Source organism: Micromonospora inositola (genome assembly GCF_900090285.1).
GTDB classification, from domain to species: Bacteria; Actinomycetota; Actinomycetes; order Mycobacteriales; family Micromonosporaceae; genus Micromonospora; species Micromonospora inositola.
Genome location: NZ_LT607754.1, coordinates 3,204,429 through 3,245,000, shown reverse-complemented (window position 1 = coordinate 3,245,000; position 40,572 = coordinate 3,204,429). Strand labels below are relative to the sequence as shown.

40 protein-coding genes and 2 tRNA genes (2 of these 42 running past the window's edge) are annotated in these 40,572 nt (G+C 72.4%); 11 read left to right on the top strand and 31 right to left on the bottom strand.

What is annotated here, in order from left to right; translation table 11 throughout:
- A protein-coding gene (locus GA0070613_RS15570; RefSeq protein ID WP_089012967.1) for an EamA family transporter crosses the window boundary here: on the bottom strand, positions 1–465 show its 5' portion. 369 nt of this gene lie to the left of the window's left edge; the window shows 465 of its 834 coding nt (coding positions 1–465); its start codon is at positions 463–465; the stop codon falls past the left edge of the window.
- A 41-nt stretch (positions 466–506) separates the two neighbouring features.
- On the opposite strand from GA0070613_RS15570, the gene GA0070613_RS15565 reads away from it, so the two are divergent.
- A complete protein-coding gene (locus tag GA0070613_RS15565; protein WP_089012966.1) occupies positions 507–1,205 on the top strand; it encodes an XRE family transcriptional regulator in 699 nt (232 codons plus the stop codon).
- Here the strand turns inward: GA0070613_RS15565 and clpX are convergent.
- The 5 genes from clpX to GA0070613_RS15540 all read right to left on the bottom strand — a co-directional run bounded on the left by clpX (position 1,159) and on the right by GA0070613_RS15540 (position 5,715).
- The gene (gene clpX / locus GA0070613_RS15560) at positions 1,159–2,454 is read right to left on the bottom strand and encodes an ATP-dependent Clp protease ATP-binding subunit ClpX (RefSeq protein ID WP_089012965.1); all 1,296 of its coding nucleotides are present in this window, start codon (positions 2,452–2,454) and stop codon (positions 1,159–1,161) included. The two genes, GA0070613_RS15565 and clpX, sit on opposite strands and share 47 nt — an antisense overlap.
- Positions 2,455–2,663: 209 nt before the next feature.
- Positions 2,664–3,326, bottom strand: a complete 663-nt coding sequence (locus tag GA0070613_RS15555) for an ATP-dependent Clp protease proteolytic subunit (RefSeq protein WP_089012964.1) — start codon at positions 3,324–3,326, stop codon at positions 2,664–2,666.
- Between the two features lie 10 nt (positions 3,327–3,336).
- Positions 3,337–3,978: an ATP-dependent Clp protease proteolytic subunit gene (locus GA0070613_RS15550; protein WP_089012963.1), complete on the bottom strand. Its 642-nt coding sequence runs from the start codon at positions 3,976–3,978 to the stop codon at positions 3,337–3,339.
- A gap of 172 nt (positions 3,979–4,150) precedes the next feature.
- Complete coding sequence (tig, locus tag GA0070613_RS15545; RefSeq protein ID WP_089012962.1) at positions 4,151–5,497, bottom strand: trigger factor; 1,347 nt, start codon at positions 5,495–5,497, stop codon at positions 4,151–4,153.
- Positions 5,498–5,641: 144 nt separating this feature from the next.
- A tRNA-Pro gene (locus GA0070613_RS15540) sits at positions 5,642–5,715 on the bottom strand.
- A 154-nt stretch (positions 5,716–5,869) separates the two neighbouring features.
- Here GA0070613_RS15540 and GA0070613_RS15535 point away from each other — a divergent pair.
- Positions 5,870–5,943: transfer RNA gene (locus GA0070613_RS15535), tRNA-Gly, on the top strand.
- A 91-nt stretch (positions 5,944–6,034) separates the two neighbouring features.
- Here GA0070613_RS15535 and GA0070613_RS32970 read toward each other — a convergent pair.
- The gene (locus tag GA0070613_RS32970) at positions 6,035–6,163 is read right to left on the bottom strand and encodes an integrase (protein ID WP_197699082.1); all 129 of its coding nucleotides are present in this window, start codon (positions 6,161–6,163) and stop codon (positions 6,035–6,037) included.
- Positions 6,164–7,037: 874 nt separating this feature from the next.
- On the opposite strand from GA0070613_RS32970, the gene GA0070613_RS15530 reads away from it, so the two are divergent.
- Together GA0070613_RS15530 and GA0070613_RS34395 are read left to right on the top strand one after the other, a co-directional pair.
- The gene (locus tag GA0070613_RS15530; protein WP_157746358.1) at positions 7,038–8,198 is read left to right on the top strand and encodes a low temperature requirement protein A; all 1,161 of its coding nucleotides are present in this window, start codon (positions 7,038–7,040) and stop codon (positions 8,196–8,198) included.
- A 375-nt stretch (positions 8,199–8,573) separates the two neighbouring features.
- On the top strand, positions 8,574–9,122 hold the full coding sequence (locus GA0070613_RS34395) for a site-specific integrase (protein WP_157746357.1): 549 nt from the start codon (positions 8,574–8,576) through the stop codon (positions 9,120–9,122).
- Here the strand turns inward: GA0070613_RS34395 and GA0070613_RS15520 are convergent.
- On the bottom strand, positions 9,003–9,689 hold the full coding sequence (locus tag GA0070613_RS15520) for a TetR/AcrR family transcriptional regulator (RefSeq protein ID WP_089012959.1): 687 nt from the start codon (positions 9,687–9,689) through the stop codon (positions 9,003–9,005). The genes GA0070613_RS34395 and GA0070613_RS15520 overlap by 120 nt on opposite strands.
- A 122-nt stretch (positions 9,690–9,811) precedes the next feature.
- On the opposite strand from GA0070613_RS15520, the gene GA0070613_RS15515 reads away from it, so the two are divergent.
- A complete protein-coding gene (locus tag GA0070613_RS15515) occupies positions 9,812–10,423 on the top strand; it encodes an NADPH-dependent FMN reductase (RefSeq protein ID WP_089012958.1) in 612 nt (203 codons plus the stop codon).
- A 379-nt stretch (positions 10,424–10,802) separates the two neighbouring features.
- Entirely contained in the window at positions 10,803–11,801 is a 999-nt protein-coding gene (locus tag GA0070613_RS15510) for an LLM class flavin-dependent oxidoreductase (RefSeq protein WP_089012957.1), read from the top strand.
- Here the strand turns inward: GA0070613_RS15510 and GA0070613_RS15505 are convergent.
- Positions 11,791–12,015, bottom strand: coding sequence for a hypothetical protein (locus tag GA0070613_RS15505; RefSeq protein WP_089012956.1), 225 nt, complete (start codon positions 12,013–12,015; stop codon positions 11,791–11,793). The two genes, GA0070613_RS15510 and GA0070613_RS15505, sit on opposite strands and share 11 nt — an antisense overlap.
- 135 nt (positions 12,016–12,150) lie before the next feature.
- Positions 12,151–13,356, bottom strand: a complete 1,206-nt coding sequence (locus GA0070613_RS15500) for a low temperature requirement protein A (RefSeq protein ID WP_089012955.1) — start codon at positions 13,354–13,356, stop codon at positions 12,151–12,153.
- Positions 13,357–13,844: 488 nt separating this feature from the next.
- Between GA0070613_RS15500 and GA0070613_RS34610 the strand changes: the two genes are divergently transcribed.
- The gene (locus GA0070613_RS34610; protein WP_089012954.1) at positions 13,845–14,123 is read left to right on the top strand and encodes a zinc finger domain-containing protein; all 279 of its coding nucleotides are present in this window, start codon (positions 13,845–13,847) and stop codon (positions 14,121–14,123) included.
- 55 nt (positions 14,124–14,178) lie between these two features.
- On the opposite strand, the gene GA0070613_RS32065 is transcribed toward GA0070613_RS34610, so the two are convergent.
- Positions 14,179–14,277 carry a DUF397 domain-containing protein gene (locus GA0070613_RS32065; protein WP_157746356.1) on the bottom strand — a complete coding sequence of 33 codons (99 nt, stop codon included), beginning with the start codon at positions 14,275–14,277 and terminating at the stop codon, positions 14,179–14,181.
- 552 nt (positions 14,278–14,829) lie between these two features.
- Between GA0070613_RS32065 and GA0070613_RS15490 the strand changes: the two genes are divergently transcribed.
- Entirely contained in the window at positions 14,830–17,772 is a 2,943-nt protein-coding gene (locus tag GA0070613_RS15490) for an Hsp70 family protein (protein WP_089012953.1), read from the top strand.
- A gap of 25 nt (positions 17,773–17,797) precedes the next feature.
- On the opposite strand, the gene GA0070613_RS15485 is transcribed toward GA0070613_RS15490, so the two are convergent.
- Together GA0070613_RS15485 and GA0070613_RS15480 are read right to left on the bottom strand one after the other, a co-directional pair.
- The gene (locus GA0070613_RS15485; protein ID WP_089012952.1) at positions 17,798–19,681 is read right to left on the bottom strand and encodes a propionyl-CoA synthetase; all 1,884 of its coding nucleotides are present in this window, start codon (positions 19,679–19,681) and stop codon (positions 17,798–17,800) included.
- A 226-nt stretch (positions 19,682–19,907) separates the two neighbouring features.
- Complete coding sequence (locus GA0070613_RS15480; RefSeq protein ID WP_089012951.1) at positions 19,908–20,435, bottom strand: hypothetical protein; 528 nt, start codon at positions 20,433–20,435, stop codon at positions 19,908–19,910.
- Positions 20,436–20,533: 98 nt separating this feature from the next.
- Between GA0070613_RS15480 and GA0070613_RS15475 the strand changes: the two genes are divergently transcribed.
- Positions 20,534–21,757 carry a GNAT family N-acetyltransferase gene (locus GA0070613_RS15475; protein ID WP_089012950.1) on the top strand — a complete coding sequence of 408 codons (1,224 nt, stop codon included), beginning with the start codon at positions 20,534–20,536 and terminating at the stop codon, positions 21,755–21,757.
- A 37-nt stretch (positions 21,758–21,794) separates the two neighbouring features.
- Positions 21,795–22,124 (top strand): hypothetical protein, encoded by a 330-nt coding sequence (locus tag GA0070613_RS15470; RefSeq protein WP_089012949.1) that lies wholly within the window; start codon positions 21,795–21,797, stop codon positions 22,122–22,124.
- Between the two features lie 5 nt (positions 22,125–22,129).
- Here GA0070613_RS15470 and GA0070613_RS15465 read toward each other — a convergent pair whose 3' ends face one another.
- The 4 genes from GA0070613_RS15465 to GA0070613_RS15450 form a co-directional block, all read right to left on the bottom strand.
- A complete protein-coding gene (locus GA0070613_RS15465; protein ID WP_089012948.1) occupies positions 22,130–22,600 on the bottom strand; it encodes a ribose-5-phosphate isomerase in 471 nt (156 codons plus the stop codon).
- A gap of 71 nt (positions 22,601–22,671) precedes the next feature.
- Positions 22,672–23,871 carry a DUF1015 family protein gene (locus GA0070613_RS15460; RefSeq protein WP_089012947.1) on the bottom strand — a complete coding sequence of 400 codons (1,200 nt, stop codon included), beginning with the start codon at positions 23,869–23,871 and terminating at the stop codon, positions 22,672–22,674.
- Positions 23,872–23,948: 77 nt separating this feature from the next.
- Positions 23,949–24,308, bottom strand: coding sequence for a hypothetical protein (locus GA0070613_RS15455; protein ID WP_089012946.1), 360 nt, complete (start codon positions 24,306–24,308; stop codon positions 23,949–23,951).
- 136 nt (positions 24,309–24,444) lie between these two features.
- Positions 24,445–25,068 carry a mycothiol-dependent nitroreductase Rv2466c family protein gene (locus GA0070613_RS15450; protein WP_089012945.1) on the bottom strand — a complete coding sequence of 208 codons (624 nt, stop codon included), beginning with the start codon at positions 25,066–25,068 and terminating at the stop codon, positions 24,445–24,447.
- A 218-nt stretch (positions 25,069–25,286) separates the two neighbouring features.
- Here GA0070613_RS15450 and pepN point away from each other — a divergent pair, with 218 nt between their 5' ends.
- Complete coding sequence (pepN, locus tag GA0070613_RS15445; protein ID WP_089012944.1) at positions 25,287–27,833, top strand: aminopeptidase N; 2,547 nt, start codon at positions 25,287–25,289, stop codon at positions 27,831–27,833.
- A 168-nt stretch (positions 27,834–28,001) separates the two neighbouring features.
- On the opposite strand, the gene GA0070613_RS15440 is transcribed toward pepN, so the two are convergent.
- The 14 genes in view from GA0070613_RS15440 to GA0070613_RS15375 are tightly spaced (at most 56 nt apart) and all read right to left on the bottom strand, a layout consistent with a single transcriptional unit that may run on beyond the window.
- Positions 28,002–28,409 (bottom strand): DUF5130 family protein, encoded by a 408-nt coding sequence (locus tag GA0070613_RS15440; RefSeq protein WP_089012943.1) that lies wholly within the window; start codon positions 28,407–28,409, stop codon positions 28,002–28,004.
- On the bottom strand, positions 28,396–28,698 hold the full coding sequence (gene ctaJ / locus GA0070613_RS15435; RefSeq protein ID WP_456299205.1) for an aa3-type cytochrome oxidase subunit CtaJ: 303 nt from the start codon (positions 28,696–28,698) through the stop codon (positions 28,396–28,398). Before ctaJ ends, GA0070613_RS15440 begins: the two co-directional genes overlap by 14 nt.
- A gap of 54 nt (positions 28,699–28,752) precedes the next feature.
- Positions 28,753–30,258: an amidase gene (locus GA0070613_RS15430; RefSeq protein ID WP_089012941.1), complete on the bottom strand. Its 1,506-nt coding sequence runs from the start codon at positions 30,256–30,258 to the stop codon at positions 28,753–28,755.
- A 39-nt stretch (positions 30,259–30,297) separates the two neighbouring features.
- Positions 30,298–31,329, bottom strand: a complete 1,032-nt coding sequence (locus GA0070613_RS15425) for an amidohydrolase family protein (protein WP_089012940.1) — start codon at positions 31,327–31,329, stop codon at positions 30,298–30,300.
- The gene (locus GA0070613_RS15420; RefSeq protein ID WP_089012939.1) at positions 31,329–31,853 is read right to left on the bottom strand and encodes a 3-hydroxyanthranilate 3,4-dioxygenase; all 525 of its coding nucleotides are present in this window, start codon (positions 31,851–31,853) and stop codon (positions 31,329–31,331) included. The genes GA0070613_RS15425 and GA0070613_RS15420 overlap by 1 nt, the downstream gene beginning before the upstream one ends.
- Positions 31,850–32,272: a RidA family protein gene (locus GA0070613_RS15415; RefSeq protein WP_089012938.1), complete on the bottom strand. Its 423-nt coding sequence runs from the start codon at positions 32,270–32,272 to the stop codon at positions 31,850–31,852. Before GA0070613_RS15415 ends, GA0070613_RS15420 begins: the two co-directional genes overlap by 4 nt.
- Positions 32,269–33,042, bottom strand: a complete 774-nt coding sequence (locus GA0070613_RS15410; RefSeq protein WP_089012937.1) for a 2-keto-4-pentenoate hydratase — start codon at positions 33,040–33,042, stop codon at positions 32,269–32,271. The genes GA0070613_RS15415 and GA0070613_RS15410 overlap by 4 nt, the downstream gene beginning before the upstream one ends.
- A 56-nt stretch (positions 33,043–33,098) precedes the next feature.
- Positions 33,099–34,172, bottom strand: a complete 1,074-nt coding sequence (gene dmpG / locus GA0070613_RS15405) for a 4-hydroxy-2-oxovalerate aldolase (protein WP_089012936.1) — start codon at positions 34,170–34,172, stop codon at positions 33,099–33,101.
- Positions 34,169–35,098 (bottom strand): acetaldehyde dehydrogenase (acetylating), encoded by a 930-nt coding sequence (locus tag GA0070613_RS15400; protein ID WP_089012935.1) that lies wholly within the window; start codon positions 35,096–35,098, stop codon positions 34,169–34,171. The genes dmpG and GA0070613_RS15400 overlap by 4 nt, the downstream gene beginning before the upstream one ends.
- A 52-nt stretch (positions 35,099–35,150) precedes the next feature.
- Positions 35,151–35,948 (bottom strand): 2-keto-4-pentenoate hydratase, encoded by a 798-nt coding sequence (locus tag GA0070613_RS15395; protein WP_089012934.1) that lies wholly within the window; start codon positions 35,946–35,948, stop codon positions 35,151–35,153.
- Between the two features lie 32 nt (positions 35,949–35,980).
- Positions 35,981–37,462 (bottom strand): 2-hydroxymuconic semialdehyde dehydrogenase, encoded by a 1,482-nt coding sequence (locus tag GA0070613_RS15390; protein ID WP_089015968.1) that lies wholly within the window; start codon positions 37,460–37,462, stop codon positions 35,981–35,983.
- Between the two features lie 23 nt (positions 37,463–37,485).
- Entirely contained in the window at positions 37,486–38,817 is a 1,332-nt protein-coding gene (locus tag GA0070613_RS15385) for an FAD-dependent oxidoreductase (RefSeq protein ID WP_089012933.1), read from the bottom strand.
- Positions 38,814–40,088 carry a kynureninase gene (kynU, locus tag GA0070613_RS15380; RefSeq protein WP_089015967.1) on the bottom strand — a complete coding sequence of 425 codons (1,275 nt, stop codon included), beginning with the start codon at positions 40,086–40,088 and terminating at the stop codon, positions 38,814–38,816. The genes GA0070613_RS15385 and kynU overlap by 4 nt, the downstream gene beginning before the upstream one ends.
- Before the next feature lie 11 nt (positions 40,089–40,099).
- A protein-coding gene (locus GA0070613_RS15375) for a tryptophan 2,3-dioxygenase (RefSeq protein ID WP_408630986.1) crosses the window boundary here: on the bottom strand, positions 40,100–40,572 show its 3' portion. 436 nt of this gene lie beyond the right edge of the window; only the last 473 of its 909 coding nucleotides appear in the window; its start codon lies beyond the right edge, outside the window — the gene reads right to left on this strand; its stop codon occupies positions 40,100–40,102.

Sequence of the window (40,572 nt, the reverse complement as noted above, 5' to 3'; positions counted from 1 at the left end):
GGCGCCCGCGCAGAGGGCCATGCCCACCACGCGCGGTGACACCGCCCCGGAAATGCCGCCCTCCCCGAGGCTGACCAGGGCGATGGCCAGCACGGCGAGGCCGGCGCCGCAGAGCGGGAGGGTGCCGGGCGAGTGAGCGGTGAACAGGCCCGCGACGATCGGCACCAGGGCGGCGGTGATCGCGGTGACCGGCGCGACGACCGCCATCATCCCGCCGGCGAGGGCCCGGTAGAGCAGCACCACGCCGGCGGCGCCGGCCACCCCGGCGAACAGGCCCCAGACCAGGTCGACGGTGTGGGGCGTGCCGGGCACCACCAGCACGAGCGCGAGCAGCAGCGGGACGCTCAGCAGCTGTGAGACCACCGTGACGGAGACCGGGTCGGCGCGGCGGGACGCCTTTCCGCCGGAGAAGTCGGCCGTGCCGAACGCGACTGCGGACACCGCCGCGAGCACAATGGGGAACATCCGAATGTCGTACCACAATATTGACCGCTAAGGATAGTGTGATGACCGACGCCAGTGCCGGGCGGGTGAGCGCGGTGACCTCCGCCGTCGCGCGGCAGGTACGCGAACTGCGGGCCGCGCGCGGCTGGTCCTTCGAGGAACTGGCGGGGCGGTCCGGGGTCAGCAAGGGCATGCTCGTGCAGATCGAAGGGGCCAGGACCAACCCGAGCATCGGCACGCTCTGCCGGGTCGCGGACGCCTTCGGGGTCAACATCGCCCACCTCCTCGAGCCGGTCGAGGAGAGGACCGTGCGGATCACCGCGGCCGGCGAGGCGCCGGTGCTCTGGCGGGGCGAGCACGGCGGGGGCGCCCAACTGCTCAGCGGTCTGGGCGAACCGGACCTGGTCGAACTCTGGGACTGGCGGCTGCAACCCGGCGAGACGCACCACTCCCCCGACCACCCCCGCGGCACCCGCGAGGTGCTGCACGTCCTGACCGGGACGGCGACCGTCGTGGTCGACGGAGTCGCGCACGTCGTACGGGGCGGGGAGACGATCGAGTTCCACGCCGACCGGGAGCACGGCTACCGCAACGCGGGCGACGAGCCGGTGCGGCTGGTGATGGTGGTCGTCACACCGTCAGGCGAATGGGACCGCAGGACCCGCTCACGCCGACCGCGCCAGGGAATGGCCCCGGACGCGGTCGGTGGGGAGGTCAGGCGGACTTCTCCTCGCGGTCCCGACGAGCCCGGCGACCGGTGAACTCGCGGGGCACGATCGTCGGGTTGACGTTCTCCAGGACCACCTCGCGGGTGATCAGCACGCGGGCGGCATCGGGGTTGCTCGGCACCTCGTACATCACGGAGAGCAGGACCTCTTCCATGATCGCCCGGAGGCCGCGGGCGCCGGTGCCGCGGAGCATCGCCTGGTCGGCGATGGCCTCCAGCGCCGGCGGCTCGAACTCCAGCTCGACGCCGTCCAGCTCGAAGAGGCGCTGGTACTGCCGGACCAGGGCGTTACGCGGCTCGGTCAGGATCCGCACCAGCGCGCTGCGGTCGAGGCTGCGCACGTTGGTGATCACCGGGAGTCGGCCGATGAACTCCGGGATCAGCCCGAACTTGAGCATGTCCTCCGGCATGACCTGGCTGAAGATGTCGTCGGTCGACCGCTCGGAGACCGACCGGAGCCGGGCGCCGAAGCCGGTGCCGCCGGAACCCGTGCGGGCCTCGATGATCTGGTCCAGCCCGGCGAAGGCGCCACCGCAGATGAACAGCACGTTGGTGGTGTCGATCTGGATGAACTCCTGGTGCGGGTGCTTCCGCCCACCCTGCGGCGGCACGTTGGCCACGCTGCCTTCCAGCATCTTCAGCAGCGCCTGCTGGACGCCCTCGCCGGACACGTCGCGGGTGATCGACGGGTTCTCCGACTTACGGGCGATCTTGTCGACCTCGTCGATGTAGATGATCCCGGTCTCGGCGCGCTTGATGTCGTAGTCCGCGGCCTGGATCAGCTTGAGGAGGATGTTCTCCACGTCCTCGCCGACGTAGCCCGCCTCGGTGAGCGCGGTGGCGTCGGCGATCGCGAACGGGACGTTGAGCATCCGCGCGAGGGTCTGCGCCAGGTGGGTCTTGCCGCAGCCGGTCGGGCCGAGCAGCAGGATGTTGGACTTGGCCAGCTCGACGGCGTCGCTGCCGGAACCCGGCGCGCCGGCCGCCTCGGCCTGGATCCGCTTGTAGTGGTTGTAGACCGCGACCGCGAGCGCCTTCTTCGCCTGGTCCTGGCCGACCACGTAGTTGTCGAGGAACTGGCAGATCTCCATCGGCTTGGGAAGCTCTTCCCACTTCACCTCGCCGGACTCGGCCAGCTCCTCCTCGATGATCTCGTTGCAGAGATCGATGCACTCGTCACAGATGTAGACCCCGGGGCCCGCGATCAACTTCTTGACCTGCTTCTGCGACTTGCCGCAGAAGGAGCACTTCAGTAGGTCGCCGCCGTCACCGATCCGTGCCACCTACGTTCTCCCTGCACTCGTCGGCCGGAACGCCGGCCCTGACCTGCGGGCGCCGGGCGCCCGTCCGTCTGTTTGCCCCGCCGGTCCGACCCAGCGAAGCGGTACAGACCCGACGTTACCCGCTGGCGGAGGTTTCTCCGACCCCCAAAACGGGTGTGTCAGAGGTCGGCCGGGAGCGGATCCACGGCCGACCTCCGACCCGGTGTTGCTCAGCTGGCGGCGTTGGCCGCCAACAGGCCCTTCTTGCGGCTGGTGAGGATCGTGTCGACCAGCCCGTACTCCTTGGACTCCTCGGCCGTCATGATCTTGTCCCGGTCGATGTCCTTGCGGACCTGCTCCGTCGGGCGATTGCAGTGCCGGGAGAGCATGTCCTCCAGCTGGGTCCGCATCCGCAGGATCTCCCGGGCCTGAATCTCGATGTCCGAGCCCTGACCGTAGCCGCCCTCGGTGGCCGGCTGGTGGATGATGATCCGGGAGTTCGGCAGCGCCATCCGCTTGCCCGGGGTGCCCGCCGCGAGCAGCACCGCCGCCGCGCTGGCCGCCTGGCCCAGGCAGACGGTCTGGATGTCCGGCCGGACGTACTGCATGGTGTCGTAGATCGCCGTCATGGCGGTGAACGAACCACCGGGCGAGTTGATGTACATGATGATGTCGCGGTCCGGGTCGGTGCCCTCGAGCGTCAGCAGCTGGGCCATCACGTCGTTGGCCGACGCGTCGTCCACCTGCACGCCGAGGAAGATGATCCGGTCCTCGAAGAGCTTGTTGTACGGGTTCGACTCCTTGACCCCGTACGACGTGCGCTCCACGAACGAGGGAAGCACGTAACGGTTGTGCACGGCCGCGAACTGGGGCGGCAGGCTCAGATCGGTCATCGTCAGCTCCTCAGCTCAGGGTCCCGGCGCCATCCGGAACCTGGGCGGCCCCGATGATCACCTTGTCGATGAAGCCGTAGTCCATGGCCTCCTGGGCGGTGAACCAGCGGTCCCGGTCCGAATCCGCCTCGATCTGCGCCTGGCTCTGGCCGGTGTGATAGGCGACCCGCTCCTGGAACATCCGCTTCGTGTAGAGCATCTGCTCGGCCTGGATCGCGATGTCCGACGCGGTGCCGCCGAGGCCACCGGACGGCTGGTGCATCATGATCCGCGCGTGCGGCAGGGCGTACCGCTTGCCCTTGGTGCCCGCGCAGAGCAGCAGCTGGCCCATCGAGGCCGCCATGCCCATCGCCACGGTCGACACGTCGTTGTCGATGAACTGCATGGTGTCGTAGATCGCCATGCCGGAGTAGACCGAGCCACCCGGCGAGTTGATCCAGAGGTTGATGTCGCGGTCCGGGTCCTCCGCCGCGAGCAGCAGCAGCTGCGCGCAGATGCGGTTGGCGACCTGGTCGGTCACCTCGCTGCCCAGGAAAACGATCCGCTCCTTGAGCAACCGGTTGTAGACCGAGTCGTCGAGGTTGCCAATGGTGTCGCCACCTCGGGCCTCGATCGCCCGGAGCGGCTTCGCTGGGATGTGCATGTCGGTCATGGCAGCCCTTCGCTCTCCGTACCGTCCTACCGACACTAACCGCTCAGCCGGGGGGCGTACTCCCGGTCGGGGCACTGTTCGCTCTCAGCGCAGTTGTCCTGGAGACGTACCCGGAAAAGGGTTTCGGCCGCCGTCCACCGCGAAAGCGGCGGACGGCGGCCAACCCGATCGATCAGTGCTGGTGGTCGTGCTCGGCCTCGTTCGCGGCACGCAGCGCGTCGAGGGTGACCTCGTTGCCGGCCGAGTCCTTGATCTTGATCTTCTCCATCACCGAGGCGAGCGCCTTGCCGCGACGGACGTCGCCGAAGACGGCCGTGGCGGCGCCGGAGCGGACCAGCTGGTCGTAGTACTGCTGCGGGGCCATGCCGGCGCGCTGGGCGCGGTGGACGATCTCGTGACCGAACTCGTCGTCGGAGACCTGGACGTCCTCGGCGTCGGCCAGGGTGTCCAGCAGAAGCTGGATTTTCACCCCGTCGGTCGCCGCCTCGGTCAGCTCGGCGTCGATCTGCTCCTCGGTCTTCTCCTCGGCGGCGAGGTACTCCTCCAGCGAGGCGCCGATCCGCTCGAGCTGGTCGACCATGGCGGCCTTGCGGCTCTCGACCTCCTCGCGGACGACGCCCTCGGGGGCCGGCACCTCGGCGGTGGCGACCATCTCCTCGAGGGCCTTGTCGCGGGCTGCGTAGACCTGCTCGACCTGCTTGCCCCGGGTCACCCGCTCACGCAGGTCGTTCCGCAGCTCCTCGATGGTGTCGAACTCGCTCGCCATCTGGGCGAAGTCGTCGTCCAGCTCCGGCAGCTCCTTCTCCTTGACGGTGCGCACCGTCACCGCCACCTCGGCGTCCCGGCCGGCGAAGTCGCCGCCCACGAGCTGGGTGGAGAAGGTGGTGCTGTCGCCGGCGGCGAGGCCGACCACGGCCTCGTCCAGGCCCGGCAGGAGCTGCTGGCTGCCGACCTCGTGCGAGATGTTGCTCGCCGAACCGCCCGGCACGTCCTCGCCGTCGACGGTGGCGTTCAGGTCGATCTGGACGTAGTCGCCCTCCTGGGCGGCCCGCTCGACGGTCTTCAGCGTGGCGAACCGCTCCCGCAGGCCCTTGACCTGCTCGTCGATCTCGCTGTCGTCGACCTGGATCTCGTCCACGGTCACCTCGATGGTGGCCGGGTCCGGCAGGGTGATCTCCGGGCGGACGTCGACCTCGGCGGTGAAGTTCAGCGAGTCACCGTCGTTGAACTCGGTGATCTCGACCTCCGGACGGCCGAGGGTCTTCAGGTCGTGCTCGCGGACCGCGGCGAGGATGTTCTGCGGGATGGCCTCCTGCACCGCCTCGTTGAGGACGGTGCCCCGGCCCACCCGCTGGTCGATCACGGCGGTCGGCACCTTGCCCCGGCGGAAGCCGGGAACCTGCACCTGCGAACCGATCTCCCGGTACGCCTTCTTGAGGCTCGGCTCGAGCTCGACGAACGGCACCTCGATGGCGAGCCGTACGCGCGTCGGGCTCAGAGTCTCGACGGTGCTCTTCACAGGCGTACTCCTTGACGGATCTCAGTTGATTCTGGGCGTGTTTGCGCGCATCGAGTGTAGGCGAGCCGGCAGTCTGCTTCGGCAGCGCCCGGGTACCGCGCGGAAAAATCGGCGGTTCCCGGGCGACCCGGCCGCGGACGACAGTCGGGGTGGCGGGATTTGAACCCACGGCCCCTCGCTCCCAAAGCGAGTGCGCTACCAAGCTGCGCCACACCCCGTGGCGACGAGAAGTGTATGCCGTCGGCGCCCACCGGACGTCCCGGGGCCGCATCGACCCGCCGCCCCGCCCGCCGCCGGCGCGGCGGTAGGCGCTGCGCGGACGGGCCGGGCATTGGGTACGCTGTCGGCGCGCCTCGTCATCGCGGGGCGCTCGCGGGCGTAGCTCAATGGCAGAGCTTCAGTCTTCCAAACTGACGGTGCGGGTTCGATTCCCGTCGCCCGCTCCACCACGAAGGCCCAGGTAGACCGCATGATCGGGGAACCTGGGCCTCTTCGCTTCTCCCCCATGTTGGATCTTGCGTGCCATCCGCGTGCCATTCACCGTCGCCGTCGGCCCTCGCCGGCGATCCGGCGGTCCATCGCGCCGGCGATCTCGCGGTCGCGCTCGCTGGTGGCGTGCTGGTAGATGAGAGCGGCGCGCATGGTGCCGTGTCCCATGCGATGCATGAGCTCCCGCGTGCTGGCCCCGCTGACGCGGCGAGCGTGTTGCCGGTGTGGCGTAGGTCGTGGAAATGGAAGCCAGCCAGGCCCACCGAGGCGACCGTCTGGGTCCATCTGACGGCGCGCCCGAAGTTGCCGGAACGCAGCGGCGCCCCCTTCGCGCCGGTGAAGATGAGTGCCTCGGGGCCGTCGTTGGCGTACTCGGCCAGGTGCTCGCGCAGTGACTCAACTGCGGCCGCCGGCAGCGCGACGACCCGGACCCCAGCGGCCGACTTGGGCGGCCCGAACTCCAGACGATCCTTCAGCGCTGCCAGCTTGCGGGGCACCCGCACGGTCGCGGCGTCAAGGCGGCCCGCAAGCGGGCCGCACCGGCCCGGCCCTGGCCTGCTGGCGACCTCCGGCCGGCATCGGCCGGGCCGGCCGGCCACGTTTGCAGGCGCCAGGAGCACGAAGATCGGGGCGCTGCCCCGAACCCCGACCTTCCTCAGAGATGCCGCCGCGGATCCCCTCGCCGGGCACCACAAGGGCTACCAGCCTCCCCGGACGGGGCCAAGGTCGTTCGGCTGGCGAGGCGCTCCACCTTGTCCCCGCCCGGGGAGGCTGGACGGTCTGCGACTGCCCGACGAGGAGATCCGCTCTACGACTCACCATCCAAGCCCAGCGCGCTAGGCAGGCTGTGGATGACGTCAGCCCGTTCATGCTCGTACGCCTACTACGACCCGATCGACACCCTCCCCGAGGCCGGCCAGGCCTGGTGGGACGCCCACCGCAACTACTGAACCGGCCGCTCCCCCGGCCACCCCCGGCGTCGCCCCCGCGACCCGGGGGTGATCGTCCTGTACGCCCTCGGACGGCCGCCGCCGCCCGCTACCGTCACGCCATGCCGAGCGAGCCCCACGACCGGAACGCCGACACCGACGTCGCCGAACGCGCCACCCCCGTCGAACTCTTCTTCGACGTCGTCTTCGTCCTCACCGTCACCCAGCTCGCCAACCTGCTCGAGACGAACCTCAACTGGGCCGGCGTCGGCCAGACCGTCATGATCCTCGGCCTGCTCTGGTACCTCTACAGCGCATACGCCTGGCTCACCAACCACGTCCCACCCCGCCGCCCCACCCGCAAACTCCTCCTCTTCGGCGGCATGGCCGGCTTCCTTCTCACCGCCGTCGCCATCCCCGACGCCTTCACCGGCAGCGGCCTGCTCTTCGGCATCGGCTACCTGATCGTCGTCACCGTCCACGTCAGCCAGTTCGCCAAGAGCACCGCCCGCGCCGCGGTCCGCCGCTTCGCCCCCTACAACCTCGGCGGGGCCGCGCTCATCCTCGCCGCCGGCCTGCTCACCGGACCCGTCGTACCCGTCCTCTGGGTCGCCGCCATCTTCACCCAGACCGTCCTGCCCTACCTGCTGCCCGGGCACTCCTGGCTCGCCGCCGCCGCCAGCTTCCACATCCGCCCAGCCCACTTCGTCGAACGGCACGGCCTGCTGGTCATCGTGGCCCTCGGTGAAACCGTCGTCGCCATCGGTATGGGCGCCCGGGTGGACCACCTCGACCTCGGCGTCGCCGGCGCCGTCGTGATGGCCCTCGCCCTTCCGGCCACCCTTTGGTGGACCTACTTCACCGACACCGCGGCCGGCGAGGCGGCCCTCGACCGCGCCGACCAGGCAGCACGAAGCCGCCTGTCCGCCCGCGTCTACGTCCTCAACCACTTCGCGCTGCTGCTCGGCATCATCGCCACCGCCACCGGCCTGCACGCCGTGGTCGCCCACCCCGACACCCCGGCCGGATGGCCGGCCGCGCTCGCCCTCACCGCCGGCGTGGCCCTCTTCCTCGCCGCCATCGCCGACCTTCGCCACTCCCTCGACGTCGGGCGGACCACCAGCCGCGTCGTCACGGCCGCCCTCGTTCTGGCCAGCACCCCGCTCGGCGCAACCGTCAACTCCGCCCTGCACCTGGGCGTCGTGATCATCCTGATGGTCGTGATGCTGCTGATCGACGGGTACCGACCCGGCGCGCCACTCAGCCACGCGGCGCATACATGATCACCGCGACGCATGGGTGGCGCTCCTTCGCTCTGGTCGGCTCATACTGTCGACCAGCGAGGAAGCTTCGCAAGAACCAAGATCTGGTTCGGTATCAACGCCAGCTGCGGAACGTCGTTGACATTGAACGCCACCCAGTGGCTGGCTCGCGCGGGAGTGCGTAGTGGCCGGTACCTCGGGCGGTCGCCAGGGGCACGACCGGTCTCACACTCGCTGTCTTGGCCTGGCCCACCAGTGCCTTGTCCGCCCTGATCTTCGTCCTTCCAAGCTGACGGTGCGGGTTCGATTCCCGTCGCCCGCTCCACCAGCCTCCGCCCCAGGTCAGAGGCTGTATCCCCCGATCCTGGTCCGCTCGACCACTCCCCCGCTTCGATCTTGCGGGCCATCCGTGGGCCACTAGCCGTCGAGCGCTACCTCGAATCCGTCCGGGCCGCGACGACCCGCGCCAGCTATGCCGAGACGCTCGCTCACCTGGTCGCCATCGCCGGGGCCAGCCGGTCCGCCGACGCTCTGACGCCGGAGGATTACGCCACAGTGATGCGGCGGTGGGACGGCGCGGCGGCTGCCACCTGGAACCGGCACCTGTCCGCGCTGACCTCCTTCACCGCCTGGGCCCAGCGCCAAGAACTCCTGGCGACCAATCCGGCCCGGCGGCTGGAACGCCGCAAGCCTGCCCGCTGCGGCGACCGCTCCATCCCCCGCGCCCGGTTGGAGGCGCTGTTCACCGACGACCGGCACGCCCAGCGTGAACGGGTGCTGTGGAGGCTCCCGATTGCCGGGTTCCGGTTTGAGGGCGGCTCCAACTCAGCCTGCGGAGCCGTACGCCCGCAGGAACGCGCGTACTCCGGCGGAGGTCAGCCGGTCGACCTCCTCCGGCGGGAGCGGGCTGACCCCCCAGTAGGACCGTTGCGTGATCTCGGTTGAGATCAACGCCATGAAATGGACGGCGGCCTGGGCCGGGCTGCCGTGGACGTCGATCAGGCCACGATCGCCCAACGCGGCCATGGCAGACGCCACCTCGCGGCCCACCACGCGCGGTCCGGCCTCCTGCCAGGCATCCAAGACCTCGGCCGGGATGTGCCCGGCTTCCGCGTAGATGTGCCGCACCAGCGAGAAGTGGTCGCGGGAGTCCGTTATCAAGCCGACCCAGGCGCGGGCCAGCGCGAGCAAGTCACGTTCAAGGTCGTCAGGATGCGGCGGACGCTCCGGATCCAGGTACCTCCGCAGCTGCGCGAGCTGCTCGTCCCTGACCCGCTCTGCGCTCAACCGCATGATGGAGCGGAACAACTCCTCCTTCCCACCCGGGAAGTGGTTGTAGATGGTGCGAGTCGAGGCGCTGGCCTCGGCGGCAATCGTGTCGATGCTGGCCCGGGAGTAGCCGTCCCGTCCGAAGACCTCGCACGCGGCCTGCACGATCGCTGTCGCCTTGTCCACCCGGCCCCGCCGCGGCTGGGCCGTCCTTGTCTTGTCCTCTGAGCCCGCGCCGGTCATCGCTTCATCTCCCACATGTCGATCAAGGCCGATTACAACGATCGTTTTATCTTTTGCAATACTCGTTGTATGCTACCTGACGTGCAGCGAATCGTGGCAATGAAACGAGAGGGGAGACCGCGATGTCTGACTTCGCACCTTCGAACGACCCCGCGCTCCGGGTCGCCGTCATCATCGGAAGTGCTCGTGGCGGCGGCTCCGGCCTGTCGGTCGCCGAGTGGTTCACCGGCCATGTGGGCCACCGCACCGACATCGATCTCGACGTTGTCGATGTCGCCGGCCTGGATCTTCCCGTGTCCATGCCCGGGTGGGACGGCCTTCCCGCCCCCGCGCCGGGGACTCAGGCCGTTCTCGCCGACGTCAGCCCACGGCTGGCCGCCGCCGAGGCGTTCGTCGTCGTCACGCCCGAGTACAACCACAGCTTTCCGGCCTCGTTGAAGAACCTCATCGACTGGCACTACACCCAGTGGCAGGCCAAGCCGATCGGCTTCGTCTCCTACGGCGGGTTGAGCGGCGGGCTTCGCGCCGTCGAGCAGCTTCGTCAGGTCTTCGCCGAGCTGCACGCCATGACTGTGCGCGACTCCGTCAGCCTGCACGGGCCCTGGTCCGGGCTGGGCGAGGACGGCAGACCGCTCGACCCGGCGGTCTGCGAGGGCGCCGCCAAGAACATGGTCGACCAGCTGTTGTGGTGGGGCCGCGCGCTGCGCACCGCTCGCGCCGAGCACGGTATGTGACGGGGGGGGGATGAGCACCGTCACTGGACCGGCACGAACCGCCGGATCCGCCGCCACTCTCGCCCGTACCCTCGTGGTCGTCGTCATCGGCTCGATCATGGCCGTGCTCGACGTGACCATCGTCAACGTCGCTCTCCATCCGCTGGCGACGGTGTTCGACGCGCCACTCGCCACCGTGCAGGGTCGCCACCGGCTACACGCTCGCTCTTTGCGCCGTGATCCCGCTGGCTGCCTGGGCCATGAGCCGCTTCGGCGCCAAGCGCGTCCACCTCACCGCGTTGGCCCTGTTCACCGGCGGTTCCGCCGCTAGCCACCCGGGCCGGAGTCCGGTTTAGACCATCCCGCCACGCGACAACCCCACCACCAAAGGAATGATCTTGTGATTGACGTACCTCTCTCTGTCCTCGATGTCGCTCCGGTCGACGCCACCGGATCCTCCGCCGAGGCCCTCCGGCACACCACGGCGCTCGCGGTCCGCGCCGAGGAGCTGGGTTACCGGCGGTTCTGGGTGGCCGAGCACCACAACACGCCGTGGGTCGCCAGTTCGTCCCCGTCTGTGCTGATCGCGCATTTGGCGGCGTCGACCTCGACGATCCGGGTCGGCTCGGGCGGCGTGCAGCTGCCCAACCACGCCCCGCTGGCGGTGGCCGAGCAGTTCGGCACCCTGGAGGCGCTGCACCCGGGCCGGGTCGACCTGGGCATCGGCCGGACGTCCGGCACCGACCAGGTCACCGCGCTGGCCCTGCGCCGGACGACGAAGGGCCTGTCCGCCGAGGCGTTCCCGCAGGAGCTTGACGATCTCATCGGTTACTTCACCAGGCGCGAGCCCCGGCTGCGGATCACCGCGATCCCTGCGCTGGGCAACATGCCGAAGATCTGGCTGCTCGGATCGGGCGGGTTCAGCGCGCAGCTGGCCGGCATGCTGGGCCTGCCGTTCAGCTTCGCGCACCACTTCAGCTCCGCCAACACACTGCCGGCACTGGCCCTGTACCGGCAGCACTTCCGCCCGTCGGAGTACCTCGACAAGCCGTATGCGATGGTCTCGGTCAACGCGATCTGCGCGGATACCGACGAGCGCGCGGAGTACCTGGCCGGCCCGGCCATGCTGTCCTTCCTGCGCATGCATACCGGCCAGGCGCAGCTGCTGGCCAGCCCCGAGGAAGCGGCCCGGTACCCGTACACGCCGCAGGAGCTGGAGGTGGCGCGGTCGCGGTTCGAGGGGCAGGCGCTCGGCTCCCCGGAGACCGTGGCCCGCCAGCTCGACGAGCTGCGCGAGCGCACGGGGGCGGACGAGCTGATGCTGACCACCCAGGTCTACGACATCGAGGACCGGATCCGCTCGTTCGAGCTGATCGCCAAGCAGGCGGTCACCCCCTGACCCAACGGCCGGCCGCGGGCGAGGCCGGGGGAGTCTGCCACCCGGCCTCTTCGAGTGACTTCTCGTCCGCACCGAATTCCAGGGCGTCGCGCATGACGCCCTCGACGTCTTCCACCGTGGCGTCGTCGAGGCCGGTCGGACATGCGGGCGCGTACCACAGGGTGCGGCGGTCTCTGTCGAGGACGGCGCGCAGTTCCCCGTTGATGACGTCCACGGTGAGGGCCGCCGCGGTGGGCAGGTGGGGCCGGATGAGGTGGGCGGCGTAGGCGGCAGCGGCGGTCAGGGCTGCCCGGCGGGCCTGCTTCGCTTCGAACCATGCGGCGAGCCGCCGCCAGGAAGGGCGCCGGTCTCAGCCCGAGGGCGTCACCGCCTTGGACCCCTGGGCCAGCCGCTCGTAGCAGACCAGTGCGATGAGGAAGGCGGTGAGCAGGCCGAGCGCGGCCAGGGAGGGCATGCCTCGGGCCGCCGGCAGGAGGAGGAGGGCCACCCCGGCGGCGACGAGTTGCGCTGGCGGGGCGGATCGGACGGCAAGCCGCAGGAACAGCAGTCGGCCGGTGAGGTAGAGGACCACCCCGCCGTACAGCGCGGTAGTCGAGGTCCAGTCCAACGGCTCCCCGAAGGGGTGCTGAGGCCGGTTGCGGGCCAGGTCGGCGAGGACCTGCTCGGTGCCCAGCGCAAGGTAGATAACCCCGGCGATCAGCGGTAGGAGACCCAGGCTGTACCCGTCGCTGGCTATCTTGTCGCGCCGAATCCCCGGCGCCTGCGCCAAGGCTCGGGCGGCGGCCGCTGCGGCGTTGGCGAAGTAGAGCCACCACAGGCACACCGTCATGCTGAGGCCGAGCAGCGCCGCTACCAGGACCGGCCAGCGGGCCACCGCCGTCCCGGCCCCGGTTCCCACCGAGATGAGGGACTCGCCAAGGGCGATGATGAGCACGAGGCCGTGCCGTTCGGCGAAATGCCTCGGGCTGCGTAGCGGCCACCCCCCGCGGAAGACGTAGGCGACGCGTCCGCCGCCGATGTCGATGACGAACGCCGCCGCCCACAGGAGGGTCTGCGCGGTGCCGCCCAGCACCGCGCCGAGGATGAGCGCTATCCAGCCCAGCGCCGTCGGGATCGCGAAGATGAGCAGTTTGCCGCGCAATTGCCGGTCTTCCGCCGCCGCGTAGAAGTAGAGGGCAAGTTGCACCGCCCGTATCACGATGTAGGCCACGGCCAGGGTCAGCGGTGCGTTCACGTCGCGACCGTGCCGCCAGGCATCGGGTATCACCAGGGCGGCTACGAAGATGGCAGCCATCGCGATCACCGTGCCGGCGGGGACCAAACCCGTGTCGGCGCGGGCCTGGTTGCCCAGCCAGGTGTAGGCCCCCCAGGAGATCATGAGGAGCAGCAGCAGGAGCATCCCCTGCGCCATGGACAGGAGCGTTGGTGGTTCCCCCATGAACGCGATGAGCCGGGTGAGGGCGAAGACGAACACGATGTCGAAGAAGATCTCGAACGTGGTCGCCCGGTGCGTCTCCTCGGTCAACACCGGTCGGGACCGGAAGATATGCCTCATAGGCCCCTCTTCTTCGCCCACCACTCACCGGTACCCGATCGGCCCTCCGTTCTGGTCGGTGTGCCGTCATTCGGGGTGACGGCGTCGACGTACAGACTCGCGTACCCCAGGTAGGTACCCGGATTGGTTGGCATCACGCAGCTGTTTGAGGAACGTCCGGTCATGCCGCGTTCCGCGCGCCGACTGTGTCGCAGATCAGTTGGCGGACGAGTGACATCAGTCGACGGAGGACACGGCGCAGACCGGGCGCAATGCCGAATTGCCCTCTATCGGATCAAGGCGGCCCGCAAAGCGGGCCGCGCCGGCCGGGCCGGCCGGCCACACTGACGGACATCAGGACCTTGAAGACCTCGGGGCTCCGCCCCGAACCCCGGCCCTCCTCAGAGATCCGCTAGGACAGGACCTTGGGATCTCGGGCAGGACGTGATCTCGGTGGTGGTCCCCAGCTGGCCGGTTTCATCCCCACTTTCCGGGGAAGCCCGCACGGCATGTCTTCTGATCCTGGCGAACCGGCAAGGCGCGCGCTGGAGCGGGCGCGACAGTCGATTCAAAAGATCCACCAGGCTGCCATCCGGCACCGAGACCCGAGCCTGCACGAAATAGCCGACGAGATGAGCGAGGTCGCCCTGATCTTGGGTCACGACGCCGGCCCGGTCCAGGATTGGCGGCCGTGCCCGGTGTGCGGGGCCGAGCCAGGGTCGCACTGCATCCAGAGGCCGGGGCACGAGATGGTCAACGGGATGCACCCGGAACGGAGCAGGCTCTAGAGAAGCAGAGGGGAAGGCCCCACCACGCGCCTCCTTCCCCTGATTCGCGGTCCTCTCAGCTCAGCCGATCGCCCTTCAGCGCGCGGACGAAGCTGCGCCAGGCCGACGACCCGAACACGAGCGGCGGCCCGGCGGGGTCGGGCTGGACAGCCATCCGTTACAGCCAAGCCTGCCAGCCAACGCCGATGCCGCCCGACAACGGCGGACCAGCCTGAGCAGGGTAGCAACTCCCCTACCAGGCCCGTCTGATCTTCTAATCGCAAGGCCGTCACGGGCCATCGGTGGGCCAGTAGCCGGGGCGCGTGGCGGTCACGAGCGAGCACGAGACGCAACCGGGCCACGCGCCGGCCGCAGGCGTTTCGGGCATCACGACCACTTGAGCACGCTCTTCCAAACTGACGGTGCGGGTTCGATTCCCGTCGCCCGCTCAAACCAGATGGCCCAGGTCGGACGAGTGCCCGACCTGGGCCGATTTCATGTCCGCCGCTCGGGCGTGCTGTCCGCTCGGCATGCCTGCCCACTTCGAGGCAAGGCGCGGCCACGTTGCGAGCACGCCCGTTGCCTACGTCGACCCAGGCACGCGCAGGGCCCTCATCCAGGTGACGCACCCCGTTTACGCCTTCATCGACCATGGTCGGGCGCGGCGGCGCGGGCTGCGTACGATGCGGGGCCGGACATCCCGCTCGTCAGGTGGAGGTAGCGACCGATGTCAGGCCAGCAGGACGGCTTCGCCCTCGGCGTCGACCTCGGCACCTCGAACACGGTGGCCGTGCTGCGCTGGCCGGACGGGCGCACCCGGCCACTGCTCGTCGACGGGCAGCCGATCCTCCCCTCCGGCGTGTACGCCGACGCGGACGGCCAGCTGCACGTCGGCCGGGACGCCCAGCGGCTGGCCCAGGTCGACCCGGACCGGTACGAAGCGAACCCGAAGCGCCGGGTCGACGAGGCGGACGTCATGCTCGGCGATCGTCGGCTCTCCCCCGCCGAACTGCTCGCCGCGGTCCTGTTCACGGTCGCCGAGGCGGCGGTCGGGACGGTCGGGTTCCTGCCGCCCGCGGTCGTCACCTGCCCGGCCACCTGGGACGCCGACCGCCGGCAGGTGCTCGCCGATGCGCTGGCGCTGGCCGGCTGGCCGCCGGCGGCCGAACACACCATGTCCGGTCCCACCCCGCCGGGGACCCGGCTGCTGCGCGAGCCGGTGGCCGCCGCCCGCCACTACACCGAGGTGCTGCGTCGGCCGGTGCCGGTCGGTGACGCCGTCGCCGTCTTCGACTTCGGCGGCGGGACGCTGGACGTCGCCGTGGTACGCAACGAGGGCGCCGACCCGTGGGGCGACTCCGGCTTCACGGTCGTCTCCTGCGGCGGCCTCGACGACCTGGGCGGCCTGGACCTCGACGCGGCCCTCGTGGAGCTGCTCGGGGCACGGGTCGCCGCCGCCAACCCGGACGAGTGGGCCCGGCTGACCCGGCCCGAGAACACCACGCAGTGGCGGGACCGGCTCCGGTTCCTGGAGAACGTCCGGGGCGCGAAGGAGATGCTGTCCCGGGCCACGGTCGCGCCGGTGGCCGTACCGGGGGTGGAGGCGGCGGTGGCGCTGACCCGGGAGGATCTGGAGGGCGTGGCGACGCCGCTGCTGCGCCGGGCGGTCACCGAGACCCGGCGGGTCGTTTCCGCCGCCGGGCTGACCCCCGAACGGCTCGCCGGCCTGTTCCTGGTGGGCGGCTCGTCCCGGATCCCGCTGGTGGCCCGGCTGCTCCACGCCGAGCTGGGTGTCGCGCCGACGGTGCTGGAGCAGCCGGAACTGCCGGTCGCCGAGGGCGCGCTGACCGACCTGCCGCTGCGACCGGGCCGCTCGACGACCAAGCCGTTGATCCCCGCCCCCGCCGGCCCGCCGCCGGGACCGGCCGGCGCGTCACCGGAGCCGGGACCCGCCGGGACGCTGCCGGACGGCGACCGGACGCCGCGGCTGCCCGCCGGGGCCGGCGAGCCGGCCGACACGGTGCCGAACGACGCCGGCCGCCCACGGCCGGCGATGGCGCACGGTCTCGGGCCGGCCGGCACACTGCTCGACGAGGCGGCGGGTACGACGCCGGCGATGGCGGGGCGCGCTGCCCCCAGCCATGCCGCAGGAGCGGCCGGGCTCACCGGCCAGGGCGGAGGAGCCGCGGGATCTCCGATGCCCGGTCAGGCCGGAGGAGCGCTGGCGGCGCCACCAGCGCCCTGGGCGGGCGTACCGCAACCGGTGTCGGGCGGCGGTCCGGGCGTACCCCCGTCGAACGCCGCGGGATCCGGCGGCCGGCGCCGGGCGCTCTGGATCTCGATCGGCGCGGTGGCGGCCCTCGCCGGCGTGGCCACCGCGGCGGTCCTCTACCTGACCAGGGACCGGCACCCGGAGCTGGACTTCCAGGCGTTCGACAGGGGCAAGCGGATCCTGGCCGGCGCGGACCGGCCCAGCGACATGTTCACCGCGACGCTGGGCGACCGCGCCTATCTGGCGTACCCGCGGGACGATGACCGGCTGGAGGTGATCGCCGTCGACGCGGGCACCGGCGAGGAGCTGTGGCGCCGGCAGAGCGCGGCGCCCGCCGAACAGTGGGACCGGATCGTCGCCCTGCCCGACGCCGTGGCCCTCGTCGCGGACGCCGCCGGCACCAGCACCCCCCGTGAGCTGGAGGTCCTCGACGCCGGCTCCGGCCGGCAGCGGTGGCACCACCCGGTGCATGGCGACGACGAGTTCTTCTTCGGCACCGACGTGATGGTGCTGGCCGACCGGGACGGACACCGGCTGGTCGGCCTCCGGGTGAGCGACGGTACGGAGAAGTGGAGCCGCGCCGACCCGCGCGACCAGTACGGCAGCTCGCGCACCAGCGTCCACCTGGTGACCAGCGAGGAGGGCCTGGCCGGGCCGGGCTTCGCCGGCGGCGGCGCCCGGGATCCCTGGCAGGGCGAGGTCCGGCGGATCGTGCAGGTGGCGTCGGACCGTTCGGTCCGCCTGATCGACATGGCCACCGGCGCGGTGCTGCGCCGGCGCACCAACGTCGCGGAGCCGGACGACCTGGTCGTCGCGCACTCCGACCGGTTGTACGTGGCGAACGACGACGGCGGGTTCCAGCTGCTCGCGTACGACCTGGGGAGTTCGGCGGAGCCGACGGTGCTCTACCGGGCGCCCGACGACCGGCACCGGCCCAAGGGGCTGGTGCCGTGCGGCGAGCACCGGGCCTGCCTGCTGGAGGTGACCGACGCCGACCAGGCGACCGCCGCGGTGGTGGCCGCGGCCGAGGGGAAGAAAGCGGAACGCTGGTCCGCCCCGGGCGCCGACCTGCTGGTGCCGCTCGGCGAGCGGGTGCTGGCCCGGCGGACGTACCCGGATCCGGCGGTCACCCTCTTCGGGCCGGACGGGCAGCGGGTGCTGGACGCGCGGGACGGGGTGGCGGTGCGGGTCGACGCCGGCAACCTGCTCGTCTTCGCCGAGCCGCTGGGCAGCGGCGAGGACGACCGCAGCGTCGCCGGGGTGGGCGCGGAGTCCGGCCGGGTCGTCGAACTGGGCCAGCTCAAGGACGTGCGCGGCGAATCCTGCTCGTGGAACACCGAGGTGATCGCCTGCGGCTCGGCGAAGGACTTCGTTCTGCACCGCTTCGCCGCCGGCTGACCGCAGACCCCCGGCCGGCGCCGGATCAGTCGGCCCCGGCCCCGAGGCCGCGGAAGACCGCCAGGGTGGCCGGGTCGTCGATGGTCGCCGGGACCGGCTCGTCCCGCCCCTCGACCAGGCCGCGCATCGTCCGGCGGAGGATCTTGCCGGAGCGGGTCTTCGGCAGCGCCGGCACCACGGTCACCCGACGGAACGCGGCCACCGGGCCGATCCGCTGCCGGACCAGGGCGACCAGCTCGCCGGCGAGGGCGTCCGGGTCCACCTCGGCGCCGGCCTTGAGCACCACGTACCCGCTGGGCACCTGGCCCTTCAGGGCGTCCGCGACGCCGATCACCGCGCACTCGGCGACCGCGGGGTGGCCGGCCAGCACCTCCTCCATCGCCCCGGTGGAGAGCCGGTGCCCGGCCACGTTGATCACGTCGTCGGTGCGGCCCATCACGTAGAGGTAGCCGGCGGCGTCGAACCGCCCGCCGTCGCCGGTCAGGTAGTGGCCGGGGAAGGTGGACAGGTAGGAGCGGACGTACCGCTCGTCGTCGCCCCACAGGGTGGGCAGGCAGCCGGGCGGCAGGGGCAGCCGGATCACGATCGAGCCGTCGGTGTCGGGCGGAACCTCCCGGCCGGTGCCGTCGACCACCCGGACGTCGTACCCGGGCACGGGCACCGACGGGGATCCGGGCTTGATCGGCAGCGGCTGCAGGCCGCGCGGGTTCGCCGCGACCGGCCAGCCCGTCTCGGTCTGCCACCAGTTGTCCACCACCGGCACGCCGAGGCGCTCCCCCGCCCAGGCCCAGGTGTCCGGGTCGAGCCGCTCGCCGGCGAGGAAGAGGGTGCGGAGGCTGCTCAGGTCGTACCCGGAGATCAGCGCGCCGTCCGGGTCCTGCCGGCGGATGGCCCGGATCGCGGTCGGCGCGGTGAACAGCGCGGCCACCCGGTGCTGGGCGATCACCCGCCAGAACGCGCCCGCATCGGGCGTGCCGACCGGCTTGCCCTCGTAGAGCACGGTGGTCGCGCCGGTGAGCAGCGGCGCGTACACGATGTAGGAGTGGCCGACCACCCAGCCGACATCGGAGGCGGCCCAGAACACCTCGCCCGGCCCGATGTCGTAGACGTTCCGCATCGACCAGCGCAGCGCGACCGCGTGCCCGCCGTTGTCCCGCACCACGCCCTTGGGCCGACCGGTGGTGCCGGAGGTGTAGAGGATGTAGAGCGGGTCGGTGGCGGCGACCGGCACGCAGTCCACCGGTTCGGCGTCGGCCATCACCTCGTCCCAGGTCAGGTCCCGGCCGGGCAGCAGCGGCGCGGGACGCTGCGGGCGCTGCACGATCACGCAGTGCGCGGGTCCGTGTGCCGCCTCGGTTAGCGCGGCGGTCAGGATCGGGTGGTAGTCGACGACCCGGTCCACCTCGATGCCGCAGGAGGTGGCGACGATCACCGTCGGCCGGGCGTCGTCGATCCGGACGGCCAGCTCGTGCGCGGCGAAGCCGCCGAAGACCACCGAGTGGACCGCACCGATCCGGGCGCAGGCCAGCATGGCGATCACCGCCTCCGGCACCATGGCCAGGTAGAGCAGCACCCGGTCGCCCCGGCCGACGCCGAGCCGGCGCAGCGCCCCGGCGAACCGGGCGGTCTCCGCGAGCAGTTCCGCGTAGCTGTACGTGCGTACCGTGCCGGTGACCGGGCTGTCATGGATCAGCGCCGGCTGGTCGCCGCGACCGGCCGCCACGTGCCGGTCGAGCGCGTTGTGGCAGGTGTTCAGCACCGCGTCGGGGAACCAGCGGTACAGCGGCGCAGCGCTGTCGTCGAGGATCCGCTCCGGCGCCCGGAACCAGTCGATGTCCGCCGCCGCGTCCCGCCAGAAGCCGGCCGGGTCGGCGATGCTCCGCTCGTACGCTGATCGATACGCGCCCATGGCCCCAATGCTGGTCCGCGAACGCCCGCCGGCACGACGGCCGACCGGGATCGGTGCGCCGGACGCGCCGCGCGGATCGCCGAACGGCCGGTCCGGGCAGCGGATGAACCGCGCCCCGCCGGGTAAGGAGCCGACGTCCTGGTGGAGTGACGACCGGCGTCGCGGCATCCCGCGACCGGGCGCGCGGGCGGGCGGCGCGACGCCGACCCGCCCGCGGGTACCGGGATCAGTTGCCGGTGACCCAGTTCCAGGCCGTCACGACCCACTCGGTCTGCTGAAGGTAGGCGACCCCCACGCCGGCCAGGAAGAGCGCCGTCACCAGGTGCGCGCCACGGGCGCTGCGCCGGACCCGGCCCAGCTGGCGCTCCCAGATCAGCCGGCCGAGCAGGCGGGAGAGCGCGAAGAGGCCGACCGCGGTGAGCAGGCTCAGCACGAAGGTCAGCAGCGGCGCGGTCAGGTCACCGCGGCCGGAGATCGCCCAGATGCCCCAGCAGACGAAGGCGAAGAGGCCGCCCGCCGCGCTCCACTCGCCGCCGCGGCGCAGCTGGGCCAGGTGCCAGCCCATCGGCCGGCGCGGGGCGGAGCCGCCGGACCAGTCGGCGGGGTCGGCGGTGGGGAACTGCTCGGTGCGCGGGGTGCGCCGCTGGCCCACCGAGGCCACCCCCCGCCGGTACGGGTCCCGCTGGGTCGGCACCCCGGGCTGCGGCGGCACCTCCACGGTGCGCTCGGCCCACGGCTGGGTCTGGTCCGCCATCTCGTGTCCTCCCCGTGACCGACGCCGGCCACGTTTCCGAGGGTAGCGAGCCGGCAAATCGGTCGCCGACCCCGCCGGTGATGCGTTACACACATCCGATGACCGATGTGGTGGTGCCCCGCGCCGAGGATTTCGACGAGATCGCCGGGCTGCTGGCCCTGGCCTTCCACGTCGGTCTCGACCCGGAGCTGCTGGAGGTCGAGCGAGGGATCTTCGAACCGGAACGCGGGCTGCTGGTCCGCGACGGCACGACGGCGGTCGCGTACGCCGCGGCGTTCACCCGGGAGCTGGGGGTGCCCGGCGCCAGCGTGCCGGCGGCGCACGTGACGGGGGTCTCGGTCGCCCCGACCCACCGCCGCCGGGGCCTGCTCACCGCTCTGATGCGCCGCCAGCTGCGGGAGATCCGCGACGCCGGCCGGGAGCCGGTCGCGGTGCTCTGGGCCAGCGAGGGTCGGATCTACCCCCGGTTCGGCTACGGCCTGGCCGCGCAGCGGCTCACCATCAGCTGCGACACCACCGAACTGCGCCTGCCGGAGCAGGCGGCGTCCGTCGCGGGCACGCTCCGCCTGGACCAGCCGGCCGCGCGGCCGGCCGAGCTGGCCCGGCTGTACGACCGGGTCCGCGCTCACCGCGCCGGCTGGTCGGACCGGGACGAGCGCTGGTGGCGGTACGTGCTGGCCGACGTGAAGAGCCTGCGGGAGGGTGCCACCGAGCGGCGGGTGCTGCTGCACGAGGGGGCGGCGGGGCTCGACGGGTACGCGCTGTTCCGGACGAAGGACGAGTGGGACCGCGGCGGCCCGCGCGGCGAGGTCCGGGTCGACGAGATGGTCGCGGAAAACCCCGACGCGTACCTGGCGCTGTGGCGGCTGCTGCTCTCGATCGACCTGACCCGGCGGCTGTCCTTCCGTACCGCCGCCGTGGACGAGCCGCTGTTGTGGCTGGTGAACGAGCCGCGGCAGCTCGGCGCCCAGCTCTCCGACGGGCTCTGGGTACGCGTGGTCGACCTGCCCGCCGCGCTGGCCGCCCGCCGGTACGCCACCGACCTCGACGTGGTGATCGAGGTCACCGACGAGCTGCTGCCGGAGAACGCCGGCCGGTGGCACCTGGTCGGCGGCCCGTCGGGCGCGACCTGCACGGCCACCGCCGCGTCGGCCCAGCTCGCCTGCGACGTACGCGCCCTCGGCGAGCTCTACCTGGGCGGCGCCGGACTCGGGGCGCTCGCCGCCGCCGGCCGGGTCCGGGAACTGGTGCCGAGGTCGCTCGCGGCGGCCGGTCCGGCGTTCGGCTGGCACCGCGCCCCGGCCCCGATGGAGGTGTTCTGACGGGCCCGGCGGGTCGCCGAGACGGTACGGTCGGCTGATGGGTGATGTGGAGCGACGGCGCCGACGGCTGCGGCACCACGGCGAGGCCGAGACCGGTTCGCCGGCCCCGGACGGGCCGAGTGCCACGACGGCCGGGGTGCACGACGAGCCGCCCCGCGGCCGCCGCCCCGGCCCCGCCGAGGAGGGCGAGCGGGGGCTGCGCGGCCTGGTCGGTTCCGGCTCGTCGCAGGTCGGGGTGACCGCCGCGCTGCGGGCCCGGGACGCCGCCCGGCCGACCGACGCGGATCTCGCCGAGGCCGAGGCCCGCGTGGTGATCATCCGGCGCAACTGGGTGCCCCGCGAGGACCTCCCCCGCCCCGGCCGCTGACGCGATCAGGCAGGCAGGTCGGGCAGCTCGCGGGTCTGCTCGTACGACGCGACCTGGGCGATCCGCCGGGAGTGCCGGGGGTTGCCGGAGAACGGCGTGGTCAGGAACGCCTCGACCAGGGCGGTCGCCTCGTCCAGGGTGTGCTGGCGGGCGCCGACCGCGATGATGTTGGCGTCGTTGTGCTCCCGGGCCAGCTGCGCGGTGTCGATGTTCCAGGCGAGCGCCGCGCGGACGCCGGCGACCTTGTTCGCGGCGATCTGCTCGCCGTTGCCGGAGCCGCCGATGACCACGCCGAGGCTGCCCGGATCGTTGACCACCCGGTCACCGGTGTGCAGGCAGAACGCCGGGTAGTCGTCGTCCGGGTCGAAGGCGTGCGGGCCGACGTCGACCACCTCGTACCCCTGCGTGGCCAGGTGGTTGGCCAGGTGCACCTTCAGCTCGAAACCGGCGTGATCGGATCCCAGGTAGACGCGCATACCGCGCAGTCTGTCAGGCCGGCCTCCGTGCCGCCGGGCGGGCGGCGAGACGGAGGCGGATTCGTCACAGCTCAGCGGGACAGCTCGGCGGCCACCAGGCCGCCGCGGGCCTTCGGGGTGAACCAGGTGCTCTTGCGCGGCATCTTCTCCCGGGCGAGGTTGACCGCGACGAAGTCGTCCACGGTCACCGGGGCGACGAGGACGGCCAGCTCGGCCCGGCCGGCGTCGACCTCCCCGGTGAGCCAGCTCGCCGGGTAGTCGCCGCCCACGTAGGTGATCCGCTTGTCGCCCGGGTCGAGGCCGAGCGCGTCGCGCAGCAGCAGCCGCTCGACCAGGGCGTGGTCGAGGTTCTCCAGCCGGCCGCCGTCGACGTGCGGCAGGGTCACCGCGTACCCCTGACCGGCGAGGTAGAGGTGGACGGCGCCGCCGGCCGCCGGGACCTCGACCGGGCCGTCGATCCCGGTGATCTCCGCGCCGGCGGCGCGGAGCCGGTCGAGCAGCTCCGCCGGCGTGGTGGTCAGCTCGCTGACCAGCCGGTTGTAGGGCTGGATGGCCACCGACGCCGGCGTGGTGATCACCGAGAGGAAGCGGGGCAGCCCGCCGGTCTGCGCGGCCAGGCTGCGGTGGTTGCCGTCGGCGACCACCAGCTCGCCGCCACCGGCGAGGGCGGTCAGCTCGTCCTGCTCGGGGCCGGGTCCCAGCAGCCAGATGGCGTGCGTCCGCCCGGACTGGTCGACGTCGGTCGCGGCGGGCGCGCCGGCCGACTCGGTCGCCGCCGCGAGCGCGGCGTGCAGCTCGTCGCCGCGCCCGGTCTGGAGCAGCAGTACGGGCGAGAGCAGGTGCCCGAGCGCCTCGGCCAGGGCAACCCGCTCCCGCACCTTGGCGATGAAGACGTCCTCGTTGCGGATCACCAGGCCCGGCTCGTCGGCCCGGGTGGAGATCTGGTCGGTGTCGACCATGGCGAACAGCCCGTACGCGGGTTCCTCGCCCGGCGCGCTGATCCGGTAGAGCACCACGACCTGCTCCGCCGGGGTGTAGCTGCCGTCCGCCTTGGCCTCGGTCAGGCGGGCGACCGCGTCGGGGAGGGCGTCGAGGAAGGTCTTGCCGAGGCTCTCCGGCGCCCGGTGGGGCATCTCGACGCCGAGGGCACTGTGCGGGTTCGCCTCGATGATCGCGGTGATCTCCGCGTCGTCGGCGAACTCGTCGTAGTTCTGCGCGCCGGTGCCGCCAGTGGTGATCCAGGCCCGGTTGATCGGATGCACGACCGTCATGCCCACCGACGCTACCCAAGGCCCCCGGCCCGCCGGACCCGGACCCGTACCGCGTCCACCAGATGAAAGGGCCGCGCTCAGCCGTTGCGGCCGAGCGGGGCCGGGGCGTTGCGGTGCCGGCCGGGCCCCGCCGGCCCGGCGAGCCGGACGGTGGTCGCGCCCGCCGGCACCGGACCGCCGACCAGGACGCCGGTCCGGATCGGGCCGGGCGTGCGGGTGGGCAGGTCCGCCTCGGCGGGCGGGGTCATCCGGGAGGTGGCGACCACCCGGGCGACGCCGACCACGATCGGCGGGGCCAGCAGGTCGACCATCTCGGCCGGCAGGGTCGGCCGGACGGCCGGCCAGTCGGCCTCGTCCACGGACCAGTACGTCGCACCGGAGTCCTCGGTCGCCGTCTCCTGCGGCGCGTCGTCGGACGTACGGCGGTGCTTACCCATCGGAATGCCTCCTCCGAGCTGCCGGGCTGCGGCCCCACGGGCCGCCGGCGGGGACACCCGGTGAAACGAGCCCCGCACCGGCCCGGTGACGCCGGGGCCGGTACGGGGCTCCGGATCGTCGCCGGAGGCTCCGCCCTCAGTCGAAGATGGGGCCCAGCTCGCGGGAACGCTTCAGCTCGTAGAAGCCCGGGGTTCCGGCGACCAGCAGCACGCCGTCCCAGAGCCGGCCGGCCGCCTCGCCCTTCGGCGCCGGGGTGATCACCGGGCCGAAGAAGGCGACCTTGTCGCCGTCCGGGCCGGGGGCGTGGATCACCGGGGTGCCGACGTCGGTGCCGACCGGCCGCATGCCCGCCTCGTGGCTGGCCCGCAGCGCCTCGTCGTACGCGGTGGTCTCGGCGGCGTCGGCGAGCGCCGGGTCCAGCCCGACCTCGGTGAGCGCGCCGACCAGCATCTCCCGGCCGAGCGGCTCCTTGCCGAGGTGGATCCGGTTGCCCATCGCGGTGTAGAGCTTCGCCACCGCCTCCTGGCCGTGCGCCTGCTCGACGGCGATGCAGACCCGCACCGGGCCCCAGCCGCTCTTCATCAGTTCCTGGTACTGCTCGGGCAGGTCCCGGCCCTCGTTGAGCACGGACAGGCTCATCACGTGGAAGTCGATGTCCACGGGCCGGACCTTCTCGACCTCCAGCAGCCAGCGGGACGTGATCCACGCCCACGGGCACAGCGGGTCGAACCACATGTCCACGGCGACACGTTCGGTCACGGTGAGATCCCTTCACGACGGGTGCGCCGGTGAGCCCGGCGCCTCCCCCGATCCTCACCCCCGACGGCATCGACCGGTACCGGAATGAGAGCGTGACCTCGACCACCGAAGGTGTCGGTACATGGAAGACTCGGACCGGACCGGCCGCCACGAACGGGCCGGCGAAGCGGGGCCGCCGGGACGCGGCGCGAGTGGGATGGAGACGAACAGTGCCGGGAGTGCGCAATCTGACCCAGGTCGAGGCCACCGAGCGGGCCCGCCTGCTCGACGTGACCGGGTACGACATCAGCCTTGACCTGTCGACCGCCGTGCAGGCCACCGGCCGCACGTTCCGCTCGGTGACGGAGGTCCGGTTCCGCTGCGCCGAGCCGGGGGCGAGCACGTTCATCGAGGTGGCCGCCGACTCGGTCCGGTCCGCGACGCTCAACGGCGCACCCGTCGACATCTCCGGCTGGTCGGCCGAGAAGGGCCTCACGCTGTCCGGTCTGGACGCGGAGAACACCCTGGTGGTGGACGCGGACTTCGGGTACTCGAACAGCGGGCAGGGCCTGCACCGCACGGTGGACCCGGTCGACGGGGAGACCTACCTGTACAGCCAGTTCGAGACGGCGGACGCGCAGAAGGTCTTCGCCTGCTTCGACCAGCCCGACCTGAAGAGCGTCTACACCTGGCACGCCACCGTCCCGGACCACTGGCGGGTGGTGTCCAACATGCCGGTGGAGCGGGAGGAACCGGCCGGCGAGGCGCTCAAGACCGTCCACTTCGCCGAGTCGGCGCGGATGAGCACCTACATCACCGCGCTCTGCGCCGGGCCGTACCACGAGGTGCGGGACAGCCACGACGGGATCGACCTGGGCGTCTTCTGCCGGGCCTCCATGGCGCAGTACCTGGACTCGGACGACCTGTTCCTGATCACCAAGCAGGGCTTCGACTTCTTCCACGAGAAGTTCGGGGTGCGCTACCCGCTGCCCAAGTACGACCAGCTCTGGGTGCCGGACTTCAACGCCGGCGCGATGGAGAACTTCGGCTGCGTCACCCACGCCGAGTCGCACTACATCTTCCGCTCGCAGGTCACCGACTTCGAGTACGAGCAGCGGGCGAACACGATCCTGCACGAGCTGGCGCACATGTGGTTCGGTGACCTGGTCACCATGCGCTGGTGGAACGACCTGTGGCTGAACGAGTCGTTCGCCGAGTGGGCCAGCCACTGGTGCAACACCCACGCCACCCGGTTCCGCGACGCGTGGACGACCTTCCTGTCCATCCGGAAGAACTGGGGCTACCGGCAGGACCAGCTCTCCTCCACCCACCCGGTCTACTGTGAGATGCCGGACCTGGAGGCGGTCGAGGTCAACTTCGACGGCATCACGTACGCCAAGGGCGCCAGCGTGCTCAAGCAGCTCGTCGCGTACGTCGGCGAGGAGCCGTTCCTGGCCGGCCTGCGGGCGTACTTCGGCAAGCACGCCTGGGGCAACGCCACCTTCGACGACCTGCTGTCGGAGCTGGAGACCGCCTCCGGCCGGGAGCTGCGCAAGTTCGCCGCGCAGTGGCTGGAGACGGCGCAGGTCAACACGCTGCGCCCCGAGGTGACCACCGGGGCCGACGGGGCGTACCAGCGGGTGCTGGTCCGCCAGGAGGCGCCGGCCGGGCACCCGACGCTGCGTACCCACCGGATCGGGGTTGGCCTCTACGACCTGACCGACGGCCGGCTGATCCGCCGCGAGCGGATCGAGGTCGACGTGACCGGGGAGCAGACCGAGCTCTCCGCGCTGCACGGCAAGCCCGCCGCCGACGTGCTGCTGCTCAACGACGACGACCTGACGTACACCAAGCTGCGGCTGGACGAGCGGTCGATGGCGAACGTGGTGCAGCACATCGCCGGCTTCGAGTCGTCGCTGGCCCGGGCGCTCTGCTGGACCGCCGCCTGGGACATGACCCGCGACGCCGAGCTCGCCGCCCGCGACTACGTCGCGCTGGTGCTGGCCGGCCTGCCCGCCGAGACCGACATCAACCTGGTCACCGCCACCCTGCGGCAGGCGACCACCACGCTCACCTTCTACGCCGACCCGGCGTGGGCGCCGACCGGCTGGGCCGAGCTGGCCCGGACCGCGAAGGACGCCCTGGCCGCGGCGGAGCCGGGCAGCGGCTTCCAGCTCGCCTGGGCCCGGGCGTACACCTCGGCGGCCCGCTCCGACGAGGACCTGGCGACGCTGCGCGGTTGGCTGGACGGCGCCGAGGTGCCGACCGGGCTGACCGTGGACACCGAGCTGCGCTGGACGGTGCTCCAGGCCCTCGTGGCCAACGGCGCGGCGGGTGCCGCCGAGGTCGAGGCCGAGCTGGCGACCGACCGCACGGCCAGCGGCGAGCGGGAGGCCGCGTACGCGCACGCGCTGGTGCCGACGGCGGAGAACAAGGCGGCGGTGTGGGCGCAGCTCACCGGCCCGGAGGCGCTGCCGAACTGGCGGCACCGGGCGCTGCTGCAGGGCTTCGCGCACCCGGCGCAGGTCGACCTGGTCGCGCCGTACCGGGAGAAGTACTTCCAGGTGGTGGCCCAGGTCTGGGCCAGCCGGGACAGCGAGCCGGCGCAGGAGTTCACCCAGCTCGCCTACCCGGCGTACCTGGTCGAGGAGGAGACGGTGGCGGCGACCGACGCGTGGCTGGCCGGCGAGGGCCACCCGGCGCCGCTGCGCCGGCTGGTCGCCGAGGGCCGCGACGGCGTGGTGCGCGCCCTGCAGGCCCGCGCCAAGGACGCCCGGAGCGCCTGACGCTCGACGGGGCGGTCCCGGCTGTCGCTCGGGCCGCCCCGCCGCACGATCGACTCCAGATCGGCGATGTGGCGGCATCATCGCCACCCTGACACCGTCAGATCGGCGACGCGGTGACAGCAAAAGCCCGGCCCGCGTTCGCGGGCCGGGCTTTTCGCGTAGCGAGGATCAGCCCTTGCCGGCGTGGCTGGCGAGCTGGTCGAGGCCCTGGATGATGCCGCCGGCCAGGTCGCCGCCGCCGAAGGAGGCCACCATGGAGAGCGCGGCGAGCTTGGCGTACGTGTCCGGGATGCGCTTGCGCGCGTACCGACCGGTGACGATCTCCAGCTGCCGCTGGTTGGGCGACACGGCGATCAGGACCGACTTGTCGGGCTCGGCGAGCTGGCGGTGCAGCCGCTGGGCGTGCTCCCGGATCGGCTCGTCGAGACCGCCCACGTAGACCGAGAAGACCAGGCCGGTGCCCTGGTCGGCCAGGCGGAGCGCCTCGTCGATGCGGAGCAGCTGGCGGGTCGAGAACGGCCCGTCCAGCACCTCGGGCGGGGTACCCGTCCCGGTCTGCTTCTCACCAACGGTCACTTGCGCCTCCGGTTCCACCGGCCGGCGCCTCGACGCCGGCCTTCTCAAGCTTGTGGCTGGTCAGCGCCGGCGCCTGCGCGCCCGCCGCCAGCGCGGTGCCGGCCGAGTCGGCCAGCTGCTCCGGGCGGCCGAGGAACCAGACCGGAGTGAAGTCGAAGGGTCGGCCCGGCCGGTAGCGCTTCGCGCCGCCACTGCCGCCACGGCCGCCGGCGAGTGCCAGTCCGGCGATCACCAGCACCGCGGCCGCCGGGATGCCGACGAAGACCAGCAACGTCTCGGTAACAGACAACCCCAACGCCCCCAGGCGGAAAGTTAGACCAGGAATTCCGGGTCGGGTGGACGATCAAGGAGACGATTCCCCGACTCCGCTTGTGGTATTCACGTTAGCGGAGTCGACGGCCCGCCAGATTGCGGGGTGGTGATCCCACCCGCCACTCGCGTGCTCCAGTTGCGCGGCGGTGGCGATCAATGCGGCGTCGGCGCCGTACCGGCCGGTGAGGAGTACCCCGACGGGCAACCCTCCGGCGGTACGGCCGACCGGCAGCGAAACGGACGGTTCGCCGGTCACGTTGAAAATCGCGCAGTAGGGCGAGAACCGGCGCTGCCGGTCGAAATCCTCGGCCGGGTCGAGGGCGGCGAACGAACCCACCGGCGCCTGCGGCGCGGCCAGCGTCGGGCAGAGCAGCAGGTCACAGCCGGCGGTCCGGCGGGCGCCGAGGCGCACCTGGGCCTGCAGCTCGCCGAGGGTGGCCATCAGCGCGCCGGCGCCGACCGCCGCGCCCCGGGAGCGGAGGAGCCGGGTCAGCGGCAGCAGCTCGCTCTCCCGCTCGGGCGGCACCGGGGAGAGCGCCAGGACGTACCAGACGGTCTCGAAGAGCGGCCACGCCTCGGGGCCGAGCGGCGCGGGCACCTCGACCACCTCGTGGCCGGCCGCGGTGAGCAGCCCGGCGGCCAGGTCGACGGCGACGACGGAGTCGGGGTGGATGGGCTCCTCGGCGAGCATCGGGGTGGTGAAGCGGCCGATCCGCAGCCGGCCCGGCGCGGCCTCGCGGGCCGCGGCCAGGTAACCGCCGGCGGGGGCGGCCGGGGGCAGGTAGGGCTCGCCGGGCGCCGGTTGCGCCATGACGTCGAGCAGCGCGGCGACGTCGGCGACGGTCCGCCCGATGGGGCCGTTCGTCGGCAGCCCGAACGCGCCGAAGCCGAGCGGCCCGCTGGAGACCAGTCCCCGGCTGGGCTTGTAGCCGACCAGGCCGCAGAGCGACGCCGGGATGCGCAGCGAGCCGCCGCCGTCGGAGCCCTGGGCCACCGGCACCAGCCCGGCCGCCACCGCGGCCGCCGCGCCACCGCTGGACCCGCCCGCCGTGTACGCGAGGTCCCACGGGTTGCGGGCCGGTGGCGCGACCAGCCCCTCGGAGTAGAGCGAGCAGCCCAGCTCGGAGGTGGTGGTCTTGCCGAGGCTGACCAGCCCGGCGGCCCTGATGAACCGGACCACGTCGGCGTCGACCGGCGGCACGAAGTCGGCGAAGGCGGCGGAGCCGAAGGTGGTCCGCACCCCGGCGGTCAGGGTGAGGTCCTTGATCGCGGTCGGTACGCCGTGCAGCGGACCGCGCTGCTCGGCCGGCGCCGCGTCGGCGGCGCGGGCCGCCTCGACGGCCAGCTCCGGCGTCACGGTGACGAACGCGCCGACCGTGTCGCCGAGCGCGTCCACCCGGGTCAGCTGGTGCCCGACCAGCTCCACGCTGGACAGCTCGCCGCGGGCGATCGCGGCGGCCTGCTCCAGCGCGGTCAGGTCGTGCGGCTCGGCCCTGCCGCCATCCTGCCCGGATGATCGGCCCGGCGCACTTCTCACGCGCCGACCCGCCCGGTCGCGGCTCCGCACGGCCGGTGGTCAGCCGTACAGGAAGCGCAGGGCGTTGCGGGAGAGGAGCTTGTCGCGCTGGTCGGCGGTGAGGAAGTCGGCCTTGCGGACCACCGCGCCGACCGGCCGCTCCCCCAGCGGGTACGGGTAGTCGCTGCCGACCAGCACCCGGTCCTCTCCCATCGTGTCCACCAGCAGCCGCAGCGCGGCGGGCTCGAAGACGACCGAGTCGACGCTGAACCGGTCGACGTAGGAGCTGGGCGGGGCGGTGGAGGCGCCGCGTACCAGGTCGCCGCGGCGGTGCCAGGCGTTGTCGGCGCGGCCCAGCCAGAACGGGAAGCTGCCGCCGCCGTGTGCGAAGCAGATGCGCAGGCTCTCCGGGACCCGGTCGAAGACGCCGCCGAGGATCAGCGCCAGCACCGACAGGTGCGTCTCGGCGGGCATGCCGGTGAGCCAGCGGGCCATCCACCGGTCCAGCCGGGGGCCGCCCGGCATGTCCCAGGGGTGCACGAAGACCGGCGCACCCACCTCGGCGCAGTGGGTCAGGAACTGCACGATCCCCGCGTCGTCCAGGTCGCGGTCGCCGACGTGGTTGCCGATCTCCACGCCGACGTGGCCCGCCGCCAGGCAGCGGTCCAGTTCGGCGCAGGCGGCGTCGGGGTCCTGCAACGGCACCTGGCAGAACGGCACCAGCCGGTCGCCGCCGGCCGCGGTGACCTGCACGGTGAGGTCGTTGAAGATCCGGGCCACCTTCACGGCCTGGTCGGCCGGCCGGTCGTAGGAGAAGAAGACCGGGGTCGGCGAGACCACCTGCACGTCGACGCCGTCGGCGGCCATGTCGGCCAGCCGGGTCTCCGCGTCCCAGCACTCCGCGCCGACCGGGCGGAATTCCGTCTCCCCCACCATGATCATGGCGGCGCGCTCGGAGTCCACCCGCAGCCAGGGCCAGCCGGACCCGCCGCACGCCGCGGCGAGGTCCGGCCACCCCTTCGGTACGACATGCGTGTGCACGTCCACCACCGGGGACCGCGACGGACCCGGCGGCCGGCCAGCAACAGCCATCAGCCCTTGCCCGGGTGCAGCGCGCCGCACTTTTCGCAGGTGCGCGCCTTCTCGTCGGCGTAGAACTCCTGGAACACCGGGGGCAGGTCGGCGGCGATGTCGCGGACCTGGAGCTCCACCTCGTGCACCTTGTGCCCGCACTCCGGGCAGTACCACTGGAACTTCTCCAGCGTGCCCTCCTCGCGGACCCGCTCGATCACCATTCCGATCGAGCCGGCCTCCGGCCGCTGCGGGGAGTGCGGGGTGTTGCGGGGCAGCATCCACATCTGACCTTCGCGGACGTGCACCGTACGCGGCCCGTCCGGGGTCATCAGGTTGACGTGCATGTTGCCCTTGACCTGGTAGAAGAACTCCTCGTACGGGTCGACGTGGAAGTCGGTGCGCTGGTTCGGCCCACCGACCACCATGACGATGAAGTCGTCGCTGCCCGGCAGCATCTCCTTGTTGCCGACCGGCGGCTTGAGCAGGTGCTGGTTCTGCGCGATCCAGCCGGGAAAGCTGAACGGCTCGGCAATCTCACTCACGACTGACCTCCTTGGGGGAGCAGGGCGACGGCTTGCATCTCGATCAGCAGGTGCGGGTGCGGCAACTGGTGCACCGCCACCGTCGTCCGGGTCGGCCCGGTGGCGTCGAAGAACTCCGCCCACACCTCGTTGTACCCACCGAAGTCGTTCATGTTGACCAGGTAGCTGGTGACCTGGACGAGATCGGAAAGCTCGGCGCCGACCGACCGCAGCAGGTCCCGGATGTTCTCGATGACGGCCCGGGTCTGCACCCGGATGTCGAGGTCGGTGGTGCCGAACTCGTCCACCTGGACGCCAGCGAAGGTGTTGTCCGGCCGTCGGGAGGACGTACCGGAGACGAAGACGAACCCACCCGCGACCTTGACGTGCGGGAACGCCCCGCGCGGCACGGCCTTCCCGCCGACGACGCGGGCCGTCATGAGGCGGCCCGCACCGACGCGGTGCCGAGCCGCTCGACCACGGCCCGGACGTGGGCGCCCGGACGCAGCGGGACGGCGGCCGTGGCGGCACCGGCGAGGAATACCCAGCCCTCACGGAGGCGGACGCCGTGCCGCCCGGCCAGCCGGATGCCCTCGTCCAGCGCCCGGCGCGGATCGCCGAGGATGGCCGCCGTGGAACCGACCTGGGCCACCCGCCCGTCGATCTCCAGCAGCACGCCGAGGTTGTCCAGCCCGTCCGGCACCGGCGACCACGGCCCGACGACGAACGCGGCGGCCGAGGTGTTGTCGGCGATCACGTCCGGCAGGGAGAAGGTGAAGTTGGCGTACCGGGAGTCGATCAGCTCGATCGCCGGGGCCACCGCGCGGACCGCGTCGGCGAAGGAGCCCAGCGCCTCGCCGGGCTCCGGCAGCCGGTCCAGCAGGAAGGCCACCTCCGGCTCGACCCGCGGGTGGATGAAGTCGCCGACGTCGACCGTGCCGCCGTCGGGCACCCGCATCACGTCGGTGAGCCGGCCCCAGATGACCTCGTCCACGCCCATCTGGACCATCTTCGCCTTGCTGGTCAGCCCCATCTTCAGCCCGACCAGCCGCTCGCCCCGGTCGAGGCGGCGCTGCACCAGCGCGGTCTGCACCGCGTACGCGCCGTCGACGTCGAGGCCGGTCTCGGCGGCGAGCTGCGGGATCGCGGTGGCCGTGTCGGCCGCCGTGCCGAGCTGCTCGGCGATGCCCGCCGTGTCGATGCCGATCACAGCGCCACCTTTCGTTCGCGACTGCGGGGCTCGCAAACCCGGCTCACTCCTCGCGCTCACGAGACCTCCTCCTGCTCTCGCCGACCGGCGAGGTCCAGCGCCACGTCCACGATCATGTCCTCCTGGCCGCCGACCATCCGGCGCCGGCCCAGCTCCACCAGGATGGAGCGGACGTCCACGCCGTACTTCGCGGAGGCGCGTTCGGCGTGCCGGAGGAAGCTGGAGTAGACGCCCGCGTAGCCCAGGGAAAGGGTCTCCCGGTCGACCTGGACCGGCCGGTCCTGGAGCGGGCGGACGACGTCGTCGGCGGCGTCCATCAGCGCGAACACGTCGCAGCCGTGCTTCCAGCCGTGCAGCTCGGCGACCGCGACGAAGACCTCCAGCGGGGCGTTGCCCGCGCCAGCGCCCATCCCGGCCAGCGAGGCGTCGACCCGGACGGTGCGGCCCTGCGGGGCGTCCGGGCCGGCGGGGGCGTCGCCGGTGATCCGGCCGTGCTCTACGGCGAGCACGCTGTTGGCCACCCCGAGCGACAGGTTGTGGTGGGCGTGGATGCCGATCTGCGTCTCCGGTTCGAGCACCTGCCGGTAGGCGTCGACGCGCTGCGCCACGTCGGACATCAGCAGCCGGCCGCCGGAGTCGGTGACGTAGACGCAGTGCGCGCCGTACGACTCCATCAGCTTGGCCTGGGCCGCGAGCCCGGCCGGGTCGTTCATGTGCGACATCATCAGGAACCCGGAGACGTCCATGCCGTTCTCCCGGGCCCAGGAGATGTGCTGGGCGGAGATGTCCGCCTCGGTGCAGTGAGTGGCGATCCGGACGCTGGTCACCCCGAGCGCCTTCGCCGCTCTCAGGTCGGCGATGGTGCCGATCCCGGGCAGCAGCAGGGTGGTGAGCCGGGCGCTGGTCATCACCTCCGCGGCGGCGGAGATCCAGTCGGCGTCGCTGGCCGCGCCGTGGCCGTAGTTGACGCTGGAGCCGGCCAGGCCGTCGCCGTGCGCCACCTCGATCGCGGCCACCCCGGCCGCGTCCAGCGCGGCGGCGATGGTGCGGACCTGGTCGACGGTGTAGCGGTGGGCGATGGCGTGCATGCCGTCCCGCAGCGTCACGTCCTGGATGTACAGGTCGGTCATCGGGTGGCTACCTCCCGCAGCGCGACCAGCCGCTCCGCGGTGCGCAGCGCGGCCGAGGTCATGATGTCCAGGTTCCCGGCGTACGCGGGCAGGTAGTGGCCGGCCCCGGAGACCTCCAGGAAGACCGAGACCTGGAGTCCGGTGAGGTGCCGCCCCAGCGACGGCACGTACGCGTCCACCCGGTCGAACTGCACGTCCTGCTTGAGCCGGTAGCCGGGGACGTAGTCCTGCACCGTGGCCACCATGTCCGCGACGGAGGCCGCGACGGCCGCCCGGTCGGCGTCGGCGTCCGGGCAGAGGCAGTAGACCGTGTCCCGCATCAGCAGCGGCGGGTCGGCCGGGTTCAGCACGATGATCGCCTTGCCGCGTTCCGCCCCGCCGACGACCTCGATGGCGCGGGCGGTGGTCTCGGTGAACTCGTCGATGTTGGCCCGGGTGCCGGGGCCGGCCGACTTCGAGGCGATCGACGCGACGATCTCCCCGTACGCGACCGGGGTGACCCGGCCGACGGCGGCGACGATCGGCACGGTCGCCTGCCCGCCGCAGGTCACCATGTTCACGTTGGTCTCATGCAGGTGCTCGTCGAGGTTTACCGGCGGCACCACGTACGGGCCGATGGCCGCCGGGGTCAGGTCCACCACGGTCCGGCCGTGGGCCCGGAGCACTGCGTCGTTGTGCCGGTGCGCGCCGGCCGAGGTGGCGTCGAAGACCAGCTCGACGTCCGCGAACTCGGGCAGTGCCACCAGGCCGTCCACGCCCTCGGCGGTGGTGGCCACGCCGAGCCGCCGGGCCCGGGCCAGCCCGTCGGAGTCCGGGTCGATGCCGGCCATCGCCACCATCCGCAGCGACTCCGACAGCCGGAGCACCTTGATCATCAGATCGGTACCGATGTTGCCTGACCCGATCACCGCCACCCCGACAGTCACGCTGAGTCCCCTTCGTTCGCGACTGCGGGGCTCGCAAGCTCACTCCCCGCGCTCACGCCGCCTCCCCAGACAATGAGAAACAGGTCCGCACCGAGCCGAGCCCGGAGATCCGCGCCTCGTACGCCGCGCCGGGCGTCACCGGGACCATCGGGCCGAGCGCCCCGGAGAGCACCACGTCGCCGGCGCGGAGCGGGTCACCGGCGCGGGCCATGGTGCCGGCCAGCCACTCCAGCGCGTGCAGCGGATTGCCCAGGCAGGCCGCCCCGGCGCCGACCGAGACCGGCTCCCCGGCGTGTTCCAGGACCATCCCGCACAGCCGCAGGTCCACGTCGGCGAGCCGGCGCGGCGTGGTGCCGAGCACGAAGAGCCCGCTGGAGGCGTTGTCCGCCACCGTGTCCACGATGGAGATGTCCCAGCCGGCGATCCGCGAGTCGACGATCTCGATGGCCGGCAGCACGTGGTCGACGGCCCGGATCAGGTCGACGGTGGTGAGCCGCTCCTCGGTCAGGTCCGCGCCGAGCACGAAGGCGATCTCCGCCTCCACCCGGGGCTGGAGCAGCCGGTCGATCGCCACCTCGACGCCGTCGCCGACCGCCATGACGTCGGTCAGCACGCCGAAGTCCGGCTGGTAGACGCCGAAGTTCTCCTGCACCGCGCGGGAGGTCAGCCCGATCTTCGCGCCCACCCGGCGCTCGCCCCGGTCCCACCGGGCCTGGGCCTGGCGCTGCTGCACCTGGTACGCCGACTCGACGTCCCCATCGGGCAGCAGCCGGCCACGCAGCGGCGGGCAGGGCTTCCCGCTCTCCCGGGCCGCGGTGAGTTCCCGCGCCGCCGACTCGATATCGCTCATGCTCCGCCTGACGCTTCGTTCGCTGCGCTCGCTCATGACAAGTCCACGCAGACGTTGGTGAGTTCGGAGTAGAAGTCGAGCGAGTGCACTCCGCCCTCCCGGCCGATGCCGGAGGCCTTCACCCCGCCGAACGGGGTACGCAGGTCCCGCAGGAACCAGGTGTTCACCCAGACGATGCCGGCGTCCAGCCGGGCGCCCGCCCGGTGCGCCCGGCCCACGTCCCGGGTCCACACCGTCGCGGCCAGGCCGTACTCGGTGCCGTTGGCCAGGGCGTACGCCTCGTCCTCGGTGTCGAAGGGCGCGACGTGCACGACCGGGCCGAAGATCTCCTCCCGGTTCGTCCGAGCGTCCGGGCCCAGCCCGGTGAGCACGGTCGGCTGCACGTACGCGCCGCCGTCGCGGGCGTCACCGAAGCCGGGCACCCCGCCGCCGGCCAGCACCTCGGCGCCCTCGGCGCGGGCCAGCTCGTAGTGGCCGAGCACCTTGTCCCGGTGGGCGTGCGAGATCAGCGGCATGTTGACCGTGGCCTCGTCGGCCGGCCAGCCGTACGCCAGCTCGTCGGCCCGCTTGGCCAGCCGCGCGGTGAACTCCTCGAAGACCGGGCGCTGCACGTAGATCCGCTCGGTGCAGAGGCAGACCTGACCGCCGTTGGTGAAGCTGGACCGGACCGAGCCGGCCACCGCCGCGTCCAGGTCGGCGTCGGCGAAGACCAGCCCGGCGTTCTTGCCGCCCAGCTCGAAGCTGACCGCCTTCACCCCGTCGGCGGCGGCGCGCATGATGGCGCTGCCGGTGGCGGACTCCCCGGTGAAGGTGATCGCGTCGACGCCGGGGTGCCGGGTGAGGAACTCCCCGGCCGAGTCCGGGCCGAAGCCGTGCACCAGGTTGAACACCCCCGCCGGTACGCCGGCGGCGGCCATCACCTCGGCCAGCAGCGTCGCCGAGGCCGGGGTCTCCTCGCTGGGCTTGACCACCACGGCGTTGCCGCAGGCCAGCGCCGGGGCGACCTTCCAGGTGAGCAGCAGCAGCGGCAGGTTCCAGGGCACGATGATCGCGACCACGCCGACCGGCTTGCGGACCGCGTAGTTGAGCGCCCGGCCGCCGGTCGGGGTGACCGTGGTGAACGACTCGGTCGGCGCGGTCGCCACGATCTCGGCGAACGCCCGGAAGTTCGCCGCGCCGCGCGGGATGTCCAACGTACGGGCCTGCGAGATGGCCTTGCCGGTGTCGGCGACCTCGGCGGCGACCAGGTCGTCGAAGCGGCGTTCCAGCTCGTCGGCGACCCGGCGCAGCACCTCGGCGCGCTCCCGCTCCCCCATCCGGCCCCACGGCCCGCGCAGCGCCGCCCGGGCGGCGGCCACCGCGTCGTCCACGGTGGCGGCGTCCGCCTCGGCCACCTCGAAGACCGGCTCGCCGGTGACCGGGCTGCGCTTGGTGAAGCGACGTCCGGCGGCGACGAACTCACCGCCGACGAAGTTGCGCAGCAGGCCCGGCCCGTGCGGTGCGTGCCCGGCCATCAGCCGGGGATCCCAGAGCGTCATCAGCGCCTCCCTCGACCGATCGCGGCCAGCCCGCCGGCCAGCAGCGCCACCGCGCCGGCCGCCACCGCCCCCACCACCTGGTACTGCCGGCGCACCCGGCGGCGCACCTGGGCGTACGGAGTGGTGGAGAAGGAGACCAGCTCGTACTGCGAAACGTACCGGCCGGGCAGGGCCCGTTCCAGTGCGTGTTCGACACGCTTGCGGGTCTGGAAGACCGGCGAGGCGACCTTGTCCCGCATCTCCACGAAGTTGGCCAGCGCCATCCGGGCGATCGCCTCCGCGTTCTCCTGCCGGCGCTGCTGGAACAGCGGCAGCGCGGCGGACCACTCGTCGCCGCACTCGTCGAGGCAGCGGTCCAGCTCCACCACGTCCTCGAACGCGCAGTTCGCGCCCTGGCCGTAGAACGGCACGATGGCGTGCGCCGCGTCGCCGACCAGCCCCACCTTCCCGTCCACCTGCCAGGGGGTGCAGCGGACCGTGCCGAGCACGCCGACCGGGTTGTGCTGGTAGTCGTCGACCAGGTTCGGGGCGAGCGGGACCAGGTCCGGGTAGTGCTTCGCGAAGTGCCGCTCGATCGCGGCCGGGCTGCCCAGCGAGGCGAAGCTCGCGGTGCCGTGGGTGGGCCAGAAGAGCGTGCAGGTGAACGACCGGTCCGGGTTGGGCAGCGCGATCATCATCGAGGTGCCGCGCGGCCAGATGTGCAGCGCCCCCGGGTCCAGGGCGAAGTCGCCGCCGAGCGGCGGGATGGTGAGTTCCTTGTAGCCGTAGTCGAGGAAGTCCAGGCTCTCGGTCAGCACCCCGTACCCGAGGAGCTGCCCGCGCACCGCGGAGCCGGCGCCGTCGGCGCCCAGGACGACCGCCGCGGCGGTGGTGACCTTGCCCTGCGGGGTCTCGAAGGTCATCTCGCCGCTGGCCGGGTCGAGGCCGACCAGCCGGTGGTCGAAGGCGATCCGCACCCCGGGCAGCGCGGCGGCGGCGGTGAGCAGGGCGTTGTTCAGCGCGCCCCGGCTGATCGAGTTGATCGCCCGGTCGCCGGAGACGCTGTACGACTGGAACTGCGCCTCCCCCTCCACCGGGTGGATCATCCGGCCGCGCATCGGCAACGCGTCCGCCATCACCTGCCCGTCCAGCCCGATCCGGCGCAGCGCGTCGAGGCCGCGCTCCGACAGCGCCAGGTTGATCGAGCGACCCCGCTCGACCGTGCCGGTACGCGGGTCCGGCCGCCGCTCGTAGAGCGCCACCGGATAGCCGCGTCGGGCCAGGAAGCAGGCCAGCAGGCAGCCGGCCAGCCCGGCCCCGACCACCGCGATCTCGTCGCGTTCCGTGCTCATGAGTTCTCCACCGTCGCGGCCAGCGCGTCGGCGACCCGCCAGCAGTCGTGGTACGTCGAGTAGAGCGGCACCGGGGCGAACCGGACGATGTCCGGTTCCCGGGCGTCAGCGATCACGCCGTGCTCGTGCCGCAGCCGCTTGGTCAGCTCGTTGGCGCTACCCGTGCCGATCCGCACGGAGAGCTGGCAGCCGCGGCGGGCCGGGTCGCGCGGGGTGACCACGGTCAGCGGCCGGTCGGCGGTCACCTCGTCGAGCAGCCGCTCCAGCCACCCGGTGAGGCGCAGGCTGCGCTCCCGCAGCGCCGGCATGCCGACGGCGTCGAAGAGTTCCAGCGAGGTGCGGACCGGCCCCATCGCGAAGATCGGCGGGTTGGAGATCTGCCACGCCTCGACGGTGGCCGGCGGCCGGGAGACCGGGGTCATCTCGAACCGGGTGGTCGCCTCGGTGCTCCACCAGCCCTCGAAGCGCGGCAGGTCGGGGTCGCCGAGATGCCGCTCGTGGACGAAGACGCCCGCCAGGGCCCCCGGGCCGGAGTTGAGGTACTTGTACGAGCACCAGGCGGCGAAGTCGACGTCCCAGTCGTGCAGCGCCAGCGGCACGTTGCCGGCCGCGTGCGCGAGGTCCCAGCCGACGACCGCCCCGGCGGCCCGGCCGGCGGCGGTGATCGCCGGGATGTCCATCAGCTCGCCGGTCAGGTAGTTCACCCCGCCGAGCAGCACCAGCGCCACGGTGTGCCCCTCGGCCGCCAGGAAAGCGGTCACGTCCTCGGTGCGCAGGGTGTCCTCGCCGGCCCGCGGCCGGAGCCGGACCACGGTGGCGTCCGGGTCGAGGCCGTGGAAGCGGGCCTGGCTGCGGACCGCGTAGCTGTCCGACGGGAAGGCGCTGTCCTCGATGACGATCCGGGTCCGCTCCCCCGCCGGCCGGTAGAAGCTCACCATCAGCAGGTGCAGGTTGACCGTGAGGGAGTTCATCACCACGGTCTCCGCGGGCCGGGCGCCGACCAGTCGCGCGGCGGGTGCCGTCAACAGCTCGTGGTACGGCAGCCAGGGCCGTTCCGCCTCCAGGTGCCCCTCCACCCCGAACCGGCTCCACGCCGCCAGGTCGGCCAGCAGCTCGTCCCGGGTGGCCCGGGGCTGCAGGCCGAGCGAGTTGCCGGCCAGGTACGCCACCTCGGGGTAGCGCCCGCCCTCGGCCGGCGGCACGTGGAACAGGTGCCGGTGCCCCGGGTCGGCGGCGTCGAGTGCGCGCGCCTCTTCTTCGGTGTTGCTCATCCTCTCCCCGCTCACATCGCCGTCCGGGCCGACCACAGCTCCGGGAAGACCACCCGCGCCATGCTGCGCTGCAGCCAGGCCAGGCCGGCGGACCCACCGCTGCCGACCTTGGCGCCCATGGTGCGCTGCACCGCCTTGATGTGGTGCCAGCGCCAGTCGCCGAACCGCTCGGCCACCTCGGTCAGCGCCTCGCCGAGCAGCCGCAGGTGGTTGTCCGGGCCGCCGTCGGCGTAGATCCGCACCCAGGCCGCCTCGACGGCCGGGTGCGGCTCGTGCTCGACCGCCACGTCCCGGTCCAGCAGCTCGGCGGGGAGGTCGAAGCCGCGCCGGGCGAGCAGGGCGACCACGTCGTCCCAGAGGCTCGGCGCGGCGAGAGCGGCGGTCAGCTCGGCGTACACCTCGGTCTGCCGGCGGAACGGGCGGATCAGCGCCGGGTCGCGGAGGCCGAGCAGGAACTCCAGCTGCCGGTACATCGCCGACTGGA

Excerpts from the sequence above, each read along its gene's own strand:
- GA0070613_RS15565 (WP_089012966.1), top strand. The coding sequence starts at position 507 with ATGACCGACGCCAGTGCCGGGCGGGTGAGCGCGGTGACCTCCGCCGTC.
- GA0070613_RS15555 (WP_089012964.1), bottom strand. The coding sequence starts at position 3,326 with ATGACCGATCTGAGCCTGCCGCCCCAGTTCGCGGCCGTGCACAACCGT.
- GA0070613_RS15550 (WP_089012963.1), bottom strand. The coding sequence starts at position 3,978 with ATGACCGACATGCACATCCCAGCGAAGCCGCTCCGGGCGATCGAGGCC.
- GA0070613_RS32970 (WP_197699082.1), bottom strand. The coding sequence starts at position 6,163 with ATGCATCGCATGGGACACGGCACCATGCGCGCCGCTCTCATCTACCAG.
- GA0070613_RS15530 (WP_157746358.1), top strand. The coding sequence starts at position 7,038 with ATGCCGAGCGAGCCCCACGACCGGAACGCCGACACCGACGTCGCCGAA.
- GA0070613_RS15520 (WP_089012959.1), bottom strand. The coding sequence starts at position 9,689 with ATGACCGGCGCGGGCTCAGAGGACAAGACAAGGACGGCCCAGCCGCGG.
- GA0070613_RS15515 (WP_089012958.1), top strand. The coding sequence starts at position 9,812 with ATGTCTGACTTCGCACCTTCGAACGACCCCGCGCTCCGGGTCGCCGTC.
- GA0070613_RS15500 (WP_089012955.1), bottom strand. The coding sequence starts at position 13,356 with ATGAGGCATATCTTCCGGTCCCGACCGGTGTTGACCGAGGAGACGCAC.
- GA0070613_RS34610 (WP_089012954.1), top strand. The coding sequence starts at position 13,845 with ATGTCTTCTGATCCTGGCGAACCGGCAAGGCGCGCGCTGGAGCGGGCG.
- GA0070613_RS32065 (WP_157746356.1), bottom strand. The coding sequence starts at position 14,277 with ATGGCTGTCCAGCCCGACCCCGCCGGGCCGCCGCTCGTGTTCGGGTCG.
- GA0070613_RS15490 (WP_089012953.1), top strand. The coding sequence starts at position 14,830 with ATGTCAGGCCAGCAGGACGGCTTCGCCCTCGGCGTCGACCTCGGCACC.
- GA0070613_RS15485 (WP_089012952.1), bottom strand. The coding sequence starts at position 19,681 with ATGGGCGCGTATCGATCAGCGTACGAGCGGAGCATCGCCGACCCGGCC.
- GA0070613_RS15480 (WP_089012951.1), bottom strand. The coding sequence starts at position 20,435 with ATGGCGGACCAGACCCAGCCGTGGGCCGAGCGCACCGTGGAGGTGCCG.
- GA0070613_RS15475 (WP_089012950.1), top strand. The coding sequence starts at position 20,534 with ATGACCGATGTGGTGGTGCCCCGCGCCGAGGATTTCGACGAGATCGCC.
- GA0070613_RS15470 (WP_089012949.1), top strand. The coding sequence starts at position 21,795 with ATGGGTGATGTGGAGCGACGGCGCCGACGGCTGCGGCACCACGGCGAG.
- GA0070613_RS15465 (WP_089012948.1), bottom strand. The coding sequence starts at position 22,600 with ATGCGCGTCTACCTGGGATCCGATCACGCCGGTTTCGAGCTGAAGGTG.
- GA0070613_RS15460 (WP_089012947.1), bottom strand. The coding sequence starts at position 23,871 with ATGACGGTCGTGCATCCGATCAACCGGGCCTGGATCACCACTGGCGGC.
- GA0070613_RS15455 (WP_089012946.1), bottom strand. The coding sequence starts at position 24,308 with ATGGGTAAGCACCGCCGTACGTCCGACGACGCGCCGCAGGAGACGGCG.
- GA0070613_RS15425 (WP_089012940.1), bottom strand. The coding sequence starts at position 31,329 with ATGGCTGTTGCTGGCCGGCCGCCGGGTCCGTCGCGGTCCCCGGTGGTG.
- GA0070613_RS15415 (WP_089012938.1), bottom strand. The coding sequence starts at position 32,272 with ATGACGGCCCGCGTCGTCGGCGGGAAGGCCGTGCCGCGCGGGGCGTTC.
- dmpG (WP_089012936.1), bottom strand. The coding sequence starts at position 34,172 with ATGACCGACCTGTACATCCAGGACGTGACGCTGCGGGACGGCATGCAC.
- GA0070613_RS15395 (WP_089012934.1), bottom strand. The coding sequence starts at position 35,948 with ATGAGCGATATCGAGTCGGCGGCGCGGGAACTCACCGCGGCCCGGGAG.
- GA0070613_RS15390 (WP_089015968.1), bottom strand. The coding sequence starts at position 37,462 with ATGGCCGGGCACGCACCGCACGGGCCGGGCCTGCTGCGCAACTTCGTC.
- GA0070613_RS15385 (WP_089012933.1), bottom strand. The coding sequence starts at position 38,817 with ATGAGCACGGAACGCGACGAGATCGCGGTGGTCGGGGCCGGGCTGGCC.
- kynU (WP_089015967.1), bottom strand. The coding sequence starts at position 40,088 with ATGAGCAACACCGAAGAAGAGGCGCGCGCACTCGACGCCGCCGACCCG.